This window comes from Thalassolituus sp., from assembly GCF_984348125.1.
Window position 1 is genome coordinate 1 of record NZ_CFHJLR010000021.1, and the last position, 54,713, is coordinate 54,713.

Genomic DNA, 54,713 nt, shown 5'->3' on the forward strand with positions numbered 1-54,713 from the left:
CGGTCTGTCTCACTCTCATGCAAAGGTAAGATCAACCATTTAATCCGCTTACCCGCTTTATTCAGTTCACATTATTCAGCCCACATTCTCATCAGGTTGCTTCTGGCTTTTAAAATATGCAGCCGCGCCTGTCTATTTTCTTCCGTGTCTGCCATCTGTTGCAGCGCCAGGTACAGATCAAACAGCGTGCCGCGATGCTCTTCAGAGCGAACCTGGCTCTGAATCCAACCAACGGCTGCGTATCGGACGCCGCGGGTGACGGGGGCGACATAGTGCAGTTCGCGAGTCGGATAAATGTAAACCGACCCTTGGGGCAATTTAATCACGTCGTCCCCATCGTGCTTCTGCAGGATCAGTTCGCCGCCATCGTAGGTATCAGGGTCGGACAGAAACAAGGTGAACGACAAATCCGTTCTGGTTGCGTGAATAAACGCGTTGTCGACATGAGAACCGTAAGTCATGCCCTCATCATAGCGACTGATAATGATGTTGCTGAGTTTATCTGGAAACGCCGAGTTGGTGACCATCGGATGCTTACGCAGCGCTTGTTCAACGAGCTTTGTTGCCGCAATGATTTTGGGCGACTTAGGGTCGGCCTGAAGGTTCTTTTTTACGGCGCGGGCAGTCTTGCCTGCTGTTTTTTTACCATCCACAAACAGGTCGTCGCTGAGGCTGTTCAGAACCGCAGTTACAGAGTGGACATCCAACAGATTATCTACGAGAATTGTCATGGTATCGAAAATGAGAACTGATCGTATATGCTATTGATAGTAGCATAAAGATGTATCCGCAAAACGAATTTTCAGGAGACCTGAGTAATGGGTAAGCGCAACAAACTGTGGAAAAGCATCAGTGTGATCGGCCTGGCCGGCGCAGCAGGCATGAGCTTGAGTGCTTGTACCGAAGAAGAAAACGAAGGCGAAGCGGCGGTTGCGCCGATTGAGACCTCCGTTGATGCCGTTGCACTTGCTGGTGAAGGCGAGGGTGAAGGCGAAGTGATCTCTGCCGGTGAAGGTGAGGGCGAAGGCGCAGCAGCAACAGAGCTGACGTCTGATGATCTTGCTTATCTGACTCACCTCAGCCTGATTAAGGGTCACCTGTATGTCGGCGCCGAGCTCTACAAGGCTGGCCATATCGAGCACGCTAAAACACACATGAAGCACCCAGAAAGCGAGTTGTACGCTGATCTGGTTCCTGCTTTAGAAGCACGTGGTACCGCTGGCTTCGCGAAAGAGCTGACTGCCGTATCCGATGCGGTTAATGAGGAAAAAGGTGTAGAAGCTGTACAGACTGCGCTGGATACCCTGCTTGCCGCTATCGACACCAACGCTATGGCCGTTTCTGAAACCAGTGCGACACCGGCAGAGAAACTGAAGCTGGTTGTACAGCTTCTGCGTACTGCGGCGGATGAGTACGCTATCGCAGTGGTGGACGGCAAAATGGAAAATGCACACGAATATCAGGACGCATTTGGTTTCACTACGATTGCCACCGACTTGGTTGAAGGCATTGAGTCCGATGAGTCAGCGGTAACCGACGCGAAAGCAGCTACTCTTGCCATTCTCGCCGATGTTAAGCCGCACTGGCCTGGTCTGATTCCACCAGAGACCCTGAAAACAGAAGCGGGTGCTCTGTACGGTGCTGCGGCGCAGATTGAACTGCTGGCACTCGGCCTGTAACAGACTGATCCTGCCGTTTTAAAAAGAAGGTGGAGCATGGCTCCACCTTTTTTTTGCTTGTTTGATACCATGACAGCATGAGTGGCATTTCTATAATTAGATTGGTGTGTTCCGCCGTGGCAGGTGTGCTATTAGTCAGCACGCCCTCTCATGCTGCCGACTATTCAGGCAATGGGTCCTGGCATCTTGGGGCTGCCTATGAAACGGCGACAATTGATCAGAATCTTCTTGATACCGGTGCGTGGTCGTCCACTTATCCGAGGTTAACGGTCGGTGGTACCGGGCCTATGAATGCGCGATTTGAAATCAGTTGGACGCGCATGAGAGCCGATCGGGAAGGTGCGAATATTGTCGGCCTCGATGGCGATGTCTGGTTACCCTATGCTCTGGATGGAGCCCCCGCCTCACGATTGCGGCCCTATTTAATCCTTGGGGTCGGCTATCACAGATACTATGGTGAGACGTCGGTACTGGACGAGGAAGGTGCTGACAATGGCGCGCGCAGTCTGAACGCTGGTCTTGCGGTGGTGGGTAACCTGACTCAGACGACAGAACTCGTCGCTACATTCCGTTATCGCTATCTGACATGGGACGCACCCGATGATGATCTGGGTGAATCGGTCAGTGCTGCCAATGCCACTATCACCAGTGTATCCTTCGGTATACAGCAGCTTTTTTAAACAGAGTAGTTACATGCATAACCCATTTGAACCTTTAGCCTTCCGGGCCATGGTAACTCCTGATTATCCGGCGTTTTATGATGGTCAGTCGACACTGAATTATGCACAACTGCATAAAACCGTTGTGCAGGTATCAGAAAAGTTGGCGGAGGCCGGAATTGGCTCTGGTCATCGCGTGTATCTGCTGCTCCCCGAGAATCTGGCGTTTATTGCGACTATGGCGCTGTTTCATCGCGCCGCAGTCAGCTGTCTCGGAATCGCTGGGACTGATATCCCAGAGCAGCCAGAGTTCGATTTTGTTGTCTCGCTGAAAGCCGATAAAGATGTCAGTGGCATTCGTAACATTGGCCTCAGTCAGGACTGGTTTAATGAAGCTCGTAACATGCCGGGGCTGGAGCCGATGCAGGACTATTCTTCTGCGGAGGATATCTGTCGCATTATTCTGACCAGTGGCACCACCGGAAAGCCGAAAGCAGTAGGGCTGACGCCGGCAATGATAGAGCAGCGTCTCTATCGTAATCATCTGGTCTGGGGAAGTGCGACGGGGCATGATCTCAATCTGATGGGGCACTCCAGCATTGGTGGCTTCATGGGGTCATTGCAGACAATACAGGCGGGCAAGGTAGTGCTCCTGCCTGCGAGCGCCGAAGCGTTTGCCAAAGCGATCCGTACTTTTTATGTCACCTCTATATTAAGTTCCTCTACGGCACTTTTCCGCCTTGTGAACTCAAATGCGCTGTCAGCCGCTGACCTGAATGGTGTCCGCGAGATTCGTCTGGCGGGTAGTGCTTTGTCACCGGGGATGATCCACCGAATTAAACAGGTATGTCCTCAGGCGCGTATCTTCAATGTTTATGGCTCTACCGAAGTCGGTGCGGTTGGCATGGTTCAGGTGACCAGGCCGGAACTGGTCTGGAAAACAGCGATTGTTCAGCCGGGCGCGTCAGCGGAAGTCATTGACGATCAGGGCAGCCCGGTACCTGATGGAACCGAAGGTATTGTTCGGATACGCAGTTCGGGGATGGTCAGTGGTTACATGAAAGGTAGCCCGGATAACAATGAGTTCCGTGATGGGTGGTTCTATCCGGGGGACCGGGGTGTATTCCGGGACGGTGTTCTGTGTTTAACCGGACGGGAGTCTGAAGTAGTAAATCTTGGTGGGGTGAAGGTCAATCCTGCTGATATTGAAGCCGTGGCTGAGCAGATGCCGACTCTGACTGATGTTGCTGCCTGTCAGGTTGAGCGGGCAGATAACTCGGAGAAGCTTGCACTGGCTTATACCGCTGATAGCACCATTCCGGTATCAGAGATTGCGGAGTTTCTGAAGGCGCGGCTTGATGCGACGCTCGTCCCGACGGAGTATTTCCAGCTCAAAGAAATCCCGCGTAATGCGATGGGCAAAGTTAAACGACAGGAACTGAGTCGCGACCTGAGCGCTGTACTGCGCGGCTCAGGCAGCTAGCAAGGGGGCTTACCAGCTCTTGTATGGCAGGAATTTGCCATTCAGCGTGAGAAGAACACGGTCGCCTTTTGGGTCTTCGATTTTGTCGACTTCCATGGAGAAGTCGATGGCGCTCATGATGCCGTCGCCAAACTTCTCCTGGATAACTTCTTTCAGCGTGTCACCGTAGACGCCCACAATTTCGTAGAGTCGATAGATTAATGGATCAGTAGGGACAGCCTGATCCCATATTTTGGTTGGGTATGCTTCCAGCGCGGTGGCCATGCTTTGGTCAAATCCCAAATACTCTGCAATGGCCGCGGCCTTTTCGGCAGGGGCGCTGTTCATGCCCAGGCAGGCAGACGTCAGCCAGACAGGAGACATTCCAAGATCCGCCCCCATTTGTTCCCACGTCAGTTCTTTCTCAATTTTGCGGGCGATAATCGCCTCAGTCATCGTTGCTTTATCCATCGTTATCCCCTGTCAGTCCAGAAAGCACGACGGCTCATCGTGAGCCGTTTCGGTGCAATATCATTGGTAAAGGTCCCGTTTAAGGGAGCTAAAGGGATAACAGCAACTCTGGTGCCAGCTTTCAGATCGGGCGTTTGTGTATGTAGCTGACGAACATATCTTCGCGCAGTGGTCGACTGAACAGGTAGCCTTGATAATTACGGCAACCATGATCTTTCAGGTAGATCTGTTGTTGATCTGTCTCGACGCCCTCGGCAATGATATCCATATCAAGATTCTGACCAAGCTGGATGATGGCATCAACGATACTTGCTGGCCGGTTATCAGGGTTGATGTCCATCACGAACGCCCGGTCAATTTTCAACTTATCTATCGGCAGTTTCTGTAAATAGCTCAGAGACGAATAGCCTGTGCCAAAGTCATCCAGTGCAAAAGTGTATCCCTTGTTGCTGAGACGCTGCATTTTTTCCCTGATCAGATCTTTATCGCCCATAAACAGGCTTTCGGTAAGCTCCAGCTCCAGCACGCTGCTATCGATATCACAACTTTTCATGGTCTTATCGAGCTTGGCTTCGAATTCCGGGTCCATGAATTGGGCTGGGCTGATATTCACCGCCAGGCGCTTGAAGCTTGGCGGTAAGGATTTGTTTCTGATCCACTGGCGCAGTGTCTGGCAGGCATGGGTAAGCACCCAATCCCCCAGCGGCAGAATCAGGTTAGTTTCCTCAGCCGCGGCGATGAATACGTCAGGGTAAACGGATTGCCCGTTGTTGACCCAGCGACACAGCGCTTCGGCCCCGGTGACTTCACCCTCTGCATTGTGCTGAGGCTGATATACGAGCGTGAAACCGTTATCCCGAATAGCCTGATAAAGATCATTAAACAGGTGCAGGCGTTCGCGTGTTTCTTCCTGCATCCGATGGTTGTACAAGCACAATTGTGAGCGGCCCTGATGTTTTGCCCAATACATTGCTGTGTCCGCTTGTCTTATCAGGTCGTTTGCCCCGCAGTCGGTCGAGGGGAAAATCGAAATACCGATACTGGCAGTCATATGGAATTTATTGATATCGATACAGAAAGGCTTGCGAATAGCTTGAAGCACGGCGGTACCCAGCTCAACCGCTCTCTCTTCGGCAAGTTCATGCGCGCTGAAAACTTCATCAGGAATAATCAGAAACTCATCGCCCCCAAGACGGGCGATCAGGTCTTTCTCCCCGACGGTGGCTTTCAGCCGATGTGAGGCCTCAATAAGCAGGCGATCACCGATCGGGTGCCCTAATGAGTCGTTGATATTTTTGAAGTGATCAAGATCGATGAAGAGTACGCTACCGCAGGTCTTATCGTCTTCTGACCAGGCGATTTTCTTCTCCAGCTCCTGCAGTGCCATTCTGCGGTTAGCCAGCTCGGTAAGCGGATCGTAGTTAGCCTGGTACTCAATGAGCTCCTGCTTGCGTTTCACTTCTGAAATATCACGAATCAGCCAGATCAGAGCGTCCTGCATGTTTGCGTGCTCCTCTAGCGGGATCATCCGCGATTCGAGATAGAGGTCATCATGATTGAACTCAGTAATCACAAGTTCTTTCTTTTCCAGCGCCTGATTGCGGGCTTCCTCTATTTTTCGGGTCGCCGACAGGTTCAGCCAGGCCGTGAAGGGTGTTCCTGTCAGGTCTTCGTTAAGGCGCTGAACGCGCCCGTTGGGGTTACCGAAACGCCCGTTGATCACTCCTGTTGCGGTGACGAGCAGACCTATGTCAGGGAAACCCGCGGTAAAGGCATCGTTCAGTGCCTGCTGGTGGGCAATCCGTGTGGTGGTTTCATCGAGGTGTTCGCTGAGGTCGTTAAACGCTTCTTCCAGCTGTGCAATCTCAGTGGCACTGCGACTTTCAGGAATACTGGCGTATTTGCCTTGCTTTATCGAACTGGTCAGCTGTACCAGGTGCTTGACCGGGATAAGAATATATTTACGGAGAATCTGGCTCTGAACGACCAGGAAAATAATGACCAGCAGGGCGACAAGTATTGTTTTTCGGGCGAGAGAACGCAGCATAGAGTCGTAATCACTATGTGCATCATAATGCGCAAATAGCCACGCGCGGGTGTCCCTTTTTATGCTCTGATCCGTATTGCCGGTGTGTGGTGACACCGGGTATTTAAGGTTCACTGGGAATAAAGCATAGAACTCCGATTTGTAGCGCTCGATCTGGGGCTCCTGCACGCCAGTATTCAGGGAGTGACTGCTTAGCCGGTACTTGGTGTTGTGCAGCCGGTCGCTGGCGTTGCTTGAAAAAATAACGCGGTCCCCTGCTTCAGACAAAACAGCGAGATAACGCAGAGACGGGTCGTCAATACTCTCCCGGATCTGGTTCTCGACAACATGACTACTGCTTTGGCTGACGTGGTACTCCACGTTTTTGGCAATACTTTCCAGCTCGAAGCTTATACGCCGCTCCCAGTTACTCGAAAACTGTTCCAGTTGGAGCTGCAGTAACAGATAGCCAAGCCCACAGGTAATCAGCCCCAGCATCAGCAGGGACCAGTTCAGTAACAGTTGGGCGAGCGACCTCCGAGGCGTCACACTGACCCCCTGCTGGGCTTTTGGGGGTTCTGTGCCCCAAAATTGAACACTGCAGTCTGTTGCTTATGTGGTTGTCGCAGAATACTCACTGCATGGTGCACGATCGCGCGTGCCTCCCTGATAGCGGTTTGTTAATACTGACATTCAGTGTAGCAGTGCTGTAGCGGGTTGCCCGGGGTACGCATGGAGTGGCCTCTATTAGCCTCTATTAGCCTGATGGTGCCAATGTGGACAATGTGTTGGCCGGCCGGTTCGTCTATTGCTGTAGAGGTGATGAAGTGCCTGAATAGGTGCATAAAACTCGAGAATCACCGTGGAACGGTTCTGCATGTCGATAAATTGGAAGCACTACGAATTACAGGAGGGTTTCTACGATGAGCTGATCAGCTCGCCCGGAAACCCTAGAGTCCCCGCCCGGCAACTCGCCAACTATCTGAATAGCCTGACAGAAGAAGAAATACAGTCACGTAAGCTGGCCGCTGAGTCCACTATCAAAGATATGGGGGTTTCTTTCACCGTTTACAGTGAAGGTGAGAACATCGACCGCGCCTGGCCATTTGATATCGTGCCCCGGATCATATCGGCCCAGCAGTGGGAGAAAACAGCGGCGGGTCTGCGTCAGCGTCTGAAGGCGCTGAATATGTTTATTGATGATCTGTACCATGAACAGAAGATCATTAAAGACGGCGTCATTCCTGAGTTTGTACTGAAACAGTCGAAGAACTATCGACCTGAGTGTGAGGGCGTTAATCCGCGCTTTGGTGTCTGGGCGCACATCTGTGGGACCGATCTTGTCCGCGATGGTGACGGCCAGTTTTATGTACTTGAGGACAACCTGCGGGTGCCTTCCGGCGTTTCTTACATGCTCGAGAACCGTTCCATTATGAAGCGGGTTCTGCCTGAGGTGTTTGAAAAAGTCAGTATCGCGCCGGTTGGTGATTATCCAGAAGCTCTCTTTAATATGCTGGCTTCTTTGTCGCCACGTCAGAGCTCCAGCCCGGTGGTCGTGGTTCTGACTCCAGGCATTTTTAATTCGGCGTACTTTGAACATGCCTTCCTGGCTCAACGCATGGGGGCTGAGTTGGTCGAAGGCAGCGACCTCGTCGTCGGTAAAGATGACTGCGTCTATATGAAGACAATCTCTGGTCTGGAGCGGGTTGATGTTATTTATCGCCGTATTGACGACATGTTCCTCGACCCTGAAGTGTTTCATCCTGAATCAGTACTGGGAGTCCCTGGACTGATGCGTGCATGGCGCAAGGGCAAAGTTGCTCTGGCAAATGCGCCGGGTGCAGGCGTCGCCGATGATAAAGTCGTGTATGCGTACGTACCCGATATCATTCGTTATTATCTGAGCGAAGAGCCTTTGATTCCGAATGTCGAAACTTACCTCTGCTACGACGACAAGCAGCGTGAATACGTGCTGGATAACCTCGATAAACTGGTCGTAAAACCAGCTAACGAGTCTGGCGGTTACGGCATGCTGGTGGGCCCGCACAGTACTAAAAAAGAACGAGAACAATTTGCTGAGCTGATTCAAGCCAATCCGCGAAATTATATTGCTCAGCCTACGTTGGCGTTATCAACAGCGCCAACACTTGTCGGGCGCAGTAAAGTCGAGCCCCGTCACCTCGACCTGAGACCCTTCATCCTTCAGGGCGAATCAAGTTACGTAACGACTGGCGGACTGACGCGGGTAGCGATGAAAAAAGGCTCTCTGGTAGTTAATTCATCGCAAGGTGGTGGTAGTAAAGATACCTGGATTGTTGATACGTCTGCGGGGAAAGCCTGATGTTATCGAAAGTTGCTGAACGGGTTTACTGGGCCGCCCGCTATCTTGAACGGGTAGAAAGCACAGCCCGTATGTTGAGTATTTACGACACCCTGCTTTTCGACCTGCCGCGTCAGGTTAATCTGGGTTGGTATAACCTGATTGTAATTAACAGTCTTGAACAGGATTTCAACGAGCGTTATTCGGTGCAGGATGAGCGTAACGTGGTGAAGTTTCTGGTCGGCGACGACACGAACCCCAGTTCTATAGTGACCTCGCTCAAAGCCATTCGTGAAAATATCCGTACCACGCGCGATGTTATCCCGGCGGATACCTGGGAGCTGGTGAATGAACTGAGCCAGTATGTTCAGGATCATCTGCAGCAGGGCATTAATCGTCGCGACCGACATGAATTTCTGGGCAATGTTATCAGTGCCTGTCAGCAGATTATTGGTCTGTGGCAGGTCAATATGCCGCGCGATAGCGCCTGGGAAATGCTCAAGCTTGGTCAGAATCTTGAACGTGCCGATATGACCACCCGGAATCTGGATGCCGCGACAGCGGCCATCATGCAGATCGAGGACGATGATTTTGCTGTAAATAGCCAGCAGATTATCTGGGGAAATGTGCTGCGTTCTTTGAGTGCCGATCAGCCGTATCGTCGGGCGATGCGCAGTTCTGTTAAAGCGCCTCTGGTGTGCAGCTTTCTGCTGACAGACCCGCGTTTCCCGCGTTCTGTCGAGTATTGTCTCAACGACATGATTCAGGGTGTGAAGGCGTTGCCGCGTGCCGAAAAAATTATCGCGGATATCCGTAAGCTTCATAAGACTGTCACAGACCGTGCTGAGGATAGCGCTCCCGGCCCTGAAATGCGGGAAGCCCTGAACGATCTGCAGATTTCACTGCAGTATCTTCATTTTTCTATCAGTCGTACCTGGTTCCTGAATGATCAGGAACAACTGGCGGTGGCCCAATGACAATTACAGTCGCACTTAATCATAAAACCCGGTATGACTTTGATCGCCCGGTGTCATTATCTCCGCACGTGGTGCGTTTGCGTCCGGCACCTCACTGCCGCACACCTATCCGCTCATACAGTCTGAAAATAGAGCCGGAAGAGCACTTTATTAACTGGCAGCAAGACCCGTACGGTAACTTTCAGGCGCGACTCGTTTTTCCTGAAAAAAGTCGCTGCTTATCGGTAGAGGTTGAAGTAATCGCCGATATGACGGTGATCAACCCGTTCGACTTTTTTATTGAAGAGTACGCTGAGGAATTTCCGTTCAAATACGGAAAGAGCCTGAAGAAAGAGCTGGAACCCTACCTGCATTGCACCACCGAAGGTGAAATGTTCACCACGCTGCTGGAAAGTATTCCGCGTGAGAAAAAGCGTACCATCGATTTTCTTGTCGATATCAATATGCGATTGCAGCAGGACATCGATTATCTGGTGCGCATGGAACCGGGCGTTCAGACGCCGGAAGAAACACTGGAAAAAGGCAAAGGTTCTTGTCGGGATTCTGCCTGGTTGATGGTGCAGTTACTGCGTCACCTGGGGCTGGCCGCCCGTTTTGCGTCTGGCTATCTGGTTCAGCTCAAATCCGATGAGAAATCTCTCGACGGTCCTTCTGGCCCTGAAGCTGACTTCACCGACCTGCATGCCTGGTGCGAAGTCTATCTGCCGGGTGCTGGATGGGTGGGGCTCGACCCGACCTCTGGGCTATTTGCATCCGAGGGGCATATCCCACTTGCCTGCACGCCAGAGCCGAGCTCTGCAGCGCCAATTTCTGGCTTCACTGATGAGTGTGAAGTCGAGTTTACTTTCTCAAACGAAGTCACTCGTTTCCATGAAGACCCACGGGTGACCAAGCCGTATACCGAGTCAGAATGGGAAGACGCGCTGGCATTGGGCGAGAAAGTCGATCGTATTCTGAAAGATGAAGACGTCCGTCTGACAATGGGCGGCGAGCCAACGTTTGTATCTGTCGATGACATGGAATCCGCGCAGTGGAATACCGAAGCGCTGGGCAAAGACAAACTGGCATTAGCGAAAACCCTGTTGCTCCGTCTGCGAGACCACTTTGCACCGAAAGGCCTGCTGCATTATGGCCAGGGCAAGTGGTATCCGGGAGAAGAAGTACCGCGCTGGGCGTTAGGTTTATTCTGGCGTACCGATGGCGAACCTTTATGGCAGGACAAAGACCTGCTTGCCCGCGTAGATAAACATTACGGACACACCGAGGAAGACGCACGGGCATTTGCCCGACGGCTTGCAGAGTTACTGAACGTTCCGCAGCGTTGTGCTCAACCTGCGTATGAAGATGGACTGCATTATCTGCTGCAGGAGCAGAATTTACCGGAAAATATTGATAGCCGGATTGCCAGCAGCAAAGACAGCCTTGAGCGCCGTCGACTGGCACGGGTGTTAGAGCAGGGGCTGGACACCCCGACCGGGTACGTACTGCCGCTTGAGTGGAATTTCTACGGACATTGCTGGCAGTCCAGCGAGTGGCAGTTCCGCCGCGGGCGTCTGACTCTGATCCCGGGCGATTCGCCGATGGGGCTTCGTCTGCCGCTGGAGAGTCTGCCACCTGCGGAAGAAGATCCTCTGATTCAGGAGACTGACCCGCACCGCGAAGCCGGACCTCTGGAAACCGCCGATGCCGCAGTAAAAGAGGCTCTGGCACGTAACAGTCGCCCGGTAGCTCAGTCGCAACCGCTTACACCGACATCATCGACGCCTCCGGTGCAGAAACAGAGCGCTCAGAAGAAGGTCGAGGGCAACGAGAAGACTGAGTCTGCGGCGAAGAAAGACGATTATCGCTGGAAAAATCTGGTGCGTACGGCACTGGGCATTGAAGCCCGCGACGGTAAGTTACACTTGTTTCTTCCGCCGCTGCCTTACCTCGAAAGCTACGTGAATCTGCTGGCGCTGATAGAGCGGACAGCAATGGAGCTGGATCTACCTGTCATTATTGAGGGCTATGAGCCGCCGAAAGACCATCGCATGCAAAAGCTGTTGGTGACTCCTGATCCGGGCGTGATCGAGGTGAATATTCACCCGTCAGACAACTGGTCCGACATGGTCAGCAACATGACTGAGTTATATCAGGCTGCCAAAGAAAGCCGCCTGAGTACTGAGAAATTCATGTTGGATGGTCGTCACACGGGAACCGGAGGTGGCAATCACATTACCTTGGGTGGTGCGACGCCTTCGGACAGCCCATTTTTGCGACGGCCTGATCTCTTGCGTAGCTTCGTTACCTTCTGGCAGAACCATCCGTCGTTGTCGTATTTGTTTTCTGGCGCCTTTATTGGCCCGACCAGTCAGGCACCCCGAGTCGATGAGGGCCGCGATGAAGCTCTGTATGAATTGGAAATTGCTTTTCAGCAGATGCCTGACGGGGACGTCGCACAGCCCTGGTTGGTTGATCGCCTGTTACGTAATCTACTGATTGATATGACGGGTAACACGCACCGAGCAGAATTCTGTATTGATAAACTGTTCGCACCGGGCAGTCCGTCCGGGCGACTGGGCATTCTCGAATTCCGTGGATTTGAAATGCCGCCGCATAGCCGTATGGCACTGGTTCAGGCGCTTCTGCTTCGTGCTCTGGTCGTACGGTTCTGGCGGAAGCCCTACAAGCAGAAGCTTGAGCGCTGGGGTACTCGTCTGCACGATCAGTTTATGCTGCCGCACTATATCTGGCAGGACATTAAAGATGTGGCGGCCGATCTGCAGGAGCATGGTCTGGATTTCCGTGCTGAATGGTTACTGCCTTTCCGTGAATTCCGCTTCCCTCACTATGGCACGGTGAATCTCGGGGATATGTCACTTGAATTGAGCTGGGCTATTGAGCCATGGAATGTACTTGGTGAAGAAGTCTCCAGCTTTGGTACCGCGCGCTACGTCGATTCTTCTGTAGAGCGTTTGCAGGTTCGCGTTACCGGCATGACTGGCAGCCGCTATATTCTGGCTTGTAACGGACGTAAGGTGCCGCTGCGGGCCACCGGTAAACATGGTGAGTTTGTAGCAGGTGTGCGTTACAAAGCCTGGGCGCCACCTTCGGCACTGCATCCGACCATTGATGTTCATGTTCCCCTGCATTTCGATCTGATCGACACCTGGAACGGGCGCTCGGTGGGTGGAGCGACCTATCATGTGTCTCATCCGGGTGGGCGCAGCTATGACGTATTCCCAGTGAATGCTGCTGAAGCCGAGTCCCGCCGTGGCAATCGTTTCACCACGACAGATCACACACAGGGGCCTTATACGCCTCGCCCTGAGATTGATGCCATGCGCGAATTTACTGCGCATACAGATGTCAGGCCGATGAGTGCCCCGGCGGAAGAGTCGTATGATGAGTATCCTCTGACGCTGGATCTCAGAACTCAGCCTAAACGCTGAGAATCTGCCATAATTGCGGCCAGATAACCTGAGATAGCCAATATGACTGATGAGTCAGCCATCACGCCGACTGCCGAAGACCTGTATCCACCGCTGCAACGCAGCGGTGATGCTGTTTACGATGCCGCCGGTACCATGCATCCGCACTGGAATTATGTCATGGAGAGCCTGGCAGGAATGCCGGGCAGCGTCCTGCATGACCGTCAGGCTAAGGCCCGTCGCTTGTTGCGTGACGACGGCGCGACGTACAACATCTACAGTGACAATTTCCGCGATAAGCAGAACGACTCCCGTACCTGGGGGCTAGATCTTATTCCTAATGTCATCAGCAGTGATGACTGGGCAGCCATTGAAAGTGGGCTGGTTGAGCGTGCGGAGCTGCTGAATCTATTATTGCGGGACATTTACGGCCCACGCCAACTGATACGCACTGGCGTTATCCCTCCTGAAATCATTTACGCGAATCGCGGTTTTCTGCGCGCCTGTCAGGGGCTGCGTATGCCCGGCGAGCATGATCTCATTATTCACGCTGCTGATATGGCCCGTGGCCCAGACGGTAAAATGATGGTGCTTGCGGACAGAACTCAGAGCCCGAGTGGCGCAGGTTACGCGCTCGAAAATCGTACGGTGATGTCGCGTGTCTTGCCGAGCTTATTCCGCGATAGTCACGTTCATCGCCTGGCCGGCTACTTCCGCCAGTTGCGTAGCAAAATGCAGAGCCTGTGCCCTCACAGACCCTCGCCTCGTATCGCGGTGTTGACCCCTGGCCCTCGTAATGAAACCTATTTTGAACACGCCTATCTGGCGAATTACCTTGGGTTTTATCTGGTTCAGAGTGATGACCTGGTCGTTCGTGGTGGATTTCTCTGGATGAAATCGCTGGATGGTCTCAGCCGGGTCGATGTACTTATGCGTCGCGTTGATGACTGGTTCTGTGATCCGGTAGAACTGCGCGGTGATTCCCGCCTCGGTGTGCCCGGTCTGCTGCAGGTGGTCAGGGCTGGCAACCTGGTGGTGGCCAACTCTCTGGGCTCGGGCATTCTTGAAAGTCCAGCGCTGCTGAAATATCTCCCGGACATCGGTCGCGCGCTACTTGGGCGTGAGCCTCGCCTCAACAGCGTGCAGACATGGTGGTGTGGTGATCCTACTGACATGACCTATGTTCTGGATAACCTGGCGAAGCTGGTGGTGAAACCTACGTATCGTAAACCCGGCGAACTCAGCTTCTTTGGGCCTAAAGCCAGCGCTGAAGAGCTGGCTAATATGGCCGCCCGGATTAAAAGTGATCCCCAGCGCTATGTTGGCCAACCTGTACTGGAGTCCAGCTTCTTACCGACTCTGCAGAATAATGTGTTGGCACCGCGGCCAGCGATACTCCGGGCCTTCACGGTTGCGGGTACCGGGTCATACAGTGTTATGCCGGGCGGTCTTACCCGGGTTGGGCTCAAAGAAGATGCGCTGCTGATCTCTGGTCAGGCGGGTGCGACCAGCAAAGATACCTGGGTGGTAGCTTCCGAGCCCGAGCGCATCGTTACCAATCAGCACGAAGATGTTGCGCCTGCGCGGGAAAGTGAAGCGACCAACCTACCTAGCCGCGTGCTTGAGAACCTGTTCTGGATGGGGCGCTACGCTGAGCGTGCAGAAGCCTGTCTGCGTCTGTTGCGAACTGCGTACTCCATGCTTAACGGTGAAGATCCTCTGTCGTCAGATCTGCGCCTGACGTTACTGAAGGCCGTGACTGAGTTGGCGACTATTGCGCCTATGAAAACGCCGGAGAGCGATGAGGCAATGATTGAAGCTCTGCGCCGCGGAGAAGCGCCGCAGTCGATTGCGAATACCCTCAACAGCATGCTTTTCTGTGCCGATGAAGCCAAAGAGCTGCTGTCCTCTGATACCTACCGGGTAATCAATGACATACGCGATGCGATTCCGCTGCTGGATGGCGATGAGCAGGATGCCTACCTTAGCCCTGATGAAGTACTCGACCCTCTGGTCACAGCATTAATGGCCTTGGCGGGCCTGACTCACGAGAGCATGACCCGCGGTTACGGTTGGCGCTTTATGGAATTGGGCCGTCGAATTGAACGAGCCATGCAGACTGGGCGGCTCGCAGGCACCTTGCTTGGTCCTGAGATGATGGAACCAGAGCAGTCGCGCATAGCCGAAGCTTTATTGCTCACACTCGAAGGCCTGATTACTTATCGTCGCCGCTATGGTGCTCGTCCTGATCTGCGTAGCGGCCTTGATCTGGTTCTGCTGGATACAGATAACCCACGTTCGGTGATGTATCAGCTCGGCAATATATTGCGCCAGTTGCGTAAGCTTCCAAGTCATGCGGGGTATCTGCATGAGCTGCCGCCTGCTGAGAAAGCACTGATCGAATGCAGTACGCGCGTACGCTTGTTTACGCTCTCTGAATTGTCTGCAAGTACGGAAGGTGAGCGTAAAGTGCTGATTGAAGAGATGCAGACTCTGGATAACGCCCTGATGGACATCAGCGATATGATCGGCGATCGCTACTTTGATCACAGAGAAGACTCGCAACAGCTGGTCGATGCTCGCTGGGAGGGACTGTAATGAAGTACCTGATTAAACATATTACCGCCTACAAATACGCCAGCCGGGTCTCTCATTGCTATAACCTGGCACAGATGATCCCGCGCACGACTCAGCGTCAGACCTGCATCAACAGCAAGATAGAAGTCACCCCGGAACTGGCCATGGAGCAGCGCCGGGAAGATTATTTCGGCAATCAGGTGTTTCAGTTTGAAATTCAGCGGCCCCACAAAGCCCTGACGATTACTGCTACCAGTCAGGTAGAAACCCGCCCTCAGATCGCAGACACTAATCTCGATCTCGGCAGTACCTGTGCAGAAGTTCTGAGCAAAATGCAGCAGTCGAAATCAGAGGATGTACTGCTCGCTCGCGAATACCAGTTGGACTCATCCATGATTGCGGCGGCACCCGAGTTCCGCGATTACGCGGCGGACCTGTTTACCGCTGATCGTTCTCTGTTATCGGCGTGCTTTGCTCTGACTGCTCGAATCTACGAAGAGTTCAGCTATTCGCCGCTGGCGACAACCATTGCGACACCTCTGTCCGAAGTTATGCAGAACAAAAAAGGGGTGTGTCAGGATTTTGCTCACCTGCAGATCGCCTGTCTGCGCTCTCTGGGGTTTGCTGCCAAGTACGTTTCCGGGTACCTCGAAACATTGCCACCACCGGGTCAGGAAAAGTTAGTGGGTGCCGATGCAACGCATGCGTGGTTATCGGTATTCTCGCCGGGTGAGGGCTGGGTAGAATTTGATCCGACGAACAATTGCCTTGCTGGAGAGCAACATATCATCACTGCCTGGGGCCGTGACTTTAACGATGTAACACCGCTGAAAGGTGTGATCTTTGGTGGGGGCTCAGCGCCTGAAATGACAGTCTCTGTGGATGTGAGTCGGGTCTGAATAGTCGGCACAGGCTTATTCGACTTTCCTCTAATAGGCAGAGACTGGTCGTGGTGACAAGCTGGGCTTCTGATGGAGGTACTGTATGACGACGCAGAAACAGGATATGAGTAAACAGGATCTGCCTACGACGCGATTTGAGCGTGTTTTTTTTCGCTATATCGCGTGGTTTCCGATTCTGACTCTACCCATGCTGGTCTGGGAGCTGATGGAAACCGGACAAATGGGCATGGGGCTGATCATTGGTCTGGTGCACGCGGTGTTGGTGTTCCGCTTCGTGTCGGTCAATAACGTGCCGGGTTGGTTCAAAAAAAAGGGCAGCTGATCCGCTGCCCTTTTCATTTCAGCTGAGCCTCACGCTTAGCCGCGAGCCGACAGTTTCTGGCGTGCTCTGCCAGCCGCTGCACACACCTGATCAGGCGCGGTTCCACCAATATGATCGCGAGCCGCGACAGATCCTTCCAGTGTCAGAACATCGAATACATCTTCAGAAATCTGATCCGAAAACTGCTTCAGTTCTTCGAGCGTCATTTCGCTCAGATCTTTGCCTGTTTCCAGACCGTAAGCGACCGCTTTACCGACAATTTCGTGTGCATCACGGAATGGAATGCCTTTACGAACTACATAGTCAGCAAGGTCCGTTGCGGTAGAGAAACCGCGCATGGCCGCCTCACGCATAAACTCTTTCTTCGCCTGCAGGTGTGGAACCATATCAGCGAAGGCGCGCAGTGAGTCACGCAGAGTGTCTGCCGTATCAAACAGTGGCTCTTTGTCTTCCTGATTGTCTTTGTTGTAGGCCAGTGGCTGTGACTTCATCAGGGTCAGCAAGCTGATCATATGACCATACACACGACCGGTTTTTCCGCGCACCAGTTCAGGAACGTCCGGATTTTTCTTCTGCGGCATGATGGATGAGCCGGTGCAGAAGCGGTCAGGCAGATCGACAAACTGGAACTGAGCAGACGCCCACAGCACCAGTTCTTCAGAGAAGCGCGACATGTGCATCATGATCAGAGACGCTGCGCTGGTAAATTCGATGGCGAAGTCACGGTCAGAGACGGAATCGAGACTGTTCTCGGTCGGTGCTTCAAAGCCCAGTAGCTCGGCAGTGTAATGACGATCGATGGGATACGTCGTACCAGCGAGTGCAGCAGCGCCCAGTGGCATCTGGTTTACGCGCTTGCGGCAGTCCTGAAGGCGGGCGTAATCACGCTCAAGCATTTCGTTCCAGGCCAGCAGGTGATGACCAAAGGTCACTGGCTGTGCGGTCTGTAGATGGGTAAAGCCCGGCATGATGGTGTCGGCTTCACGTTCAGCCAGCTCAACCAGACCTTGTTGCAGGCGCGTCAGTTCGGCAGAGATAACGTCGATCTCATCACGCATGTACAGACGGATGTCCGTCGCTACCTGGTCGTTACGGGAGCGGCCAGTGTGTAGCTTCTTGCCCGTAATACCAATCTTGGCCGTCAGGGCAGCTTCAATGTTCATGTGCACGTCTTCAAGCTCGATGGACCACTCGAATTTGCCATTCTCAATGTCGCTCTGAATTTCGTTCAGGCCATTGATGATGTCGTCGCGCTCCTGCTCAGTCAGAACACCTACTTTGCACAGCATGGTTGCATGCGCGATGGAGCCCTGAATGTCCTGGCGGTACATGCGCTGATCAAACTCCACAGAGGCGGTATAGCGGGCGACAAAGGCGTCGGTCGCTTCAGAAAAGCGGCCTCCCCAGGAAGCGTTTGTGGATTGGTCGGTCATCAGGCACCTCTGATCGGACATTCGTTGAATTGAAGAAAGGCGGGATTATAGCCTTTGCGGCTTTACGTTCATACCGGAGTAATCTGCCCTTTACGGCAGGGCAGATTATAGTGAGACTCTGATGAAGCGTTTGCTGCTACTGAAACAGGACATGGTGTGAAGAACAAACAGACCCAGACCCGGGACGAGCTTCTGGACGGCTTCTTTTTGCCGGACCTGTGTAATGCCCGTGCCGTACTCATACTGCTGATTGTCAGTGAAGCGCTGGTTCTGGCTCTGACATTGATCGAAAGCGGTATCGACGGGTTTTCAGGAATTCGCTTTGGGCTGGTTTCACTGTTTGTTCAATGGGTAGCGTTAGTATCCGTGGCGGTGTTGTGTCAGGCCCGTAGCCAGCTGGCGAGGCTGCCGGTGTGGGCGGCATCAACTGTGGCTCTGCTCATTATCCAGCTGGTGACCTTGTGTATCAGCCTGTTGGGTGAAACCTTCTTACCTGCAATTCAGCCCTCGCTGGATTGGTACTGGGTTGCCCGCAACCAACTGGTCAGCGCAATTTTTTCGGCGATGGCGATGCGCTATTTTTACGTGCAGAGCCAGTGGCGCTTGCAGACTCAGGCTGAACTCCGGGCTCGTCTTGCGGCCTTGCAGGCAAATATCCGTCCGCATTTCTTTTTTAATACCCTCAACACCGTTGCTTCTCTAATCGTCATAGACCCTGAAAAAGCGGAGCAGATGCTGCTTGAGCTGGCTCAGCTTTTCCGCGCGGTTTTACGTGGAACCGAAGAAACGACTTCTTTGGCAGAAGAGATCAAACTTGGGCAGGGGTATCTTGATATTGAACAGACCCGTTTAGGCGACCGGATGCTGGTGGAATGGGAACTTCCTCACGTTCTGCCAGATATACGGGTGCCACAATTAATTTTGCAGCCTTTGCTTGAGAATGCTGTTTATCACGGTATCCAGCCTGTTGTGGCGCAGGGAGACATCAGGGTGTCGCTGGCGCAGATGGATAAAGGTTGGTTGCTGCAGATCAGTAACAGCAAAAGCAGTGAGTCCGTCGAGTCCAGTGGCAACCGCATAGCCCATCAGAATATCCGCGCACGTCTGGAGGCGCTTTTCGGTGAAGGTGCCACACTTAATGTAGAGGATGAGGGACATCGCTACGAAGCACGGATCCTGATACCAGAGAATGGGGATAGAGTATGAGTTACCGCGTTCTGGTGGTCGATGATGAGCCCCTCGCACGGCAGCGTCTGAAACGCCTGCTTGAGGAGCACAAAGACTTTACGTGTGTCGCTGAAGCCGGAGATGGGCAGGCGGCAGTGGATTGGTTGTCGCAGTTCAGAGCGGATCTTGTTCTGCTCGATATCCAGATGCCCGGCCTGGATGGTTTGCAGGCCGCAGAGAAAATCAGAACGCTGCCAAGTGCCCCTGTCATCGTCTTCTGTACCGCCTTTGACGATCACGCTCTGGCGGCTTTCGATGTGGATGCTGCAGATTACCTGCTGAAACCGATCCGCAAAGAAGATCTCACCCGGGCGTTGAGCCGGGCGGCAGAACGTCTGAGTCGGCAGGTGTCCGGTCCGGCTGCGCGTACACACATCAGTGCGCGAACGTCGCAAGGCTTAGTGCTGACCCCGGTAGATGATGTGCTGTTTTTCAGCGCAGACCAGAAATACGTCAGTATGCACCATGCTGACGGAGAGACCCTGATAGACGATTCGCTGAAGCAATTGGAAGAAGAATTTCCGCAACGCTTTATGCGGATTCACCGCAGCTACCTTGTTGCGTCCGACCGGGTTCAGCGCCTCGAAAACACCGATGACGGTGTTGTTTTGTGGCTGCGGGATTGTGATCAACCTCTGCCAGTGAGCCGGCGCCACGCGCCCGGTGTGAAGAAGCATCTGCGCGGCGGCTGAGGCCGCGCAGCAATCGCCCCCCAATCCTGTTATCATCCGCGCTTGATAAATGCACAGTTTCAGGTTCGAGGACATCATGCCGACACCATCCCTACTCCGCATTGCGACCCGCAAAAGCCCACTGGCCATGTGGCAGGCCGAACACATTAAGGCCCGCCTGGAAGCGTTGCATCCGGGGCTTGAGGTTGAGCTGGTTACATTTACCACTCAGGGAGACAAAATTCTGGATGTGCCTCTGGCGAAAATCGGTGGCAAAGGGTTGTTTGTCAAAGAGCTGGAAAGCGCCATGCTCGACGGGCGGGCGGATATCGCTGTGCATTCAATGAAAGACGTGCCGATGGAGTTTCCGGAAGGGCTTGAGCTCGGTGTGATCTGCGATCGCGAAAACCCTCTGGATGCGTTCGTCTCGAACAAATACAAGGCTCTGGCCGAGATGCCAGAGGGCTCAGTGCTCGGTACATCCAGTCTGCGCCGTGGCTGTCAGGCCAAAGAGCGACGCCCTGATCTTGAAGTGAAGAGTCTGCGCGGCAACGTACAAACGCGTCTGGGTAAGATGGACGCTGGCGAATACGATGCCATCATTCTTGCCTCTGCAGGTCTGCTGCGTATGGAAATGGATGAGCGCATTGCCGCATTCATGCCGGCAGAAGAATCACTGCCAGCGGGTGGGCAGGGTGCCCTTGGGATTGAGTGGCGCAGTGCTGATAAAGACATTCATGCCTTGCTCGCGCCGCTGCACCACGAAGTAACCGCACAATGTGTATTGGCAGAACGTGCCATGAACCGCCGCCTGCAAGGGGGCTGTCAGGTCCCCATCGCTTGTTACGCCATCATTGATGGTGATGAATTGTGGCTCCGTGGTCTGGTGGGTAGCGAAGACGGCCAGCAAATGCTGCGTACCGAATACCGGGGCTCGCCAGAAGACGCCGAAGCGCTGGGTATAAAGGCAGCAGAAGACCTGTTGGCGCAGGGAGCGGGTGATATCCTGCGTGCCGTGTATGGTCATGACGTTCACTGAAGCGTTACCGCCGGTTGTAGTAACGCGACCTGCGGACAAAGCCAGTGAATTAATCAGCTCAGTGGCGGAGCTTGGCTTTGAGGTTCGCCATCATCCCTTGATTGAGATTCGCCGATTTGAAGATGATGACAGCGCGGTCTCACGTGCCTGTCGTCAGAAAATCCTCGATATAGACCATTATGACGCTGTCATCGCAATCAGCCAGAATGCCGCTGAGGCGGGTTTCGGATGGATGGACGATTACTGGCCGCAGATGCCAGTGGGCCTGCGTTGGTACGCTGTCGGCCCGACAACGGCAGCGGTTTATCGCGAGTACGATATCGACGCAGAAATGCCGGTTGACCGATACGACAGTGAGGGAGTACTCGCGCTGCCATCGTTACAGCAGGTCGAGGGTGAGAAAATACTCATCTGGCGCGGAGTCGGCGGTCGGGAAACCCTGGCATCGGTTCTGCGTGAGCGTGGTGCCCGTGTCGACTACGCCGAGCTCTATGAGCGCCGGCAGATTGAATGGGCGGAAGCCGACTGGGAAAAAACTTTGCAGGGCGCGCCAGTATTGCTGCTAAGCAGTGGGCAGGCGCTCGATATTGCACAACAACAAATACCTGATATCGCGACCCGGGTAAGTACCATCATAGTGCCAAGTGAGCGAGTGGCTACTTACGCCAGGCAGCAAGGCTGTACTGACGTGGTGGTTGCGGCCAGTGCCCGTAATGAAGATACTTTGCACAGCCTGCGCGCGCGGTTTGCCGCAGGCCGTTAAGATTTCGCCGTTAAGGCCAATTTCAGAAGGAAATTCACCGTGAGCAACGAACAACAGACTAACGCCCCGGCTGATAAGGGACAGAAAGAAAAGCGCAGTTCCAATGTGCTTTCCTGGTTTAACCTGCTCCTGATCATCATCCTGTTTGCTCTGGCGGGCGCGGCAGGCTTTTTCGGCTGGCAGCAGCAACAGGCTGCAACCGCTGAAACTGCGGTCCTGACTGATCGCCTCAATACTGCACTGCAGAAAATTGAAGCGAGCAACGCGCGTGAAACAACATTGATGCAGCGCGCAGAAGCACTGAATACAGCGTCTCAGAACCTTGCCGCTCAGGTGGCTCACAACACAGAGCGTCTGGGTAAGCTGCCGGGTGCAGAGCGTCAGGATTGGCTACTGGCTGAAGCAGAATACCTGCTGCGCCTTGCCAGTCAGCGCCTTGAGCTTGAGCGTGACTGGGAAGGTGCGATCAGCATGCTGACCGCAGCAGACAACGTCATCATTGAAACGCGTAACCCCCGTTTTGATAAAGTCCGTGCTCAGATTGCCCGTGAGCTGATGGCTCTGCGTGCCGTGCCTGCCGTTGATCGTGTGGGTGCCATCTTCCGCCTGCAGGCTCTGCAGGAGCAGGTAACAGCGCTGCCATGGATGCCAGAAAAACTGATTGCAGAACCTGTTGCTGAAGAAGAACCTCTCACGCTGGAAGAGCAGACCTGGTACTGGAACCTCTGGTACACCGTCAGAGATAACGTGATTCGTATGGTGCGTATCCGTGAGCGTGACGAGCCAATCGCGGCGCCACTGACGCCCGATCAGCAGTATTACCTGCAGCAGAACATGCACCTGATGCTGGAACAGGCTCAGATTGCACTCCTGCGCGAACAGACCGAACTGTATGAGCACAGCCTTCAGCGCGTCTCAGAGTGGTTAGATGCCTATCTGGTTATTGAAGATGCACGCACTCGTGCGGCCCGCGCTGCCTTGTCTGAACTGCAGGCCTGGGAAGTGGCTCCGGAGCGCCCTGACATTACTGCGTCACTCCTGATGTTGCAGAAACTGGTTGAAGAGCAGCGCCGCAATGGCACTGTACAGCCAACAGAAGCAAATGCGGATGAGGCTGAAGAGGCCGGTACGGAGGACGACGCATGAGACTGATCGTTCTTTTTCTGATCCTGATTGCTGCGGGAGCGCTGGCCGTTGGCGCATTCGTTTATATCGATGCTGGCTATGTCATGCTCAGCTGGGAAAACTACACGGTAGAGACCAGCCTCTGGATGTTTCTGGTATTGGGCGCCATCGCCCTGCTGGCTGTGTATATAGCATTGCGTGCGTTGCTGGTGTTGTTTGGTAGCGACCGCCGCTTCAATGAGTGGCGTCAGCGTCGTCGCAGCTTACGTGCCCGTCGTCAGACCACGCGAGGCCTGCTTGCTTTGGCGCAGGGTCAGTGGCGCCGTGCCGAACGCAACTTGACAAGCAGCGCTAAAGATTCTGATCAGCCTTTGATCAACTACCTGGCGGCTGCCCGTGCTGCTTACGAGCAGGATAAGTCAGAAGCAACGGACGAATGGCTCAAGCAGGCAAGCCTGAGCACCAAAGGCTCAGACCTGGCGGTGGGTATTACTCAGGTACAGCTGCTGCAATCGCGTCACCAGAACGAGCAGGCGCTGGCCGTGCTGATCAGCCTGCGTGAAAAGCATCCCCGTCATGCCTATCTGCTGAAACTGCTGGTAAAAACGCTGCAGGATCTCGAAGACTGGGTAGCGTTGAATGAGCTTCTGCCAACCCTGCGCAAAGCGACCAAAATCCCGGATGAAGAGTTGCGTAAGCTGGAGCGCAACGTTGCTCTGCAACTGCTCGACCGCGCCCGTCATGCAAATGGTGGACAGGGCCTGACAGCAACGTTTGATGGTCTCGGCCGCGACGTGCGTTACACCAGCGATGTGATGAAGTCATACGTTGACCTGCTGCTCGAAACTGAGCAGGAAGAGAAAGCAGAAGAAGCGCTGCGTGAAGGCCTTAAGCATGTATGGCACGACGAGCTGGTAGAAATCTACGGTCGTCTGAAAGGTAAAGATGCCAACAAGCAGCTGCTGTTTGCTGAGCAGCAGCTGAAAGAGCGTCCTAATGACCCGCTCCTGCTGCTCACTCTGGGTCGTCTGGCGCTGCGTGTGAATGATCTGGAAAAAGCCCGCGAATATCTGCAGACCGGCTTGAGTATCAGAGGCCTGGCCGAACTGCACGCTGAAATGGGTAAGGTCATGCTGGCCGAAGGCGATGAGACGCTGGCCTGTGAACACTTCCAGCTGGCTCTGGGTCACTGATCCCACGCAAGCTGCGCGACACCAGTACATAAAATAATAACAACCGGCGGCCTTGAGCCGCCGGATTGGTATCAGGGGGATGTTATGAATGATATGCCACATCGCTCGGCGCTTGCCGACTACCTCACCATACTGACGGGTCTGTTTACCATCCTGAGTGGAGCCTACTCACTCTACGCCGGTGGTGATGTCTCTGCGGCGGCGGATACCGAAACCTATTGGGATGGTCCTCTGCGACATGCTATTGCGATTACGCTGACTGTGATGGGGCTGTACTTCTTTATGGATCTCTCTGTGAAAATCGCAGGTAAGATCGTCAGAACCGGCACCAGCGGCCTGCCCGGTTGGTTGGTTTTTGGCCTTTTCTATTTTGGTGGTATGGCGTTATACGGGGTCTTTCAGATCGTGCTCCAGTCGAATCTGTTTGCTGAATTACAGATCTCATATTTTATCACTTCGCTTGTCATCTGGCTGGCATTGACCATTCCTCTGGCCATCATGTCGGCTTTCAAACCAAAGCCCCGCCGTTAAGGCTCTCCATCACTACCTGCTCCACCTTACTACTTCAGTAGTCTTTACTCTTCTGAGGGATCTCTGCGCAGAAGAGTATTGCCTTTCTTTATAATATAACGATAATTATTCGCATTAATATTTATTCAGAGGCGAGTCAGCTATGAGTTCAGCATTGAGTCAGGCATCTGTCGGGATCATCTTCGGAACGGATACCGGGAACACCGAGGATGTTGCGGAGAAGATATCTGAGCAGCTACAGGGGGCTGGTATTGTTGCGGAACTGGTTAACATCACAGATGCCGAGCCGGAGCAAATCCAGGGTTATGACCTGGCCATTATGGGCATACCAACGTGGGACTTTGGAGGCATTCAGGTTGACTGGGAAGACGTGGAGGAAATGATTCAGGCCCTGGATATGTCCGGGAAAACGGTTGCCCTCTATGGCCTGGGAGATCAGTTTGGCTACGGTGACTTTTTTGTCGATGCCATGGGCTGGTTACAGGAACATCTGCAAAAAGCTGGTGCGCGTTTTATCGGTTACTGGCCAACGGAAGGGTATGAGTTCGAAGCTTCGCGTGCCGTAAATGACGATAAGACACTGTTTTGTGGTCTGGCCATCGATGAGGATCAGCAGTTTGAACTGACTGATGCTCGTGTTGAGCAGTGGGTATCTCAGATCATCAGTGAATACAATTCGCTGGCGGCGGCCTGATATGAGATACATGTGTAACGGCCATCGTCAGTGGCTGATCGATAATCCTTCTGAGCTGACACCGAGCTGGCAGCGGGCAACGTCCATGGGCTGTGAGGCGATGCTCGGCGAGCACTGGCAGAGAGCAGCTATATGTTTCGGTAATGCCGTTGAAGTGGCGGAGCTGGAGCTGGCAAGAAACCCTGATCGTGCGGCACAACAGCGCTATCTTGAAGCAGCAGCTCAGATGATGGCTGCCTTTCGTCGTCTCGGCGACCAGCGAAGCTGCCGCTTTTTGTTCAGCAGAGTGCTGGAGTTGTTAGAGCAACTATCTATGCGGGATTTTTGCGAGGAGAGCCTGGGAATTCTCAAAGAATTCACATTCGGAGACAGCAGGGATGCAGAGAAATCAATGTGGCAGAAGTTAGCTTCAACGAAAGAGCGACGTGCAAGCCTCCACTGAGTGATCTGAACGGGACGGCGAGGAGAAGTACCGTCGATTTACGCAAAGGCTTTGTTGCCGCTTGTAATTTCCTGTTATGAGTCTTTGTTTGCAGTTGCTTACAGAGAACCGGTGACTACATTGAAATTTATATCAATTTAATCCCGGGGCTTTTCTGGCTCCAGTCTCTTGTGGAGCCTGCATGATCGGTATTATTCAGAAAGTACTGCTTGATCTGCTGGAAGAAACCGGCGGAAAGCCATTACTGGGCGCAGTCCTGAAACGAGCTGAAGTCCCTGAGAATGTTACCTTCCGGATAGATCAGAATTATTCAGATGACGAGTTTCACCGGCTATTGCAAGCGAGTAGCGACGAAACCGGATTGTCAGAAGATGAGCTGAGTGCTTTGTATGCCAAAGCGTTTCTGAAGCGTGCCCGCGACCTGTTCCCTCGCTTTTTTGATATGTCGTCATCCTCGGAAGAGTTTCTGCTGCGACAGGCGACCATTCATGCCGTTATGGCTTCCGGTCTGAAGACTCAGGAAGATCGCAAAGCGGTCACGGATAAATTTTTTGCCGAGCAGGTACGGCCCGGGTTTGTCAGGGTCAACTATCGCTCCCCTAACAAGCTGTGCGCACTCTACAAAGCACTCGCTCATGAAGTCGCGGCTTTATACGGTGAGAAACTTCAGGTCAGCTGTGAACGCTGCATGAAGCGTGGTGATGCTGAATGTTGTTTTGCTATTAACTGGCAGACGCCCCGCCCTGTCAGCCTCAGTGATACTGCGGTGACCACGGCATGAGTTATTCCGGTAAAGACAGCGAGCTTCAATCTGTTATCGCCAGTATCGCCGACCAGCTTTGCGATACCGTCGACAATAAATTCGATATGCACGTATCCATCGACAGCGATGATGTTCAAGGCCAGAAGTTATCGCTACTGGTGAATTTTCTGCTGGAAAATGTACGCAGAAACATGAGCCAGCTTGAGCAATTAAATAATCGTCTCGAGCACAAAGTAAAAGAACGAACGGAATTGCTCGATCTGGTAATTTCTGGTTCTGACGACGGTGTCTGGATCTGGTTCTTTAATGAAGATCGGGTGGAGTTTTCAGCCAAGTGGCATGCAATGGTTGGCGAGCCAGTGACTGATGAATTTCAGGATCTGAATCACTGGCTGCAACGGGTTCATCCTCGTGATCGTGCCGATCTTCAGGGGGCGATTAAGGCCTTGCTTGAAGGTCGGGAGAATAATCTTACCGCAGAGTATCGTATACGCCATGCTTCGGGCGGCTACCGCTGGATGCTGTGTCGCGGAGCCTGTCAGCGCGAGAAAACGGAGAGCCTACCCTGTTGGCAGGCACTCAGACCGACATTACCAGTATGCGTCTTGTAGATCAGCGCACGGGGCTTCCTAATGAGCATTTCCTGCGTGAGCGTATGGAAGATGTGATGGATAAAGGCGCCAGTTTTTATCTGATTCTGATTGCTTTTCACCAGTTAGATTCACTCAGCGAGTCGCTGGATCATTCTGGCTTGAGTACATTGCAGGACGACGTGTCCCGTCGGCTTATAGGTACGGTCGATGTCCGCTCTGTGGTGGCTAAGATTTCCGGTAATACGTTCGCTGTTTTTGGCCAGGTACGTGGCAATGACGACCCTACCCAGCTAATGGAAGCCGAGTGCGACGCCATAGCCACGAGTTTTTCTGAGCCTTTCCGGATCCAGTCATATGGGGATCACGTGATTAACACTGCGATTGGCGCGTTGGAAAGCACTGAGCTGGCCAACACCAGTGCTGAAGAAATGATCAATGCAGCGTGGTCGGCGTTGCGCTACTCGAAGAAGCGAGGCGAAATCTGCTTTTATGATCAGCAGCACCGGGATGTCAGTGCTCGTCGTGTGTTGATTGAGCAGAAAATCCGCAGCGGTATTCGCGACGGAGGCATTGCGCCCTGGTTTCAACCAATATTTGCGGGGCGCACTAAAGCACTGGTGGGCTTTGAAGCTCTGGCACGTATGGATTGTCCCGGTGTTGGGACTGTATCCCCAGCCGAGTTCATTCCCGCAGCAGAGCAGAGTGGTCTGATGGGAGAGTTGGGTGAATGTATTCTGTCGCAGAGTATTGCTATGGCGAAGTCACTGACCGCCGGTGTGCTGCGCGGCGAGCCCTTTTATATCGGCGTGAACGTGTCAGCGATGCAGTTACTGTCGGAAGGTTTTGCATCGACGGTCTTCAGACTTCTTAACGAGCATCAGCTCAGCCCCGAGTTCCTGCGTCTTGAAGTCACCGAGTCGGTATTTGTTGGCAACATAGATATCGCCAAAACTGAGCTAAGTAAATTACGTAACGCCGGTATCAAGATCGCATTAGATGATTTTGGAACCGGATACTCATCGCTAAGCTATCTGCGCCATTTACCGATTGATGTGTTAAAAATTGACCGCAGTTTTATTACAGACCTTGAGCAGCAGGATAGCAAAGCTGCAATTGTTGAAACCATTGTCAGCCTGGCAAGATTGCTGGAGCTGGATGTGGTGGCAGAGGGGGTTGAAACCGAAGCCGAGCTGGCGGCTCTCAACGCCATCAGTGCGATGTCAATTCAAGGATTCTATTTCAGCCGGGCTCTGCCTGAGTACGAGCTGGGACCATTGATCGAACACAATCTGAACAGCCGCAGAGTTGTGAACCTTCCTGCCCGCGTTTAGGTGCGGCCATAAAAAAACCGGCGCATTCGCCGGTCTTCTTTAGTGTGATAATAAATCAGTCGTCTTTTTCCATATGCACAGATACCTGTGGGAATGGAATTTCAATGCCTTCTTCATCGAAACGAAGTTTCACTTTTTCCATCATGTCCCAGTGTACTGGCCACAAGTCCGCAGCGTTTACCCATGGGCGGCAGATAATATTCACAGACGAATCAGCCAGTTCATGGACGGCAATTTTAGGTGCTGGGTCGGCCAGAATACGCTCGTCCGCGTTCACCATTTCTTCCAGGATTTTCTTCGCTTTAAGAAGATCCGAACCGTAGCCAATACCAAACACCATGTCGACGCGGCGGGTCGGCTGCTCTGAGAAGTTGGTCATGGTGCCAGAGAACACGTTGCCATTCGGAATTGTGATGACCTTGTTATCAGGTGTCTTCAGGCGGGTATGCAGGATGGTGATCTGCTCAACTGTGCCCATCTCGCCGTCGAGCTCACAGAAGTCACCCACTTTGAATGGACGGAACAGGATCAACATAACACCCGCAGCGAAGTGGGACAGCGAGTCTTTCAAGGCCAGACCAACAGCCAGACCGGCGGCACCAAGCAGAGCGACCAGAGAGGTGGTATCAACGCCTAACTGCGATAGCGAGAAGACAATAACAAGCAGGAGCAGGACGCTACCAATAATATTGGCCAGGAAGTTCACCAGCATAGGCTCAAGGCTGGCTTTCTCCATAACCTTACGCGTTCCGTTAGTTACGGTACGGGCGATGATGCGGCCGATAAAGAACACCAGAATAGCCAGTACGATCTGGGTGCCCCAAGGAAGGATGTAATCAGCCCACAGTAGCTGTGGATCAAGGTTCAGTTGTTCCCAATTGATATTCACAAATAAATCCTTACTCCGGAGGAGGTATTGAGTATGAAAGTCTTTTTGTTCGCCAGATCATTGCGCCAAAATCATTCTGGTGCAAGCGAACCCTGACATTTTGGGGCTCAAATCAGACAGATTTATTGCGGCTTAGCTGTTCGCTGAAAAATCCGCCCGGTTGGCGTAGGCAAACACGTCGGAATGCATATTGGACTCTTTCAGGCCTAAAGGTTCCAATTGGTCGAGGGTACCGAACACCATGTTAGGTGAGCCGCAGGCGAACATATCAACGTTTGTCAGGTTGTCAAAATCTTCGTGGATAACTTCGTAAATCCAGCCGGCGCGGCCGTTCCAGTCATCGGCGTGCTGCTGAATAATAGGATGGTAATGAAAATTGGAAAAATCGTTCTGCCAGCTTTGTGGCAACTCTGGCAGGTAGAAGCCGACTGCTGCACGGTTCGACCAATAAAGGTGAATCTCGCGCTCAGGGTCGAGCGCGAGGGTCGCTTCTATCAAAGCTTTGATTTGTGAGAACCCGGAACCAGCAGCCACCATAAGTAACGGTTGCCCTTTGCGTTGATCAAGAAAATGCCGGTTTATGTAGCAGTCGCCGGCAGGAACGGTGACACGTGCGATGACGGCTTGCTGCAGGAAGTTCACTACCTCATTTGCCTTGTCGCTGTTGGCGGCAATATGGAGCTCAATTTCCCGGGGCTCTTTGCCTGTGAGGGCGCCGGGAGCAGAAGCGATGGAGTACGGTAGCTGTTCCTCGTTTGCGTCGTTTCCGATGTGCAGCATCAGATACTGCCCGGCCCAGAAGTCCGGAGCCTTGCCGGCAGGTGCGAGAAGGATTACCCGGTAAACGTCATCCGCCAGCAGCTCGACCGACTGTACCTGACAGGCAAGTGTGGCGGGCTGTTTGTGGTCCGGAGCGAATACATCGGTCATAACAATCTCAACGTCAGATTTGGGAAAAGCTACGCAGCATAATACCTGATTATCCTGCTCAAGTATTGGGTTGCCCAGCTCATTACGAAAGCCTAGTTCACCGGACAGTCGTTCGCCCATGCACACATGACAAATACCGTTCTCGCAACTTACGGGCAGAATGACACGTTGTTCGAGGGCCGCATCGGCAATGGTCTGATCAGAGCGGCAGCGAATCGTGACACCGTTCGGCTGAAAAGTGATCCGGTGCGTTCTGCCACCCTTCGGGTTGGCCGGATCACTCATTTCAGACCAATGTCTTTACCGATTTTCCTGACCAGTTGGTCGACGCTGTCTTTGACGTCGTCGTCCATCACAATCGGTACACCCCATTCACGGTTGGTTTCCCCCGGCATTTTATTGGTCGCGTCTAAACCCATTTTCGAGCCGAGCCCGGACACCGGCGACGCAAAGTCGAGGTAATCGATGGGCGTATTTTCAATCATGGTGGTGTCGCGTGCGGGGTCCATGCGGGTGGTAATGGCCCAGATCACGTCTTCCCAGTTGCGGGTGTCGACGTCATCGTCGACCACGATCACAAACTTGGTGTACATAAACTGTCGCAGGAATGACCAGACCCCCATCATTACGCGCTTGGCGTGGCCGGGGTACTGTTTCTTCATGCTGACCACCGCCATGCGATAGGAACAACCTTCTGGCGGCAGATAGAAGTCGACGATTTCCGGAAACTGCTTTTGCAGAATCGGCACGAAGACTTCGTTCAGAGCAACACCCAGAATCGCGGGTTCGTCTGGTGGACGGCCGGTGTAGGTACTGTGATAGATCGGGTCTTTGCGGTGAGTAATACGCTCAACCGTAAAGACCGGGAAGTGATCCACTTCGTTGTAATACCCTGTGTGGTCACCAAACGGACCTTCAGGGGCCATGTCGTCTGGGTGGATCACACCCTCCAGCACGATTTCAGCCGACGCCGGAACCATCAGGTTGTTGCCGATACTCTTCACCAGTTCCGTGCGTGAATCACGCAGCAGGCCAGCAAAGGCGTATTCGCTCAGGGTATCGGGCACTGGAGTGACCGCGCCCAGAATCGTCGCTGGATCTGCCCCCAGAGCCACGGTTACCGGGAAGGGTTTACCCGGGTGCTCCTGCTGCCATTCACGGAAATCAAGCGCGCCACCACGATGGCTCAACCAGCGCATGATCACGCGATTTTTACCGATGACCTGTTGGCGGTAGATACCTAGATTATGGCGCTCTTTGTGCGGGCCTTTGGTAATCACTAACGGCCAGGTAATTAGCGGGCCTGCGTCGCCAGGCCAGCAGTGCTGAACCGGAATCTTTGAAAGATCGACGTCGTCGCCTTCAATCACAATTTCCTGACATGCCGCTTTTTTCACTTCTTTCGGGCCCATGGCCAGCACTTTCTTGAAAATCGGCAGCTTCGACCAGGCATCTTTCAGGCCTTTGGGTGGCTCGGGTTCTTTCAGGAAAGCGAGCAGCTTGCCGATTTCGCGCAGCGCCTCAACGGAATCTTCACCCATGCCCATCGCCACACGTTCGGGTGTGCCAAACAGGTTGGCCAGTACCGGCATGTCATAACCTTTGGGGTTTTCAAACAGCAGGGCGGGGCCTTTAGCGCGGAGTACGCGGTCGGCCAGTTCGGTCATTTCGAGGTGTGGGTCAACAGGCTCTTTGATACGAACCAGTTCACCGCGTTTTTCCAGTTTCTTGATGAAGTCGCGCAGGTCTGCGTATTTCACGAGAAGCTCCCACTGTTTGAATCAGGGGGAGCATTCTAACAGCTTCGTTTGAGGGAAGTAGAGGTGGGGAGCAGCGACGTGCGGGATTGCTCGTCGCTGCTTTGATTTTTAATTAAAGAAATCAAACGCCCAGAAGTGGTCGAAATCCGGGAAAATGCCGCTGTTCTTCTGCGATTCTTCGCGCCAGAAAGCACCATCAGCGCGCTCAACCTGTACCGGCTCAGCGTCCGGGTCAGGAGACTGAACTGACGTTGTCCGACAGGTGGTTTACGACCCAGGCTTCGTTGTCGTTGCGCAGAGCGATTGCAACTGGTTCAAGGCCGACCGGCACGCTGTGCAGCAGCTCAGGTGTTTCGCCACTGACATCAAAGACTTCCAGTTTGCCGTCGGGTGTATTCAGCGCATACAGGCGAGTGTTGTCCGAGTTCAGAACCAGTGGACGAACCTGTCCGGATTCAAAGTTGGTGTAAGAACCCTGCACCTTAATATCGATGGTACCGTTGGTGTCACCATCGAGGTTGTCACTGACGTTAAATACAATGCGGTCGTAGCCCGTGTACTCGGCATCCGGGATGTAACGCACGTTAGGTGGCGTGCCTTCGAGACGGCCATGAAGTGGTGCCTCTACGATGCTCCAGCTGAGATTATTGTCTGGCTCGCCTTCTGGCGTCAGATGCTTTGCCCGAAAGTCGATGGTGATACTCTGATTGCGGAAAGTCGTCATGGAGTACGACTTTGCCTGGGGAATCAGAAATGGTTCTACATTGCCACGGTTGCCAATGAAATCGGCAACGAACTGAAGCTTCAGTACCTGTTCAAGGCTACCCTGTCAGGCATCGCCGTTCTTGGTTGCGTAACCTTCTACGCTGGCAGATACACCTGTAGCGGTCGTTATTAACCCCGCGCCACAGGTCAGGGCCATCGCCAGCCTGCGAGCTTTTGTTGTTATCGTCATTTGGTCTACCCGATGAGTCGTTTTTTTATTGTTATGACTGCGATTGAAACGCAGTGTGAGAAGGACGATAGAGGCTGTGTCCGGGGGTGAACAGAGATCCGTAACACACTGGCCGACAGGGGTACATGATCAAGGTCTTGCGCGGACATAGTGCGCCGCGGTGTAAAAACCTGTCCGATGGTGGTCAATACTGTGACCTGAGTCTCTGTCTGCTTTATAATCGAGCTTTTTTCCGGGGAGAGACAATGCGAGCCAGAGCCTGCTTGAATACAGCCGCCGTGGCTGGATTTACTGGGGTTGCATTCGGTGCGTTTGGCGCTCATGGACTCAAGGGAGTCATTGAGCCAGAGTTGATGGCAGCGTATGAAACCGGGGTGTTGTACCACCTGATGCATGCGGTTGTCCTGCTGGCAATGTCGGCATGGTTGTACGTGCGTCCGGCGTCCTGGATTCGTCGTAGCGCGATTATGATGACTCTGGGGTTGATTCTGTTTAGCGGTAGTCTTTATGCCATGGCCATGACAGGACAGCGTTTTCTGGGTGTTATTACACCGTTCGGAGGCGTTAGCTGGTTGATTGCCTGGGCATTTCTGATTCTGGCGGCATTCCGTCTTCCCCAATCCCCTTCTGACAGCGAGTAAAGCGAGTGTCTGACACTAATCAGGTTGGCGATGCCGACAAGCCACAATATCGCCGTGGCATAAAAAGTTTTGTTATCCGGGCTGGCCGTCTTACCAAAGGTCAGCAGGGTGGCCTGGATCGCCAGTGGCCGATCATGGGGCTGGAGCTTGAGCAGGGCGAAATTGACCCGCCTGCGGTCTTTGGTCGTGATGCGCATGTTGTGCTCGAGATTGGTTACGGTATGGGTCAGTCTCTCGTACAGATGGCCGCTGCGGCGCCAGAAAAAGACTTTATCGGTGTTGAAGTACACTTGCCCGGGGTCGGCTCACTGTTGAACCTGGCGGAAGAAGCCGGTGTCACAAACCTGCGAACATACAAAGACGATGCGATTGAAGTGCTGAAGCTGATCCCTGATAACAGCATTGATACGGTTCAGTTGTTTTTTCCGGACCCATGGCACAAGAAAAAGCACCATAAGCGCCGTATCGTACAGCCAGAATTCGCGCAGACGTTGCGACGTATCCTGAAGCCAGGTGGCGTGTTCCATATGGCGACTGACTGGGAGAACTACGCAGAGCACATGATGGAAGTCATGGAAGCGCAGGAAGGCTACGAAAACGTTGCCGGTAAAAATGAATATGTACCGCGCCCGGAACATCGCCCGTACACCAAGTTTGAAAAACGTGGCGAGAACAAAGGGCACGGTGTCTGGGATCTGATGTTCCGGAAAGTTTGAGATTATGTGCAGATAGTCTGATGGGTTTCTCTGGCTCGCCGTAAACCCATCCATGGGGGCTCCGCTGTGCCATCCATGGCACAGAGGCAGGCTATCTACACGAAATGTATTTAGGAGAGAGAAAATGCAGAAGAAAGATAAAGAAAAAGTATTTGGTGGTGAATGGTCGGAAGCGCAACTGCGTGAATTTCTGGTTGCCGAAAGCTACGACGGTTCAGATGCAGATTATGTTGCAGTTATTCGCGCATACCGCCATATGGTTCCAGGTACTTTTGCAGATTTTATTAAACTGTTTGCAGCCGAAGGTCACAACCTGGATGCAAAAAATACTGACGGTGTAACTTTGCTTGAGACCATCGACTCTCATGCTCAGGGCAAAGAGTACGCAGAAATTATCCGTGCTGCAGCCTGATTTCAGGTTTTAAAAATATCGATTAAGCCGGAGGGCTTATGAAAAAAATAAAAATATTACCACTTTCAGTTATCACTCTGGCCATGGTCGGCTGCGGTGGTGGTGGTTCTGGCTCAAGCAGTTCAGATGAGGATAACTTTCCGACAGATCTGACCTATTTTACTCTGGACGATTATCGCTCGACAGCAGAGTTGCTGCAGTTCAGAGGCGATAATGAAATTACAGGTACCTGGGTTGGTGTACGTAATAATACCTACACGGACGCTAATACCAGCGGTCCTGACTTCAAGCGTTATGAGAGTCGTCTTGAATTTCTCGTTATTCGGGAGAGTGCAGAGTATGAGAGTGGCTTTGAATTTGCCTCCTGCAATGCTGGTGGCTTCGTTGAAATTCGCAGCGTGACATCGACGGCCGTGGCTACGGTGGGCGCTGGAACGTACAGTCGTTCGGCGAATAACGTACTGACTTTGGAAGTCGAAGCTGCCGTCGCGCCGGGTGTCAGCCTGTATTCCAGCAGTGAATTTATCCGCCTGAAAGAGAGCACCGGTCGGGTAGGCTCAATGGGCTGGAATTGGGGCCCTGACCAGATTGTCACCGGCGAAGATGTTTTCTGTGCCGGATTGCACAACCTCGAAGACTCAGAAACCAAGTTGTCTGTAGCGACTACCAACGAAGACGATGGGGATTCTATTCTCGATCTGAGTACAGAGACCTACTCTTTTACTGAACGGGATATTTATTTCTTCGATGCAGTAAATAACCTTTCACATGAATCTGCCGATTCGTCTGATGATATTGGTATTACTATTACAGGACAGGATGTGTACGGCTACGATGCTGCATTCAATATCCAGCGCAGTGATTCGAATAACGATACTGTGGTTGGTAACGTCTCTGTTGAAGTTACTTTTTAAACATTAATGTTTAAAAATAAAAAACCCGCCCTTTACGCTTCTGGGCGGCTTCGCGATCGAAACCATTGCCCTCTGCGGGTACCATCACGCCAGAATTCGGTGCTTCGACACCGCCGGCATCTGTGGTTGGCCCGGGTTTGCCATTGATCGTACTGGTGCGACCGAACAGGCGATAGTTATGCGCTGGGATGGTGGTCAGCAGGCAGTCCCCCGAGTGTGGCTGACACACTGAACCTCAGCGCCACTGGTGGCAATGGCGCACCGGAAACTTGGCGTACGCTCGCACATCCGTGCCGTAAAGATTGGGCAGGGCTTACTTTATGGCTGCAAAAGCCTAGTCTGGCGCAAAATGGTGTTGGTGGCGCGGAGGTCTTACTGGAACAGTTCGTCGCGCTGGCGCCTCTGGTTCTGTGGCCTGAACTGTCTTACGCTTCTCGTTTTTATCATCACACGAGCGAATACTATGACTATATGGTTCTCTACCCCAGATATCCCGGCGGCTAACAAAGCGATGGAAAATACTGCCTGCTCCAATCTGGGGATTGAGATTACTGAAGTTGGCGATGATTGGGTGAAGGGCACAATGCCGGCTGACCCCCGAACGTTTCAACCGATTGGGTTAGTGCACGGTGGCGCCAATGTTCTGTTCGCTGAAACGCTGGGAAGTATGGCAGCGAATATGTGCCTCGATAACAGCAAAGAATATGCGGTGGGTCAGGAGATTAATGCCAACCACCTACGTGGCGTTCGCTCCGGCACTCTCACTGGAGTCGCAAAAATTGTCCATCGTGGCCGTACCTCTCAGGTCTGGGAAATCCGGATTTATAACGACGAAGAAAAGCTCAGCTGCATTTCGCGTCTGACGATGGCGGTGATTCCGGCGCAATAATCAGGGGGCACTTTAATCTACTTCTTCTTTATCTTGCTGATATTTTCCTGCTGAACCGTAGCCTTCTTTTGCGGTACATTTATCCCATACTTTAGTGTGGGGGTCGCTGGCTGACAGTCCTGTCAATGCAGGACGGTGTTCCCCCGGATGTCACAGGAGAATGGATGCACTACCTCATCGTTGATGATCATTTACTCTTTGCCGGAGGCCTGGCGGGACTGTTGGAGCAGTCTTTAGCGCCGTGCGAAACAACACAGGTCCGTACCGCAGAAGAGGCAGAGCAAGTACTGAATGAGATGGATGATCAACCCGATCTCATACTGATGGATCTGAATCTGCCGGGTATCAGCGGCCTGACGCTTATCCGGCGCCTGCAACAAATGTCAGTTTTTTCACCTGTCATGATGATCTCTGCGTCTGAATCATTAGCGGACGCTGGCAAAGCGTTGGAGCATGGGGCACTGGGGTATTTACCCAAGTCGTCACCGCCAGAGGTGTTGATCAAAGCCATTCAGGAAGTCCTGAATGGCGGCACATACTTACCAGAAGGCTGGCAGGAGCTGATTGAGAGCCAGAAGCAGGCGCTGCCGGATATACGCCTGACGCCACGACAACAGGAAATTCTTCACCTGCTGGCTCAGGGAATGTCGAACAAAGTGATCGCCAGTGAACTGGATATCTCAGAGAACACGATCAAAGGTCACCTGCGTGATGTCTTCCGGCTGTTCCGCGTGACAAACCGGACGGCGTGTCTGAATGCCGTGCGCAGGTTGGGACTACTGCCTGAATGACCAGCCCGATAGACGATATTCAGCTCAGCGATGATGAAATAAATGCGTTTCGCCGTCGCCGGGCAACGGATGATCTTTACGACCGCATCAGCACCATCACGATTGGCACTCTGATATTAACAACGGTGTTGATTGTTAATCAGAGCCCACCGGCCGGTGCTGTTTATGGATACCTATGGTATGCCGCCTGTGTCGGACTTGAAGTGTTCGGTACGGGGCTGCTGTGGTGCTACCGGAATTACTATGAGCGCCGTTCTCTTTCGTTCTGGCGCGGCATGTATATGTCAGGCGTCCTCGTGCTGGCATCTCTGTGGGGAAGTGCCGGTGTTCTGTTTTTTAATCCCGCGGAATTTTCTGAGCAGACGCTGTTATTTGTTCTGATCATCGGGGTTACCGTTTCCTCGGTCAGTACCAATGCTATCTGGTTACTGAGTCATACGGCTTATCTCATTATCAGCACCATGCCGATGATTATTATGTGTCTGATTCAACCTGACCCTCAGTACAAAGGGATGGGTATGGCATTCCTTGCCTACATTGGTGTCGCTTATTCAGTCGCTCGTTCGGGCAGTATTACTTACAAAGACATGATGGCACTGACGTTAAAAAATATGCGCCTGGCCGAGACTTTGCGCGAGCAGTATGAGATTACCGACGCTGCCAGCCGGGCGAAAACTCAGTTTCTGGCATCCGCAAGTCATGACCTCCGCCAGCCTGTGCATTCACTGTCGTTGCTCTCTGAAGGGCTTCGGCAGGAAGTCTCCAGCGATCGCGGTCAACAGCTTGCGACTCATATCCGCTCTGCGGTCACCTCGATAGACGACCTCTTAGGGAAATTACTTGATATATCGCGCCTGGATGCGGGCGACGTACATGCCGAAGTCACTGACTTCCCTCTCGATGCACTGCTCAATAGCCTGATTATTGAAGCCAGACCCGTGGCAGAGGCAAAGGGACTGAAACTGAGTATCAAACCTTGCCGATATGCTGTTCGCAGCGACCCTGTTCTGCTGGGGAATATCCTGAGAAACCTGATCACCAATGCCATTAAGTATACTGAGTCGGGTGAGGTCGTCATCTCGACCGAAGTCGCTCAGCCAGCTCGTTTACTTGTCCGGGTATCTGATACCGGAATGGGAATCCCGAAGGATCAGCAGGAAAAAATATTTCAGGAATTTGTACAGCTGAACAATCCTGAGCGTGACCGGCAGAAAGGGCTCGGCCTTGGCTTGTCCGTATGCCGGCGACTTGCCAACCTGCTCGGGCATGAGTTGCAGGTGAGATCAGAACCCGGCAAAGGATCTGAATTCACCCTTACTGTAGCAATCGCGCATGAGGTATCAGCCGATACACCTGCTGACATGGTAAGTGACACCTCCGATGTTTATTCTGGCGCTCCCTCTGGCTTAAAACCGCAAGTATCTGCAGATGCGATATTTGCCGGCGTGAACGTATTACTCGTCGAAGATGATGCCATGGTGCGAGAGAGTACCGAGCAACTGCTTGCGGGTTGGGGGTGTGAAGTGAGAGCTTATGCTGATGCCCAGGCGGGCCTGGCTATGTTTGAAGCCGAGCCACACTGGGCAGACATTCTGATCAGTGATTATCGTCTGCCAGGAGCCATGGATGGCCAGGATTTGATCCGGCACATACAAACACAGCTCTCCTCCAATTTGCCCGCTCTTATGATTACCGGTGATACCGCGCCTGAGCGTATTAAAACTCTGGCGGATGACGGTATTGTGGTATTACATAAACCAGTGAAGCCCGGCTTTCTGCGCAATGCCATGCGTCAGGCGTTAATCGCTGTCTGAGTGTCCGTGGAGTGTTTTATTCCGCTGCTTCCAATTGCTCGGTTAAATCCATCCACTCCATCTCAATCTCTTCAAGCTCGGTTTTTAACTTCGCCTGCTGCTGAATTAATGTGTTTAATTCATCTTTGCGGCTGGCGTCATACAGACCGCTGTCGCCCATTGTTTCTTCAATGTTCGCCAGCTCAGACTGGAGCTTTTCCATCTTTTTCTCGGCCGCCTGTTGCTGCTTGCGTATCGGTGCCAGACGTTGGCGTTTTTCGGCTTCGATGCGTTTCTGTTCTTTCCGGTCTACAGCGGGTTGCTTCACCTCGGTTGTGGCAGGAGCAGTGCCTTCTGCGGTAGGCGTGTTTGCTTCACGCTTATTAAGGTAATCGTGATAGTCATCAAGGTCGCCATCGAAACTCTGCACTTTTCCATGATCTACCAGCCAGTATTCGTCAACGGTAGATTTCAGTAAGTGGCGGTCGTGGCTGACGATTAAAATCGCGCCTTCGAAATTCTGTAAAGCGAGTGCCAGCGCCTCACGCATTTCAATATCCAGATGGTTGGTCGGCTCATCGAGAATTAACAGGTTGGGTTTCATCCAGGCAACACAGGCCAATGCCATACGGGCTTTTTCGCCACCAGAAAATGGCTCAATAACTTCTAAAGCTTTATCACCATGGAAACCAAATCCGCCGAGAAAATTACGGATTTCCTGTTCGCTGGCTGTCGGGCGCAGGCGTTGCAGAATAAGAGCGCCTGTTGCCTTCACATCAAGAGACTCAAGCTGGTGCTGTGCAAAATAACCAATATGACAGTGTTCGCCAGTACTGCGCTCGCCTGCGAGCAAAGGGACTTCTTCGCAAAGCGTTTTTAGCAGCGTCGATTTACCCGCACCATTGGGGCCGAGTAAACCAATACGGTGCCCAGGTACGATGGATATTTTTACCTGCGGCAGGATAGTTTTGTCGGCATAGCCCAGATCGGCGTTGTCGATAGCCAATAACGGCGTCGACATTTTTTCGTGACAGGGAAATTCAAAGCGGAACGGTGAATCCACATGCGCCGGAGCAATCAGCTCCATGCGCTGCAGTTCTTTTAAGCGGCTTTGTGCCTGTTTAGCTTTACTGGCTTTGGCGCGGAAGCGTGCGACAAATTTTTCGATTTCAGCAACACGTTCCTGTTGTTTCTCATATACAGTTTGTTGCTGGGCCAGCTTTTCCGCACGGATGCGTTCGTAGGCGCTGTAGTTCCCCGGATACACCACCAGTTCACGGTTATGCAGGTGAACAATATGGTCTACCACCGAATCAATAAAATCCCGGTCGTGCGAGATAAACAGCAGGGTTCCGGGATACTTTTTCAGCCAGCCTTCGAGCCACAGAGTGGCTTCAAGGTCTAAGTGGTTAGTTGGTTCATCGAGGAGCAGAAGATCCGACGGCATCATCAGTGCCTGAGCCAGATTCAGGCGGATACGCCAGCCACCGGAGAAGTCTTTTACTGAGCGCTTCAGGTCGGTCTGTGAAAAACCGAGACCATGAAGCAACTGTTCTGCTTTCACCGGAATCTGATAGCCCTGGTGTTCGTCCATGGCATCCATCCAGCGGGTCAGCTCATTATCGTCACTGGCATTGGCCATACCGGCTTCAATTTCACGGTAGCGTGCGTCACCATCAATGGCATAATCCAGCGCACAGCGTTCACTGGCTTCGACTTCCTGCTTCATATGAGCGATACGCCACTTCGCAGGCATGTTCAGGTCGCCACCGTCGACGGTCAGCTCTCCGTTGAGAAGAGCAAACAGGCTCGACTTACCGGCACCATTCGGGCCGATAAGAGCCAGTTTCTGGCCGTCGTGAATGCGCAGGCTGGCTTTCTCTAACAGAAAGTTAGTACCACGCTGCAACGAAACCTGATTAAACTCGATCATAGAAAACACACAGAAAAGGGGCTGGTAATGGCGGCGCAGTTTGCCACAGAAGCGGGAGCGAACCAATCAGGTGTAACTCAGCCCGAGGGAATTGGTATGACTATTCTGCAACTTACACGGACATGTAAGCAGGCGAGACTAAGTCTGTGGAAAAAGTAATACCCTTAAGGTCTCCTGCTTCTACCTTACTTTTCAACAGATCGTTGCCGAATGTCTGACGATAGCCGTCAGAATCTGATTTAAATAGAGTCGCTTGAGTGCTTTCATTCAGGCGATCTGGAAATTTAAGATTGCCTGCATCTATTATTTCCCCGCTGTTGACAATATTTTCACTAAGATTCTCGTCTGCAGTGATGACTGAACGACTGTAAGCGACCCAATACTCCCCATCTTTGGTATCGACTGGGAGCCACTGACATTCGGTAAGGACTCCTTCAAGCAGTTGTTTCGCATGAGGTGACAATATCATTGTCCCTGGGAGCCAGGTTGTTATATCGGGTAAGGCAGGGCGGGAAGTGACGCTATCAATACCTACAAAGCTCGCCTGCACAGCAGGCCAGCCATCCGAAAGGCTAAGGTTGTGTTTATAAAAGTGCAGTATCTGCTTAGGAGGAAACTTACCTTTTAAAGCATGTAATAGATCGCGGACGGGCAAATTGAATGTCAGGTAATGTTCAACGTTTGCGTGAAGGGAATAGATGCCCATTAGTAGCCTGCCCAGCTAGTATCTTTTTTCATTGTTACCTGCGGTGGTTGTTGACCATCTCTAAGCAAACTTCTGATTCTATTCAGTGCAGACCTGATAGTCACCTCACTATCGAGAGGCCCTAATAAATAGTTAACCCATGTTTCGTAATTAAAGGTATGTATTTCAGAATGAGCTGGAGCAGAGGGCATGGCCCAGTGACCTTTGTCTGATTTTCCGATAGGTAGCCATACGCCATTATCGGGGTCGTTTATGCGAATACCTGCGAAGTGAATAACCAGGCGAATATCGGCAGTTCTTGGGTGGATTCCCTTGCCAGCAACAATGTGATGGGCAGAGTGTCGGCTTGAAGGCCTGGGATTAGCATCGGCTGTCATGTTGCGTGCCAGAACTTTGGTTGGATGGTGCTTCTCCTCCAGCAGGGCCTCGGGATCTATCTCGGCTATCTCATTGCCTGATGCCTGATATTCAGCAAGTTTAAGCTGGATGCTTGCGAGGTTGCGAATATGGCGACGCTGCTGCAGCAGAAATTGCTGGGCTTTTGCCAAACTGGCCTCGGCGCGTTTCTTCTCTTTACCTGATGCTTTGAGCATGTTTAAGCGCTCGGTATAGTGCTTGTTCGCCAGCTCTTCATATTGTTGAATCGCAGCCTCGAGCGGAGTCATCTCGAACAAGTGCTGTGTGGTTCTGTGGCCGTGATCGTATTGCATCCATTTTCTGCCTTAATTTCCTTGTGAGAAGAGTATCACAGATTATTTTCGTGATGTTCAGGCCAAGAGTGCCGCGTCAATTTCGCGTGCGGATAATTGAGATCCTAGATTCTGGAGTTGTAGTTCCCTCTCTCACCCCGGAAAACTACAATGGCCCCATGATGCCATCGGCAGATTCATTCGTTGTAGTTCCCTCTCTCACCCCGGAAAACTACAATTCACAAGAGCGTGCCATGTGGTCGTTGATGGTTGTAGTTCCCTCTCTCACCCCGGAAAACTACAATTATCCCGACAGATGCTATTCGATATGACCAGTTGTAGTTCCCTCTCTCACCCCGGAAAACTACAATACAGGCGTTACTGCGGCGAACTTCCCGGTAGTTGTAGTTCCCTCTCTCACCCCGGAAAACTACAATATCTCGCCAGCAATTGTAACCACCGGCCCAGTTGTAGTTCCCTCTCTCACCCCGGAAAACTACAATCAGTGGCGCGTCACTCTGTCATTATACACAGTTGTAGTTCCCTCTCTCACCCCGGAAAACTACAATTATTGCTGAAGCTCTACCCAGTCCAATGCAGTTGTAGTTCCCTCTCTCACCCCGGAAAACTACAATACAAACGCCGTTCCGACGATTAAGCAGGTGGTTGTAGTTCCCTCTCTCACCCCGGAAAACTACAATTGTCGGCATAATCGATAGTCGCGCCGATTGGTTGTAGTTCCCTCTCTCACCCCGGAAAACTACAATTTGTGGATATGAACCTAATTGCGGAGGCTTGTTGTAGTTCCCTCTCTCACCCCGGAAAACTACAATGTTCGTAATCAACGGTATTCAGTACGACTAGTTGTAGTTCCCTCTCTCACCCCGGAAAACTACAATGTGATGACTAAGCGCAGTTAGTCGAGCGCAGTTGTCGTTCCCTCTCTCACCCCGGAAAACTACAATAATGCCGTCGTCCAGTGCTTGTACTTGCACGTTGTAGTTCCCTCTCTCACCCCGGAAAACTACAATAATGCCGGCGAAGAAGTGGCATTGTGTGAAGTTGTAGTTCCCTCTCTCACCCCGGAAAACTACAATCCAGTCGTTTATCGTGGCCGAACCATAACGGTTGTAGTTCCCTCTCTCACCCCGGAAAACTACAATTGTCAGGCTGTGTCTCTACCAGCATTAAGAGTTGTAGTTCCCTCTCTCACCCCGGAAAACTACAATCAGTGGTTTGACCAAATTCGATTAGATATTGTTGTAGTTCCCTCTCTCACCCCGGAAAACTACAATTTTGTGATTCCTGACAGCTTGTAAGTACCAGTTGTAGTTCCCTCTCTCACCCCGGAAAACTACAATACCTTGCGCTTCCTCATAGTCAATTTTTGAGTTGTAGTTCCCTCTCTCACCCCGGAAAACTACAATAATGGCGCTTCTTATCGTGGCCAGCCTCTCGTTGTAGTTCCCTCTCTCACCCCGGAAAACTACAATGCTTCAGGCGACGGCCCCGGCAATACTCCAGTTGTAGTTCCCTCTCTCACCCCGGAAAACTACAATTCGTAATCACAGCTTTCACTTGCGCGGGCTGTTGTAGTTCCCTCTCTCACCCCGGAAAACTACAATGACTGCTCATACCATGGGCGGCCGTCGCCTGTTGTAGTTCCCTCTCTCACCCCGGAAAACTACAATTACCCAGCTTGTGAGGGGGCCGTTCGCAGGGTTGTAGTTCCCTCTCTCACCCCGGAAAACTACAATGCTGCAGCCGATCCCGACAGCAAAAACCAAGTTGTAGTTCCCTCTCTCACCCCGGAAAACTACAATAAGAAATAGCGGGGGCCGCATGAGCCACCTGTTGTAGTTCCCTCTCTCACCCCGGAAAACTACAATACGCTGGGCATAACCCACTGAAATACAACGGTTTTTCTTGTATTTTAGTGGTGTTTTTTACTCTCAAAACAGTAGCATCTGGTCTGCTGTCACCCGTTTTTCCTGAAAACTCAGCTCTCCCAGGAGCAATTTCATATTGGCAAATTGCTTTTCTGAGACTTCAAGACAGCGGATAGAGCCTTCTGTGGGTAGATTTTGCTCCAGTCTTTTGAGGTGCTTGTTTGCATCGTCCCGGTTATTGACGATTCGGCTATAGACTGACCACTGGAGCATGTCGTAGCCATCTTTTAGCAGAAAACGTCGGAAAACGACGTAAGCACGTTTTTTGGCCCGCGTAGTTACTGGCAAATCAAAGAAGACTATCAATCGCATAAATCGCCTCGTCTCTTTACTCATCTGATCAATCCTGTTTCGGATGTGCAGCCAGCCATAACAGCGACTTATCTCGATTCTCGCAAGCCTGAGCAAGGCCTGACACCATTCGATCTATATTGGCTAAAACCGAGCCCTGATCGCTGTTCAGGCAGTTACCGATGTCCTGATGTAAAAAACTGACCAGCTTGCCTTTATCCTGCGGCGTTAGTTCCCGTTCTTCTTCGTCCAGATAGTGCTGTAATACCCAATAATCCAACAATGGCCGATACGGCTCTATCAGGTCGTCGGCGAGATTAAAGGCGTTCTGTTCATTCTCGTGAAAAAGCCCTAACGCAGGCTGTAAGCCTGAGGCAACGATAGAGCGGGCGATACAAGCACGAACAACGGCATAACCGTAATTAAGTGCACCATTAAAAAAGTTAGGTACACGTCGCTTTATAGGCTGAGAAAGTAAATAGCGAAAGTAGAGTGCTGCAGCCTGGCCTTCGACATTGTCTGGGTCACCACTTTTTACGTTTGTTGCGAGACGCATCAGCGCTTGCACTGGCTTATCCTGGCCTGTGTACGCAAGTGTCTGCGCCTGATTGCGTATTTTTTGTTGAATAATCTGTTGATGCCAACGTTTGATTGTTGGGCGGGGCAGGGTCAACTGAGCGCGTAAGCGCTTTAAGGTGCGATGATAGCTTTGATAAGGCAGGAAAATGCCATTGGGCAGGTGCTGCGTATCCACCGTGACAACCACGATACCAGCTTCAGCAAGTTCGCAGAGCATCGGCTGGGATATGGTTATTTGGGGGTTATCAAGAATAATTGCACTGAGGTCTTCAAGAGGAACCGAGGCCTCTGAGTCGTCGGCCAGTTTGATATGAAACTGACCACGACAAAGGGATAGATACGCAGGCTGGCTGATAACCACACTGCGCCAACCCATTGATCAGAGCTCCTGGCCTTTACGGAGTGGCTGCCTGTGCTCTGATTTCACACGGTGAAGCTCTCCTAAAATATCGACATGACATTTTTCTAAAGAAGCTGCTGTTTTAATACCTATGCTCCGGTACATACCATTTTTTCCTTTGTTTTGATCGCGATCGTGTGCCCAGAGAGACACTGCTCCGGTTGCCCGATCCAAACCTGCGTAGTACCCCTCGAAGCTTTGCTTCTTGAGCGTGATTTTTAGCCAGTCATTCGGATATAAACTGAACAGAAATTGATAGCTGTCATCCATTTCTGGCCATTCCTCTTCTGGCTTATATGCGACGACAGCCTTGTTAGGAATTTTCTGACTCGCAGTATCGGCGACATAGATAGGCACGGCGTGAAATTTACCGTCTTTGGTAAATATGTCGGTTCTGATCATCGTATCGTTGGCAGCCACCCCGTGGCGTACAGATATGCCACTTTTCTGGGTTGCCAGCAGGTTTACTGTTCGTACGACAGGCGCTTGCTTTCCGGGCTTACTTGGTTTGTATACAGGAGGTTGATTAGGTGCAAAGGCCTTTGCACCATCGCCACTAAAGGCCTCAAGGCGTTCTCTGAGTACCTTCACAAGTGTTGCATTACGAGGGTCTTCGTAGCCGACCATATTCTCGATGTTTTTGAGGGTTAACTTAGTTAGCGGTGTTTTGACCGCAGATAAGCCTTGCTCTAGCAGGATGTTATCTTTGCCTTTCGAGCGGATCGTTTCCTGGTGCGCGGCACCTAGCTTGCGGCGGGTAGGCGCTCGTGACACTCGTATTCCCCGGCGGCCTTCCTGTGCCGACTCATCTGCGCTGATCGCAGACGGATTAAGATAGGCAAGTGTATCATTTCGGAAGTTGTCCCACGGTAGTGGAAAATGCTTTTCCAGGTCTCGTGCTGCGGCAAGATTAACTACCTCTCCGGTGTCAGGATCAGCATAACTGGTGCGCACATTTTTAAGCTCGTGGAATTTAGAATGCCGGGCCATTCGTTGAATCATGCCACGTGTCGCTGCGGCTACTACGGCGGCATCCACAGCGTGATGAAGGTCTCCGGCGGCCCGGTCTTTGTTAAAGCCCCAGCGCCCGCGAAGGAGTGCTGTCAGTTGTCCGCTTAACACAACGCAGCAGTCTTTGCTTTTCGAGTCCGGATGCCATTGAACATGGGATTCGATCATGGCCTTCAGTTCTCGCCCGATATAGCGCGTATCGTTTAGGTGGCGGTCTCGGAACTCCCGGGCGGCTTTTTCAGAGAAGTCTTTACGCAGATAACGATTTCGTTTTGCCTGCCGGATTTTTGGGTTCATCTGCACCCAGCGAACAAACTTCTGCCAGTGCTGAGATTGATCATCACCGCCCATAAACTCAAATGGTGTTCTGTTGCCTTTGTCGCGGTTGGCTTCAGTGAGAACAAGAGTTTTATTCAGCAAGCTATCGTCATAGCTGCGGCTGTAGGGGAGGATGTGGTCAACCTCAACGTACCCAGCTTCGTTCAAGCGGCTGAGATCCAGCGCTTTTTGAGTGTAGGCGCATTGCGCATCCTGCTCTTTGTATAGTCTGAATTTGAGCAGGTTGAGGCCATTGGGCTCAGTACCAAAGTGCTCTATATACTCGTTTCGGAGCTGCACTTTTTGCTTCCGGTATTTTTCCTGCTCGCGTTCGATAGACTTCCGTTCGTTGAAGGGTTTGCTCAGATCCCGTGCCATTTCGAGGTGGATGGCTGCCGGGGCACCATATCGTTTTACGATAGCGTTGATTAATTTTCTAGCCTGATTAAGTGATCGGTACACCACTGGATTACGGATAACATTTTTATCCGGGGGTGGGATTCGCCCGGATTTCTCATCATGCTGCTGAGGCGAATGATGTTGATAACCAGCGGAAGTACAGGCCTCATCGTATCGTTTGCCCTGCTCCATATACGGCAATATTTTATTGAGAGCTTTGAGTGATAGATTAATAAACTGAGTAAAGTCGCAGTTCAGAACCGCTTCTACCACTTCGTTTTCAAGATTGTGTGGGGATAGTTCGTTACGTATACGTTCATCATCCCGGTAGACAGCCATGGCAGTAGCTATCTGATCCAGTCGTTGTGGATCATGCTGATCCCGCTCCCAGAGCTCGCTGATACCTGAGTCCCGGTAGGTTTTTCTCAGCTCGTGAAAGGCTTTTGCTTCGAAGAAGGTAGCGGTTTCGCTTTTGGAGGTTTCTTCACCCGGTTTATAGCGCACCAGGTTAAATCGAACGTATTCTGGTAAATCGAGCTTTTTCCGGATCTGGCTGAATTTCACTGAGGCTTGGGTAAACGGTAAGTTGATAATCTGGCTGCGTTCTTCTGGTGTCAGAGATCTTTGCTCGCCGGGGTATATCAGTCGCAGATTATTAAGCTTGCCGAGCCAAATAAAGCGCTCGCTGCTGAAGGCAGCTTTGGGAGCCCGCTTTTCACCGTGTTCAAACGTACAGAAGCCGACCAGCTTTTCGATGTCATCGTCCTTGAAAACAGGGCGTCGGGCCATCAGCAATGTGTGTACCGCTTCTTCAAGCTCGGGGGTCGCGAGCGGGTTGTCATACTCACGTTGCTTTTTCAAAAGCGTTTTAAGTTCATCGGCAAGGTCAGAGCGGGCAAAGGTATTGCGATAACTACCGCCTTTATTACGCTTATGGTCTTTGAACGCATCATCTTTGCAGACCATTTCAGCAATGGTTCGGTATGACTTGTCTCGCATGAGTTGCTGATTTGCGGATACTCCTGACAGCATCTGCCCTGCTTTGGCATCAGTTTTAAGCTCGGCTTTGCGATTAGATTGGAACCCTCGGTGTTTAACAATATGGTAGAGGGCTGCTGCCAATTCACTTGGAGAGAGCAGCCTGTCCAGGCCTTCTGACCGCAGTTGCCAAGGCGTCTTTGAAGTTTTGAGTACCTCTAAGGAGGTATCTGAAATCAAGCCTGTGCGTTTAAGTAACCTGCGTAGACGCAGTAGGCGGTGTGCTCGGCGGCGTATTCTTCGACGAGCTGATCGGGCTTCTCTACGGATTTTGTTGAGTGGGTCGCCTTCTTTATCTGTTTCTGCTGCACTGAAGGTACGGACATGCATCCCCAGAATGCTCTCGTCGGAGAGTAGTGCCGCTCCAACGGACGCAATACCAATGTCGAGCCCAAGTGTATAGGGGAGGGTGTGCATGGATCTGGAACTCCTGTATATTGATCTTGTTGTGGTTTTCCGGGGTGAGAGCCGTTACTACAATAAGGTCGGCATCTCTGATGCTGAACCGAACCCAACCCGGCAGAGAAATCTGCCGGGTTTTTATTTCCCCGCCTGACTTCCTGTCGCCACATTTCCCAAAAAGATACACCTATCGTATAACTACCTCCAGTGTCCTGATGCGCGTTTAACTTGGAGAAGTTGTTAGCATGGTCGATAGTGTTGAACCAACGCAGAATCCGTTATGGATCTATGCACTGAGCGTTTACTCACGCAGCGGAGTCGAGGCCCTTCTGCTGAAGATGCAGGATGAACACGGTGCCGATATTCTGCAGTTGCTGACGGTGCTCTGGTTATCGGAGCAGGGTCTTGAAGTGGACGAGGCATCTCTTTCCGACAGCGATTACGTGAGTTGGAAGCAGGAAATGATCGAGCCATTGCGCCAGCGTCGGCGGCAGTCTGATCGCCTGGAGCATGGGGATCTCTACGAATTACTTAAAAAAGCGGAACTCGAAGCTGAGCGCTACGGCCTTGGGATCTTATGGGCCAGAAATAAAGACAATCCGGCGGATAAGGGCCGCTGCGTATCCTCAGACCTTATGCTAGTCTGCAATAGTAAAAAGGAATGCAAAGCCCTCGCAGATCTTGTGCGGGGCTGAACCGGACATCTGTACACACAGTTTCAGGAGGAAACATGTACGCACCCGCCTATCCGCACGACCCAATCGAGCAACTGTTCTCTGATGTGTTCTGGGTACACGGCAGTATCCGTGTTGGCCCTGGAATGCGCCTTAACCGCAACATGATCATTCTACGAGAAGGCAAAGAGCTCACGTTGGTCAATCCTGTGAGGCTTCAGGACGAAGCGCTGCGCGAACTTGATGCGTTGGGGCAGGTCGCCCGCGTTGTCCGGCTTGGTGACTTTCACGGGCTGGATGATCAGTATTATGTCGATCGCTATCAATGCCTTTTCTGGGCTCAGTCGGGCCAGAGCACGTATAGCTCACCCGAAATAGACGTGTTGGTGGACGAAGCATCGCCCGGCCCTACCCGAGACAGCCAGTTTTTTGTTTACCGCAATGCAGTCTATCCAGAGGCCGCGTTGTTAGTGAAAAAACACAGACTGCTGATCACCACTGACAGTCTCCAATATCACCGCGACTGGCGACACTTTTCAGGCTTTACGCGGGTCGTATTCAAGCTGCTTGGGTTTCATCGTGGGATGAATATAGGTGGGCCATGGCTTAAACGCGTGACGCCCAAAGGTGGTTCGTTACAGCATGATTTTGAGCGTCTGGTACAGCTTGATTTCGACGCGTTAGTGGGAGCCCATGGGCAGGTGTTAAGGATGGGGGCAAAAGCGGCTGTCAGGGCCGAGGTTCGTCATCTGTACGGCTACGAGGAAGAAGCCTGACATCATTCTCGGTTTTGCTGGATTTCCTGCATCGTTTTATTCAACCAACCCATAAGTGGTTGCCACTCTTCCTGTTCTTTGGGGTGTTGTCGGTCAAAATCGACAACACCAAAACCATGCTCTCCGGCCTTTACGTAGAACTGCGTATCGCGCAGTGCGGTCACAAAAGGAATCTGCAGGTCGTCGAGGAAGGATTTCAGTGAGCTGAAGCTCAAGGTATTACGTTTCACCCGGTTGGCGACCACAGCTATGGCACAGGCTTTTTGACGGTAGGCCTGCGTCTTACGCAGCTCTTCAATAAACTCCGTCGCTGCACGCATATCAATGGCCGATGGAATGACCGGGATAATGACAATATCCGACTGAGCAATCAGGTCAGACAGTGCATTGCCATGCAGGCCGGCTGGTGTGTCAATAACCACGCGTTCTGTCGCCAGGGGGATGCGCATGCGCCAACTGAGCGTCGAACCCGTGCGGTGACGCTCTCTGACGGCCTCAATACCATTGATAATTGGAAACCTGGCACTACGCAGCTTCAGCCAGTCGGTTGCGGACGCCTGAGGGTCGTGATCAATAAGCGTTGTCGTCTTACCTTCACGGGCAAACTGACAGGCCAGGTTAGTGGCCAGAGTGGTTTTACCACAGCCTCCCTTGGCGTTAGCGACCAGAACCCGCATCGCTTTGGCGTAGGTAAAAACCCTGGGCTGTTGACTGATAACCCCTGCAGTCATAGATGACATCGTTTCCTTTCAGCGATGGGTGATAAAATAGAATTCTCTATTGGATAATCTTTAGCATACTGCAAAAATCCGGGTTCTGCCGGAATAGAGTCGACAAAAGGAGTTGCTATGAAATTCACCGTGATCCTGTTTCTTCTCAGCGTCCTCGCTGTGGCGATTGGCACGCCATACATTATGAAAAAAGTGAACAGCGATTCGTCGTCCGGGGTTTCGGCCTACACACCACCCGCCTCTACAGAGCAGACACGACAGACGTTTTATAAATGGCAGGACGCGAATGGCCAGTGGCATTTCGGCAACGAAGCGCCGGAAGGTGTTACTTCCAAAGAAGTTAATATCGATACCGCGGCAAATATTCTGGCGCCGGTCGCAACGAAAAAGGAAGACACATCCGACAACGAACTGATCACTCCCGAGCCTAGGGTGCCTGACTCGCCAATCGTTATGCCCGGGCAGGCGCTGGAGCTGATTGATCAGGCGAAGCAGGTAAAATCTATGCTGGAGTCGCGATACTCAACCGAAGAGCAGCGGTAGTCATCACCGCTGCATGTGATAAACGCGCCCATTAGCGGCGGCTGCCACAACGCCGGTGTCCGTGAAGGCAACGTCTTCCAGGGCAACGTTGTTTCCAACCCAGTGATCTCCCGGGGTCGCACGCCAACGTTTAAGTTCGGCCCCTGTCTGAACGTCCCAGAGCTGTATCTGCCCGGATGTATTACCCGTCAGGAGTTGTTGTTCTGATGCGTCGAACCGTGCCGTACTGAAATGTCCGCGTCCACCGGGAAGCTCAATCAATTGCTGCCCACTGGCCGCATCCCAGATGCGACCGGCCTCGCGTAGGGCTGAGGTGAAAATCAGGCGGCCACTGGGCGATAGCTCGGCGGTTTTGACCTGATTGTTGTGTTTCAGTGTGGAGATGGCTGAGCCGTCATTGAGATTCCAGACAATGGCCGTCAGGTCGTCACTGGCAGAGGCGCCAAGCAGACCATCGGCGCTCAGGCTGACGTCGTAAACAATGCCGTCGTGGGCCAGGCGCTGGCGGATGCCGCCATTTCGGATATCGAACAGGGTTGCGGTGTAGTCCTGCATTCCGAGAAGGGCGAGGTTGCCGTTCTCTGTCAGAGCAATATCTTCGATGTCGCCGGGTGCGTTCCAGAACCAGATGGCTTTCCCGGTAGCCACTTCCCAGAGCACTATCGTGCGGTTGTCGGCGCTGGCAACGTAAGCATCATCGGGCGAAAAGGCACCACTGGTCAGGTTGCTGTAACCGTCGCTGGTGTGGTTCCAGTCGAAATGACGCTCAGCAGGATCGAGTGTCCAGTAGCTGCCACCGTGGTGCAGACTGCCGATAAAGGCGGCGGTGCCAGAGTGATTGATACGAATGCTGTAGACGCCCTGTGTCGCGACCTCAGAGAATTTCTCAGGCTCAGCTGCGTTGTCACAGGCAGAGAGAAGAGTCAGGGAAAGCAGAAAAAGAATAAAACGCGGGATCATGACAACCTGTTCCGTGAGCGGTCAGTGGACGCGCGAAGTGCGCGTCCTGTTGTCAGTGTAGAACAGAATTCCTGTCTTAGCTGGCAACCGCCTCACGATGCACGTTGTGCATTTTTTCGATGAGGTTGTCTTCAATCTGAAAACGCTCTTCGAGCACTTCGCCGATGGCCGACAGGTCAGCAGGGAGCTTCGCCAGCTGGTCCAGAGTGCAGTGTTTGTCGTAGGTATCGTTGAAGTCAACGCATTCGCCGGTAAGGGCTTCCAGGCGTGGCATGTGTTCATTTGCCAGGTCGATGGTGCCATCGTCGAATTCACGGGCTTCATTCATCAGCTGCTCGTAAATTTCGAAGTGCCCTGCTGAGCAGTAATCCATCATAACTTCACAGAAACGCTGCAGGTTCTCTGCCAGTGGTTCCTCTTCAGACAGCGGCTTGCTGGCGCTGAGGTTGCAGAACAGGACGATCAGGCTCTGGCGCTCATTCAACCATTTGTCGATCAGTTGGTGAACACCGCCCCAGCGTTCCTGTGCGTTTTTACATTGTTCCAGCATGTCAAAATTCCTCTGTGAAAACGGTGCTGCTTATGCCTTAGTGTCACCAATATAGGCGCGTGGAAAGCGGCATTTCAAGCAACTTTTTTCAGTTTTTTTTCTTGCAATACCGCGGTTATGTGCATCAACTCTGCTTGTCGGCGCTCCAGGCGCGAGCCAGACCCAGAAGGCTGACAAGAGTAAATGCAACGAATATGACACGGGTCCACTCCGGCATACTCAACGCCATGAATTCCCATGAGATATCCGCACAGCTGCCACTGGCCTGAAGCATGAAGGTAACCAGTTCGGTGAATGGCAGAACTTCCGCCATGTATTCAACACTCGGGCCACATTCAGGCACTTCGTCGGCAGGCAGGCCCTGTAGCCAGACATGACGGTTAGCGACCCAGACACCAAATATGGACGATGCCAGTGTGAATATCAGAGCAATGCGATGCGGCCAGCGGGTGTTGCGGGCAATAAATGCGAGCAGACAGCCAATGCCGATGCCTAGTGTGGCAATACGCTGAACAATACAGAGCGGGCAGGGATCGAGGAACATCTGGTATTCAAAGTAGTACGCTGAAGCCAGCAGCAGGACACAGATAAGAAAACCGGCCAGATAGCCACCGGCAACCAGCGGGGCGGGAAATAGACGTTGCAGCATCATAAGTCGTTACGTGAACTCGTGAATTAGTTGTCAAGAGTCTATCACGCGCACCCAGCGGAATCCGCGTCAGCTGCTAAGCTTGACCATAATCTACATTGTGACGGAGACGCGGAATGCTGAAGCGCCTTTTTTTTACTCTGCTGGTGACGTTGCCAGTGATGGCTTTTGCAGAAGACGAAGCGGCCCTTGCTGGGCCTCAGGTTCAGTACATCTACTTTGAACCTGCATTTGTTGTTAATTATGGCAGTACCGGCCGGATTAAGTATCTGCGTACGGATGTTGCGCTTAAGGTCAGTACCACTGAGGCTGGAGCGGCGGTCGCTCACCATAAGCCCTACCTGCGCAACAGCCTGGTGATGCTGTTCAGTGCACAGGAATCAGAGATCATGAATTCGACTCAGGGGCGTGAGGAACTTCGCCAGATTGCTTTGGAAGAAGTCCGTGCAGTGATGACTCAGCTGGAAGGGGCTCCGTCAGTGGATGACCTGTACTTTAATAACTTCGTCGTACAGAACTAATGGCCGAGAGCAGGCAGAGCGCAATCGCCTGTCAGTGGGTCATTCAGCGAGTCATATAGTCATGCAGAAACTCGTCAAAGGGCTGAACATCGTTTGCTTCGAGTTCGGCCTGTGCTTTGAGGCTTTCTTCGGCTGTTGCCTTCCACTCGGCGCGGACGTCTGCTGACAAGGGTTCACTCAGGAACTTACGATGTGCCTGCGCCTGACGTAATGTCAGTTCAGCAAATTCAATCTTCTCGTCTTCCAGAATTCTCAGCACTTTCGCGGATGGCGTATGACTGGCGTCAGCGATCT

The 54,713-nt window shown here is 52.4% G+C and carries 53 protein-coding genes, 1 pseudogene and 1 CRISPR repeat array; of the genes and pseudogenes, 33 read left to right on the top strand and 21 right to left on the bottom strand.

The features are described from left to right. Positions 1–71: 71 nt before the first annotated feature. Entirely contained in the window at positions 72–731 is a 660-nt protein-coding gene (locus AC5E51_RS13405) for a Fe2+-dependent dioxygenase (protein WP_068436084.1), read from the bottom strand. An 87-nt stretch (positions 732–818) separates the two neighbouring features. Between AC5E51_RS13405 and AC5E51_RS13410 the strand changes: the two genes are divergently transcribed. The 3 genes from AC5E51_RS13410 to AC5E51_RS13420 all read left to right on the top strand — a co-directional run bounded on the left by AC5E51_RS13410 (position 819) and on the right by AC5E51_RS13420 (position 3,821). Further along, entirely contained in the window at positions 819–1,679 is an 861-nt protein-coding gene (locus AC5E51_RS13410) for a 4-helix bundle domain-containing protein (RefSeq protein ID WP_068436868.1), read from the top strand. 116 nt (positions 1,680–1,795) lie between these two features. Continuing rightward, the gene (locus tag AC5E51_RS13415; protein WP_273088001.1) at positions 1,796–2,359 is read left to right on the top strand and encodes a hypothetical protein; all 564 of its coding nucleotides are present in this window, start codon (positions 1,796–1,798) and stop codon (positions 2,357–2,359) included. 13 nt (positions 2,360–2,372) lie between these two features. Next, complete coding sequence (locus AC5E51_RS13420) at positions 2,373–3,821, top strand: class I adenylate-forming enzyme family protein (RefSeq protein ID WP_301377182.1); 1,449 nt, start codon at positions 2,373–2,375, stop codon at positions 3,819–3,821. Positions 3,822–3,830: 9 nt separating this feature from the next. On the opposite strand, the gene cynS is transcribed toward AC5E51_RS13420, so the two are convergent. After that, positions 3,831–4,271 carry a cyanase gene (cynS, locus tag AC5E51_RS13425; RefSeq protein ID WP_297531356.1) on the bottom strand — a complete coding sequence of 147 codons (441 nt, stop codon included), beginning with the start codon at positions 4,269–4,271 and terminating at the stop codon, positions 3,831–3,833. Positions 4,272–4,392: 121 nt separating this feature from the next. Continuing rightward, positions 4,393–6,846: a putative bifunctional diguanylate cyclase/phosphodiesterase gene (locus tag AC5E51_RS13430; RefSeq protein ID WP_301377184.1), complete on the bottom strand. Its 2,454-nt coding sequence runs from the start codon at positions 6,844–6,846 to the stop codon at positions 4,393–4,395. Positions 6,847–7,174: 328 nt separating this feature from the next. On the opposite strand from AC5E51_RS13430, the gene AC5E51_RS13435 reads away from it, so the two are divergent. The 6 genes from AC5E51_RS13435 to AC5E51_RS13460 all read left to right on the top strand — a co-directional run bounded on the left by AC5E51_RS13435 (position 7,175) and on the right by AC5E51_RS13460 (position 16,805). After that, on the top strand, positions 7,175–8,638 hold the full coding sequence (locus AC5E51_RS13435) for a circularly permuted type 2 ATP-grasp protein (RefSeq protein WP_068436878.1): 1,464 nt from the start codon (positions 7,175–7,177) through the stop codon (positions 8,636–8,638). Then, on the top strand, positions 8,638–9,594 hold the full coding sequence (locus AC5E51_RS13440; RefSeq protein WP_068436879.1) for an alpha-E domain-containing protein: 957 nt from the start codon (positions 8,638–8,640) through the stop codon (positions 9,592–9,594). The genes AC5E51_RS13435 and AC5E51_RS13440 overlap by 1 nt, the downstream gene beginning before the upstream one ends. Then, positions 9,591–13,025: a transglutaminase family protein gene (locus tag AC5E51_RS13445; RefSeq protein WP_068436881.1), complete on the top strand. Its 3,435-nt coding sequence runs from the start codon at positions 9,591–9,593 to the stop codon at positions 13,023–13,025. The genes AC5E51_RS13440 and AC5E51_RS13445 overlap by 4 nt, the downstream gene beginning before the upstream one ends. Positions 13,026–13,067: 42 nt before the next feature. Further along, positions 13,068–15,602, top strand: a complete 2,535-nt coding sequence (locus AC5E51_RS13450; RefSeq protein ID WP_068436883.1) for a circularly permuted type 2 ATP-grasp protein — start codon at positions 13,068–13,070, stop codon at positions 15,600–15,602. Then, positions 15,602–16,480, top strand: coding sequence for a transglutaminase family protein (locus AC5E51_RS13455; RefSeq protein ID WP_068436885.1), 879 nt, complete (start codon positions 15,602–15,604; stop codon positions 16,478–16,480). The genes AC5E51_RS13450 and AC5E51_RS13455 overlap by 1 nt, the downstream gene beginning before the upstream one ends. A gap of 85 nt (positions 16,481–16,565) precedes the next feature. After that, the gene (locus AC5E51_RS13460) at positions 16,566–16,805 is read left to right on the top strand and encodes a hypothetical protein (RefSeq protein ID WP_068436887.1); all 240 of its coding nucleotides are present in this window, start codon (positions 16,566–16,568) and stop codon (positions 16,803–16,805) included. Positions 16,806–16,840: 35 nt separating this feature from the next. Here the strand turns inward: AC5E51_RS13460 and argH are convergent, their stop codons facing one another. Continuing rightward, positions 16,841–18,238 carry an argininosuccinate lyase gene (argH, locus tag AC5E51_RS13465; RefSeq protein WP_301377190.1) on the bottom strand — a complete coding sequence of 466 codons (1,398 nt, stop codon included), beginning with the start codon at positions 18,236–18,238 and terminating at the stop codon, positions 16,841–16,843. Between the two features lie 156 nt (positions 18,239–18,394). On the opposite strand from argH, the gene AC5E51_RS13470 reads away from it, so the two are divergent. The 12 genes from AC5E51_RS13470 (at position 18,395) to AC5E51_RS13525 (ending at position 28,610) form a co-directional block, all read left to right on the top strand. Beyond that, positions 18,395–19,444 carry a sensor histidine kinase gene (locus tag AC5E51_RS13470; RefSeq protein ID WP_068436891.1) on the top strand — a complete coding sequence of 350 codons (1,050 nt, stop codon included), beginning with the start codon at positions 18,395–18,397 and terminating at the stop codon, positions 19,442–19,444. Next, positions 19,441–20,157: a LytR/AlgR family response regulator transcription factor gene (locus tag AC5E51_RS13475; protein ID WP_068436893.1), complete on the top strand. Its 717-nt coding sequence runs from the start codon at positions 19,441–19,443 to the stop codon at positions 20,155–20,157. The genes AC5E51_RS13470 and AC5E51_RS13475 overlap by 4 nt, the downstream gene beginning before the upstream one ends. A gap of 76 nt (positions 20,158–20,233) precedes the next feature. Further along, positions 20,234–21,175, top strand: coding sequence for a hydroxymethylbilane synthase (gene hemC / locus AC5E51_RS13480; protein ID WP_068436896.1), 942 nt, complete (start codon positions 20,234–20,236; stop codon positions 21,173–21,175). Next, entirely contained in the window at positions 21,162–21,938 is a 777-nt protein-coding gene (locus AC5E51_RS13485) for a uroporphyrinogen-III synthase (RefSeq protein WP_488046745.1), read from the top strand. The genes hemC and AC5E51_RS13485 overlap by 14 nt, the downstream gene beginning before the upstream one ends. 39 nt (positions 21,939–21,977) lie before the next feature. Continuing rightward, positions 21,978–23,084: a uroporphyrinogen-III C-methyltransferase gene (locus AC5E51_RS13490; RefSeq protein WP_301377196.1), complete on the top strand. Its 1,107-nt coding sequence runs from the start codon at positions 21,978–21,980 to the stop codon at positions 23,082–23,084. Next, a complete protein-coding gene (locus AC5E51_RS13495; RefSeq protein ID WP_297531378.1) occupies positions 23,081–24,256 on the top strand; it encodes a heme biosynthesis protein HemY in 1,176 nt (391 codons plus the stop codon). The genes AC5E51_RS13490 and AC5E51_RS13495 overlap by 4 nt, the downstream gene beginning before the upstream one ends. Positions 24,257–24,340: 84 nt before the next feature. Then, on the top strand, positions 24,341–24,787 hold the full coding sequence (locus AC5E51_RS13500) for a hypothetical protein (RefSeq protein WP_076514317.1): 447 nt from the start codon (positions 24,341–24,343) through the stop codon (positions 24,785–24,787). A gap of 142 nt (positions 24,788–24,929) precedes the next feature. Then, the gene (locus tag AC5E51_RS13505) at positions 24,930–25,481 is read left to right on the top strand and encodes a flavodoxin (RefSeq protein ID WP_301377198.1); all 552 of its coding nucleotides are present in this window, start codon (positions 24,930–24,932) and stop codon (positions 25,479–25,481) included. A 1-nt stretch (position 25,482) separates the two neighbouring features. Next, entirely contained in the window at positions 25,483–25,923 is a 441-nt protein-coding gene (locus AC5E51_RS13510) for a hypothetical protein (protein WP_297531383.1), read from the top strand. Between the two features lie 181 nt (positions 25,924–26,104). Then, a complete protein-coding gene (locus AC5E51_RS13515; RefSeq protein ID WP_488072753.1) occupies positions 26,105–26,704 on the top strand; it encodes a heme NO-binding domain-containing protein in 600 nt (199 codons plus the stop codon). Then, complete coding sequence (locus AC5E51_RS13520) at positions 26,701–27,297, top strand: PAS domain-containing protein (protein WP_488072752.1); 597 nt, start codon at positions 26,701–26,703, stop codon at positions 27,295–27,297. Before AC5E51_RS13515 ends, AC5E51_RS13520 begins: the two co-directional genes overlap by 4 nt. Then, positions 27,255–28,610, top strand: coding sequence for a putative bifunctional diguanylate cyclase/phosphodiesterase (locus AC5E51_RS13525; protein ID WP_491778691.1), 1,356 nt, complete (start codon positions 27,255–27,257; stop codon positions 28,608–28,610). The genes AC5E51_RS13520 and AC5E51_RS13525 overlap by 43 nt, the downstream gene beginning before the upstream one ends. Before the next feature lie 55 nt (positions 28,611–28,665). Here the strand turns inward: AC5E51_RS13525 and AC5E51_RS13530 are convergent, their stop codons facing one another. From AC5E51_RS13530 to AC5E51_RS13550, 5 genes are all read right to left on the bottom strand, one after another. Next, on the bottom strand, positions 28,666–29,499 hold the full coding sequence (locus AC5E51_RS13530) for a mechanosensitive ion channel family protein (RefSeq protein WP_491778692.1): 834 nt from the start codon (positions 29,497–29,499) through the stop codon (positions 28,666–28,668). Between the two features lie 132 nt (positions 29,500–29,631). After that, positions 29,632–30,714, bottom strand: coding sequence for a 2Fe-2S iron-sulfur cluster-binding protein (locus AC5E51_RS13535; RefSeq protein ID WP_491778693.1), 1,083 nt, complete (start codon positions 30,712–30,714; stop codon positions 29,632–29,634). Then, positions 30,711–32,189, bottom strand: a complete 1,479-nt coding sequence (ubiD, locus tag AC5E51_RS13540; RefSeq protein ID WP_273089631.1) for a 4-hydroxy-3-polyprenylbenzoate decarboxylase — start codon at positions 32,187–32,189, stop codon at positions 30,711–30,713. Before ubiD ends, AC5E51_RS13535 begins: the two co-directional genes overlap by 4 nt. A 232-nt stretch (positions 32,190–32,421) precedes the next feature. Next, positions 32,422–32,997 (bottom strand): Ig-like domain-containing protein, encoded by a 576-nt coding sequence (locus AC5E51_RS13545; RefSeq protein WP_488045545.1) that lies wholly within the window; start codon positions 32,995–32,997, stop codon positions 32,422–32,424. Positions 32,998–33,018: 21 nt separating this feature from the next. Then, positions 33,019–33,144 carry a hypothetical protein gene (locus AC5E51_RS13550; RefSeq protein ID WP_297531395.1) on the bottom strand — a complete coding sequence of 42 codons (126 nt, stop codon included), beginning with the start codon at positions 33,142–33,144 and terminating at the stop codon, positions 33,019–33,021. A 263-nt stretch (positions 33,145–33,407) separates the two neighbouring features. On the opposite strand from AC5E51_RS13550, the gene AC5E51_RS13555 reads away from it, so the two are divergent. From AC5E51_RS13555 to AC5E51_RS13570, 4 genes are all read left to right on the top strand, one after another. Next, the gene (locus tag AC5E51_RS13555) at positions 33,408–33,785 is read left to right on the top strand and encodes a DUF423 domain-containing protein (RefSeq protein WP_245820033.1); all 378 of its coding nucleotides are present in this window, start codon (positions 33,408–33,410) and stop codon (positions 33,783–33,785) included. Positions 33,786–33,790: 5 nt separating this feature from the next. Next, complete coding sequence (trmB, locus tag AC5E51_RS13560) at positions 33,791–34,501, top strand: tRNA (guanosine(46)-N7)-methyltransferase TrmB (protein WP_068436919.1); 711 nt, start codon at positions 33,791–33,793, stop codon at positions 34,499–34,501. A gap of 124 nt (positions 34,502–34,625) precedes the next feature. Beyond that, on the top strand, positions 34,626–34,913 hold the full coding sequence (locus AC5E51_RS13565) for a PA4642 family protein (protein WP_068436922.1): 288 nt from the start codon (positions 34,626–34,628) through the stop codon (positions 34,911–34,913). A 38-nt stretch (positions 34,914–34,951) separates the two neighbouring features. Next, a complete protein-coding gene (locus tag AC5E51_RS13570; protein WP_488045478.1) occupies positions 34,952–35,827 on the top strand; it encodes a hypothetical protein in 876 nt (291 codons plus the stop codon). A gap of 10 nt (positions 35,828–35,837) precedes the next feature. Here AC5E51_RS13570 and AC5E51_RS13575 read toward each other — a convergent pair whose 3' ends face one another. Next, entirely contained in the window at positions 35,838–36,056 is a 219-nt protein-coding gene (locus AC5E51_RS13575; RefSeq protein WP_491778694.1) for a hypothetical protein, read from the bottom strand. A gap of 234 nt (positions 36,057–36,290) precedes the next feature. Between AC5E51_RS13575 and AC5E51_RS13580 the strand changes: the two genes are divergently transcribed. From AC5E51_RS13580 to AC5E51_RS13590, 3 genes are all read left to right on the top strand, one after another. Further along, positions 36,291–36,716, top strand: coding sequence for a hotdog fold thioesterase (locus AC5E51_RS13580; protein WP_068435805.1), 426 nt, complete (start codon positions 36,291–36,293; stop codon positions 36,714–36,716). Positions 36,717–36,880: 164 nt separating this feature from the next. Next, on the top strand, positions 36,881–37,507 hold the full coding sequence (locus AC5E51_RS13585; protein ID WP_491778695.1) for a response regulator: 627 nt from the start codon (positions 36,881–36,883) through the stop codon (positions 37,505–37,507). Beyond that, on the top strand, positions 37,504–39,321 hold the full coding sequence (locus tag AC5E51_RS13590; RefSeq protein WP_301377212.1) for an ATP-binding response regulator: 1,818 nt from the start codon (positions 37,504–37,506) through the stop codon (positions 39,319–39,321). Before AC5E51_RS13585 ends, AC5E51_RS13590 begins: the two co-directional genes overlap by 4 nt. Positions 39,322–39,337: 16 nt before the next feature. Here the strand turns inward: AC5E51_RS13590 and AC5E51_RS13595 are convergent, their stop codons facing one another. The 6 genes from AC5E51_RS13595 to cas9 form a co-directional block, all read right to left on the bottom strand. Continuing rightward, a complete protein-coding gene (locus AC5E51_RS13595; RefSeq protein WP_491778696.1) occupies positions 39,338–41,233 on the bottom strand; it encodes an ATP-binding cassette domain-containing protein in 1,896 nt (631 codons plus the stop codon). Positions 41,234–41,345: 112 nt separating this feature from the next. Further along, positions 41,346–41,939 (bottom strand): hypothetical protein, encoded by a 594-nt coding sequence (locus tag AC5E51_RS13600; protein ID WP_491778697.1) that lies wholly within the window; start codon positions 41,937–41,939, stop codon positions 41,346–41,348. After that, positions 41,939–42,649, bottom strand: coding sequence for an AHH domain-containing protein (locus AC5E51_RS13605; protein WP_491778698.1), 711 nt, complete (start codon positions 42,647–42,649; stop codon positions 41,939–41,941). The genes AC5E51_RS13600 and AC5E51_RS13605 overlap by 1 nt, the downstream gene beginning before the upstream one ends. A 116-nt stretch (positions 42,650–42,765) precedes the next feature. Beyond that, positions 42,766–44,517: a CRISPR direct-repeat array (repeat unit 36 nt; unit sequence GTTGTAGTTCCCTCTCTCACCCCGGAAAACTACAAT). A gap of 63 nt (positions 44,518–44,580) precedes the next feature. Next, positions 44,581–44,913 carry a CRISPR-associated endonuclease Cas2 gene (gene cas2, locus AC5E51_RS13610; RefSeq protein ID WP_491778699.1) on the bottom strand — a complete coding sequence of 111 codons (333 nt, stop codon included), beginning with the start codon at positions 44,911–44,913 and terminating at the stop codon, positions 44,581–44,583. Positions 44,914–44,917: 4 nt separating this feature from the next. Then, positions 44,918–45,823: a type II CRISPR-associated endonuclease Cas1 gene (gene cas1 / locus AC5E51_RS13615; protein ID WP_491778700.1), complete on the bottom strand. Its 906-nt coding sequence runs from the start codon at positions 45,821–45,823 to the stop codon at positions 44,918–44,920. Positions 45,824–45,826: 3 nt separating this feature from the next. Further along, the gene (gene cas9 / locus AC5E51_RS13620; RefSeq protein WP_491778701.1) at positions 45,827–49,030 is read right to left on the bottom strand and encodes a type II CRISPR RNA-guided endonuclease Cas9; all 3,204 of its coding nucleotides are present in this window, start codon (positions 49,028–49,030) and stop codon (positions 45,827–45,829) included. Here cas9 and AC5E51_RS13625 point away from each other — a divergent pair. The 3 genes from AC5E51_RS13625 to AC5E51_RS13635 all read left to right on the top strand — a co-directional run bounded on the left by AC5E51_RS13625 (position 49,029) and on the right by AC5E51_RS13635 (position 50,465). Then, positions 49,029–49,169, top strand: a complete 141-nt coding sequence (locus AC5E51_RS13625; RefSeq protein ID WP_301389020.1) for a hypothetical protein — start codon at positions 49,029–49,031, stop codon at positions 49,167–49,169. The genes cas9 and AC5E51_RS13625 overlap by 2 nt on opposite strands. A 91-nt stretch (positions 49,170–49,260) precedes the next feature. Beyond that, positions 49,261–49,710 (top strand): TIGR02444 family protein, encoded by a 450-nt coding sequence (locus tag AC5E51_RS13630; RefSeq protein ID WP_491778702.1) that lies wholly within the window; start codon positions 49,261–49,263, stop codon positions 49,708–49,710. Positions 49,711–49,745: 35 nt separating this feature from the next. Then, positions 49,746–50,465 carry a hypothetical protein gene (locus tag AC5E51_RS13635; RefSeq protein WP_491221923.1) on the top strand — a complete coding sequence of 240 codons (720 nt, stop codon included), beginning with the start codon at positions 49,746–49,748 and terminating at the stop codon, positions 50,463–50,465. Between the two features lie 2 nt (positions 50,466–50,467). Here AC5E51_RS13635 and AC5E51_RS13640 read toward each other — a convergent pair whose 3' ends face one another. Next, the gene (locus AC5E51_RS13640; RefSeq protein WP_297531420.1) at positions 50,468–51,196 is read right to left on the bottom strand and encodes a ParA family protein; all 729 of its coding nucleotides are present in this window, start codon (positions 51,194–51,196) and stop codon (positions 50,468–50,470) included. A 117-nt stretch (positions 51,197–51,313) separates the two neighbouring features. On the opposite strand from AC5E51_RS13640, the gene AC5E51_RS13645 reads away from it, so the two are divergent. Beyond that, entirely contained in the window at positions 51,314–51,739 is a 426-nt protein-coding gene (locus AC5E51_RS13645; RefSeq protein ID WP_068435791.1) for a DUF4124 domain-containing protein, read from the top strand. 3 nt (positions 51,740–51,742) lie between these two features. Here the strand turns inward: AC5E51_RS13645 and AC5E51_RS13650 are convergent, their stop codons facing one another. The 3 genes from AC5E51_RS13650 to AC5E51_RS13660 all read right to left on the bottom strand — a co-directional run bounded on the left by AC5E51_RS13650 (position 51,743) and on the right by AC5E51_RS13660 (position 53,901). Beyond that, on the bottom strand, positions 51,743–52,699 hold the full coding sequence (locus AC5E51_RS13650) for a WD40 repeat domain-containing protein (RefSeq protein WP_068435793.1): 957 nt from the start codon (positions 52,697–52,699) through the stop codon (positions 51,743–51,745). A 76-nt stretch (positions 52,700–52,775) separates the two neighbouring features. Continuing rightward, positions 52,776–53,249, bottom strand: coding sequence for a sigma D regulator (rsd, locus tag AC5E51_RS13655; RefSeq protein WP_068435795.1), 474 nt, complete (start codon positions 53,247–53,249; stop codon positions 52,776–52,778). A 124-nt stretch (positions 53,250–53,373) separates the two neighbouring features. Further along, positions 53,374–53,901: a disulfide bond formation protein B gene (locus AC5E51_RS13660; RefSeq protein ID WP_297531425.1), complete on the bottom strand. Its 528-nt coding sequence runs from the start codon at positions 53,899–53,901 to the stop codon at positions 53,374–53,376. Positions 53,902–54,014: 113 nt separating this feature from the next. On the opposite strand from AC5E51_RS13660, the gene AC5E51_RS13665 reads away from it, so the two are divergent. Further along, positions 54,015–54,419 carry a flagellar basal body-associated FliL family protein gene (locus AC5E51_RS13665; protein ID WP_068435799.1) on the top strand — a complete coding sequence of 135 codons (405 nt, stop codon included), beginning with the start codon at positions 54,015–54,017 and terminating at the stop codon, positions 54,417–54,419. Positions 54,420–54,462: 43 nt separating this feature from the next. On the opposite strand, the pseudogene AC5E51_RS13670 reads toward AC5E51_RS13665, so the two are convergent. Beyond that, a pseudogene (locus AC5E51_RS13670) lies at positions 54,463–54,713 on the bottom strand (glutamate--cysteine ligase); the annotation flags it as partial.

Coding starts and splice junctions, on each gene's coding strand:
- AC5E51_RS13405 (WP_068436084.1), bottom strand. CDS start 731: ATGACAATTCTCGTAGATAATCTGTTGGATGTCCACTCTGTAACTGCG.
- AC5E51_RS13410 (WP_068436868.1), top strand. CDS start 819: ATGGGTAAGCGCAACAAACTGTGGAAAAGCATCAGTGTGATCGGCCTG.
- AC5E51_RS13420 (WP_301377182.1), top strand. CDS start 2,373: ATGCATAACCCATTTGAACCTTTAGCCTTCCGGGCCATGGTAACTCCT.
- cynS (WP_297531356.1), bottom strand. CDS start 4,271: ATGGATAAAGCAACGATGACTGAGGCGATTATCGCCCGCAAAATTGAG.
- AC5E51_RS13435 (WP_068436878.1), top strand. CDS start 7,175: ATGTCGATAAATTGGAAGCACTACGAATTACAGGAGGGTTTCTACGAT.
- AC5E51_RS13440 (WP_068436879.1), top strand. CDS start 8,638: ATGTTATCGAAAGTTGCTGAACGGGTTTACTGGGCCGCCCGCTATCTT.
- AC5E51_RS13445 (WP_068436881.1), top strand. CDS start 9,591: ATGACAATTACAGTCGCACTTAATCATAAAACCCGGTATGACTTTGAT.
- AC5E51_RS13450 (WP_068436883.1), top strand. CDS start 13,068: ATGACTGATGAGTCAGCCATCACGCCGACTGCCGAAGACCTGTATCCA.
- AC5E51_RS13455 (WP_068436885.1), top strand. CDS start 15,602: ATGAAGTACCTGATTAAACATATTACCGCCTACAAATACGCCAGCCGG.
- AC5E51_RS13460 (WP_068436887.1), top strand. CDS start 16,566: ATGACGACGCAGAAACAGGATATGAGTAAACAGGATCTGCCTACGACG.
- argH (WP_301377190.1), bottom strand. CDS start 18,238: ATGACCGACCAATCCACAAACGCTTCCTGGGGAGGCCGCTTTTCTGAA.
- AC5E51_RS13475 (WP_068436893.1), top strand. CDS start 19,441: ATGAGTTACCGCGTTCTGGTGGTCGATGATGAGCCCCTCGCACGGCAG.
- hemC (WP_068436896.1), top strand. CDS start 20,234: ATGCCGACACCATCCCTACTCCGCATTGCGACCCGCAAAAGCCCACTG.
- AC5E51_RS13485 (WP_488046745.1), top strand. CDS start 21,162: ATGACGTTCACTGAAGCGTTACCGCCGGTTGTAGTAACGCGACCTGCG.
- AC5E51_RS13495 (WP_297531378.1), top strand. CDS start 23,081: ATGAGACTGATCGTTCTTTTTCTGATCCTGATTGCTGCGGGAGCGCTG.
- AC5E51_RS13500 (WP_076514317.1), top strand. CDS start 24,341: ATGAATGATATGCCACATCGCTCGGCGCTTGCCGACTACCTCACCATA.
- AC5E51_RS13505 (WP_301377198.1), top strand. CDS start 24,930: ATGAGTTCAGCATTGAGTCAGGCATCTGTCGGGATCATCTTCGGAACG.
- AC5E51_RS13510 (WP_297531383.1), top strand. CDS start 25,483: ATGAGATACATGTGTAACGGCCATCGTCAGTGGCTGATCGATAATCCT.
- AC5E51_RS13515 (WP_488072753.1), top strand. CDS start 26,105: ATGATCGGTATTATTCAGAAAGTACTGCTTGATCTGCTGGAAGAAACC.
- AC5E51_RS13520 (WP_488072752.1), top strand. CDS start 26,701: ATGAGTTATTCCGGTAAAGACAGCGAGCTTCAATCTGTTATCGCCAGT.
- AC5E51_RS13535 (WP_491778693.1), bottom strand. CDS start 30,714: ATGAGTGATCCGGCCAACCCGAAGGGTGGCAGAACGCACCGGATCACT.
- AC5E51_RS13550 (WP_297531395.1), bottom strand. CDS start 33,144: ATGACGATAACAACAAAAGCTCGCAGGCTGGCGATGGCCCTGACCTGT.
- AC5E51_RS13565 (WP_068436922.1), top strand. CDS start 34,626: ATGCAGAAGAAAGATAAAGAAAAAGTATTTGGTGGTGAATGGTCGGAA.
- AC5E51_RS13570 (WP_488045478.1), top strand. CDS start 34,952: ATGAAAAAAATAAAAATATTACCACTTTCAGTTATCACTCTGGCCATG.
- AC5E51_RS13580 (WP_068435805.1), top strand. CDS start 36,291: ATGACTATATGGTTCTCTACCCCAGATATCCCGGCGGCTAACAAAGCG.
- AC5E51_RS13585 (WP_491778695.1), top strand. CDS start 36,881: ATGCACTACCTCATCGTTGATGATCATTTACTCTTTGCCGGAGGCCTG.
- AC5E51_RS13590 (WP_301377212.1), top strand. CDS start 37,504: ATGACCAGCCCGATAGACGATATTCAGCTCAGCGATGATGAAATAAAT.
- AC5E51_RS13595 (WP_491778696.1), bottom strand. CDS start 41,233: ATGATCGAGTTTAATCAGGTTTCGTTGCAGCGTGGTACTAACTTTCTG.
- AC5E51_RS13600 (WP_491778697.1), bottom strand. CDS start 41,939: ATGGGCATCTATTCCCTTCACGCAAACGTTGAACATTACCTGACATTC.
- AC5E51_RS13605 (WP_491778698.1), bottom strand. CDS start 42,649: ATGCAATACGATCACGGCCACAGAACCACACAGCACTTGTTCGAGATG.
- cas2 (WP_491778699.1), bottom strand. CDS start 44,913: ATGAGTAAAGAGACGAGGCGATTTATGCGATTGATAGTCTTCTTTGAT.
- cas1 (WP_491778700.1), bottom strand. CDS start 45,823: ATGGGTTGGCGCAGTGTGGTTATCAGCCAGCCTGCGTATCTATCCCTT.
- AC5E51_RS13625 (WP_301389020.1), top strand. CDS start 49,029: ATGGATCTGGAACTCCTGTATATTGATCTTGTTGTGGTTTTCCGGGGT.
- cas9 (WP_491778701.1), bottom strand. CDS start 49,030: ATGCACACCCTCCCCTATACACTTGGGCTCGACATTGGTATTGCGTCC.
- AC5E51_RS13630 (WP_491778702.1), top strand. CDS start 49,261: ATGGTCGATAGTGTTGAACCAACGCAGAATCCGTTATGGATCTATGCA.
- AC5E51_RS13635 (WP_491221923.1), top strand. CDS start 49,746: ATGTACGCACCCGCCTATCCGCACGACCCAATCGAGCAACTGTTCTCT.
- AC5E51_RS13640 (WP_297531420.1), bottom strand. CDS start 51,196: ATGACTGCAGGGGTTATCAGTCAACAGCCCAGGGTTTTTACCTACGCC.
- AC5E51_RS13645 (WP_068435791.1), top strand. CDS start 51,314: ATGAAATTCACCGTGATCCTGTTTCTTCTCAGCGTCCTCGCTGTGGCG.
- AC5E51_RS13650 (WP_068435793.1), bottom strand. CDS start 52,699: ATGATCCCGCGTTTTATTCTTTTTCTGCTTTCCCTGACTCTTCTCTCT.
- rsd (WP_068435795.1), bottom strand. CDS start 53,249: ATGCTGGAACAATGTAAAAACGCACAGGAACGCTGGGGCGGTGTTCAC.
- AC5E51_RS13660 (WP_297531425.1), bottom strand. CDS start 53,901: ATGATGCTGCAACGTCTATTTCCCGCCCCGCTGGTTGCCGGTGGCTAT.
- AC5E51_RS13665 (WP_068435799.1), top strand. CDS start 54,015: ATGCTGAAGCGCCTTTTTTTTACTCTGCTGGTGACGTTGCCAGTGATG.